49 protein-coding genes and 1 pseudogene (2 of these 50 only partly in view) are annotated in these 57,301 nt (G+C 62.2%); 32 read left to right on the top strand and 18 right to left on the bottom strand.

Going from position 1 to position 57,301, the window contains the following annotated elements; genetic code table 11:
* A protein-coding gene (locus tag P3M64_RS07945) for a transglycosylase domain-containing protein (RefSeq protein ID WP_165886210.1) crosses the window boundary here: on the top strand, positions 1-1,736 show its 3' portion. Its footprint begins 139 nt before the window's first position; the window shows 1,736 of its 1,875 coding nt (coding positions 140-1,875); its start codon lies off the left edge, out of view; the stop codon is at positions 1,734-1,736.
* A gap of 23 nt (positions 1,737-1,759) precedes the next feature.
* Here P3M64_RS07945 and rfaE1 read toward each other — a convergent pair whose 3' ends face one another.
* The 3 genes from rfaE1 to P3M64_RS07930 form a co-directional block, all read right to left on the bottom strand.
* A complete protein-coding gene (gene rfaE1 / locus P3M64_RS07940) occupies positions 1,760-3,223 on the bottom strand; it encodes a D-glycero-beta-D-manno-heptose-7-phosphate kinase (RefSeq protein ID WP_132937840.1) in 1,464 nt (487 codons plus the stop codon).
* 115 nt (positions 3,224-3,338) lie between these two features.
* Positions 3,339-4,121 carry a metallophosphoesterase family protein gene (locus tag P3M64_RS07935; RefSeq protein WP_132937841.1) on the bottom strand — a complete coding sequence of 261 codons (783 nt, stop codon included), beginning with the start codon at positions 4,119-4,121 and terminating at the stop codon, positions 3,339-3,341.
* Positions 4,118-6,835, bottom strand: a complete 2,718-nt coding sequence (locus tag P3M64_RS07930) for a CHASE domain-containing protein (protein WP_132937842.1) — start codon at positions 6,833-6,835, stop codon at positions 4,118-4,120. The genes P3M64_RS07935 and P3M64_RS07930 overlap by 4 nt, the downstream gene beginning before the upstream one ends.
* A 532-nt stretch (positions 6,836-7,367) precedes the next feature.
* Here P3M64_RS07930 and P3M64_RS07925 point away from each other — a divergent pair.
* On the top strand, positions 7,368-8,642 hold the full coding sequence (locus P3M64_RS07925; RefSeq protein ID WP_132937843.1) for an EAL domain-containing protein: 1,275 nt from the start codon (positions 7,368-7,370) through the stop codon (positions 8,640-8,642).
* Between the two features lie 49 nt (positions 8,643-8,691).
* Entirely contained in the window at positions 8,692-10,023 is a 1,332-nt protein-coding gene (locus tag P3M64_RS07920) for an EAL domain-containing protein (RefSeq protein WP_132937844.1), read from the top strand.
* A gap of 73 nt (positions 10,024-10,096) precedes the next feature.
* Here the strand turns inward: P3M64_RS07920 and cobT are convergent, their stop codons facing one another.
* Entirely contained in the window at positions 10,097-11,125 is a 1,029-nt protein-coding gene (cobT, locus tag P3M64_RS07915; protein ID WP_407702150.1) for a nicotinate-nucleotide--dimethylbenzimidazole phosphoribosyltransferase, read from the bottom strand.
* Between the two features lie 212 nt (positions 11,126-11,337).
* Here cobT and cobS point away from each other — a divergent pair, with 212 nt between their 5' ends.
* Complete coding sequence (gene cobS, locus P3M64_RS07910; RefSeq protein ID WP_132937846.1) at positions 11,338-12,189, top strand: adenosylcobinamide-GDP ribazoletransferase; 852 nt, start codon at positions 11,338-11,340, stop codon at positions 12,187-12,189.
* Positions 12,190-12,250: 61 nt separating this feature from the next.
* Positions 12,251-12,988, top strand: coding sequence for a proteasome-type protease (locus P3M64_RS07905; RefSeq protein WP_132937847.1), 738 nt, complete (start codon positions 12,251-12,253; stop codon positions 12,986-12,988).
* Between the two features lie 58 nt (positions 12,989-13,046).
* On the opposite strand, the gene P3M64_RS07900 is transcribed toward P3M64_RS07905, so the two are convergent.
* Genes P3M64_RS07900 through P3M64_RS07890 form a run of 3 tightly spaced genes read right to left on the bottom strand, consistent with a single transcriptional unit; the run spans position 13,047 to position 16,486 of the window.
* Positions 13,047-13,964: a transglutaminase family protein gene (locus P3M64_RS07900; RefSeq protein ID WP_132937848.1), complete on the bottom strand. Its 918-nt coding sequence runs from the start codon at positions 13,962-13,964 to the stop codon at positions 13,047-13,049.
* Positions 13,965-14,022: 58 nt separating this feature from the next.
* Positions 14,023-15,021, bottom strand: coding sequence for an alpha-E domain-containing protein (locus P3M64_RS07895; RefSeq protein WP_132937849.1), 999 nt, complete (start codon positions 15,019-15,021; stop codon positions 14,023-14,025).
* Positions 15,011-16,486, bottom strand: coding sequence for a circularly permuted type 2 ATP-grasp protein (locus P3M64_RS07890; protein ID WP_132937850.1), 1,476 nt, complete (start codon positions 16,484-16,486; stop codon positions 15,011-15,013). The genes P3M64_RS07895 and P3M64_RS07890 overlap by 11 nt, the downstream gene beginning before the upstream one ends.
* A gap of 182 nt (positions 16,487-16,668) precedes the next feature.
* Here P3M64_RS07890 and P3M64_RS07885 point away from each other — a divergent pair, with 182 nt between their 5' ends.
* From P3M64_RS07885 to rimK, 5 genes are all read left to right on the top strand, one after another.
* Entirely contained in the window at positions 16,669-17,295 is a 627-nt protein-coding gene (locus tag P3M64_RS07885; RefSeq protein ID WP_165886211.1) for a histidine phosphatase family protein, read from the top strand.
* Between the two features lie 83 nt (positions 17,296-17,378).
* Entirely contained in the window at positions 17,379-17,900 is a 522-nt protein-coding gene (gene cobU / locus P3M64_RS07880) for a bifunctional adenosylcobinamide kinase/adenosylcobinamide-phosphate guanylyltransferase (RefSeq protein WP_132937852.1), read from the top strand.
* Between the two features lie 46 nt (positions 17,901-17,946).
* Positions 17,947-19,014: a cobalamin biosynthesis protein CobW gene (gene cobW, locus P3M64_RS07875; RefSeq protein ID WP_132937853.1), complete on the top strand. Its 1,068-nt coding sequence runs from the start codon at positions 17,947-17,949 to the stop codon at positions 19,012-19,014.
* Positions 19,014-22,823, top strand: coding sequence for a cobaltochelatase subunit CobN (gene cobN / locus P3M64_RS07870; RefSeq protein WP_132937854.1), 3,810 nt, complete (start codon positions 19,014-19,016; stop codon positions 22,821-22,823). The genes cobW and cobN overlap by 1 nt, the downstream gene beginning before the upstream one ends.
* 88 nt (positions 22,824-22,911) lie before the next feature.
* A complete protein-coding gene (gene rimK, locus P3M64_RS07865) occupies positions 22,912-24,309 on the top strand; it encodes a 30S ribosomal protein S6--L-glutamate ligase (RefSeq protein WP_132937855.1) in 1,398 nt (465 codons plus the stop codon).
* A gap of 96 nt (positions 24,310-24,405) precedes the next feature.
* Here the strand turns inward: rimK and P3M64_RS07860 are convergent.
* Positions 24,406-25,110: pseudogene (locus P3M64_RS07860) on the bottom strand (sensor histidine kinase); the annotation flags it as partial.
* A gap of 745 nt (positions 25,111-25,855) precedes the next feature.
* Between P3M64_RS07860 and cobO the strand changes: the two are divergent.
* The 3 genes from cobO to P3M64_RS07845 all read left to right on the top strand — a co-directional run bounded on the left by cobO (position 25,856) and on the right by P3M64_RS07845 (position 28,807).
* Positions 25,856-26,470 carry a cob(I)yrinic acid a,c-diamide adenosyltransferase gene (cobO, locus tag P3M64_RS07855; protein WP_132937857.1) on the top strand — a complete coding sequence of 205 codons (615 nt, stop codon included), beginning with the start codon at positions 25,856-25,858 and terminating at the stop codon, positions 26,468-26,470.
* A 100-nt stretch (positions 26,471-26,570) separates the two neighbouring features.
* The gene (locus P3M64_RS07850) at positions 26,571-27,275 is read left to right on the top strand and encodes a lipid-binding SYLF domain-containing protein (RefSeq protein ID WP_132937858.1); all 705 of its coding nucleotides are present in this window, start codon (positions 26,571-26,573) and stop codon (positions 27,273-27,275) included.
* Positions 27,272-28,807 (top strand): cobyric acid synthase, encoded by a 1,536-nt coding sequence (locus P3M64_RS07845; protein ID WP_132937859.1) that lies wholly within the window; start codon positions 27,272-27,274, stop codon positions 28,805-28,807. Before P3M64_RS07850 ends, P3M64_RS07845 begins: the two co-directional genes overlap by 4 nt.
* A gap of 6 nt (positions 28,808-28,813) precedes the next feature.
* Here the strand turns inward: P3M64_RS07845 and cbiB are convergent, their stop codons facing one another.
* Entirely contained in the window at positions 28,814-29,818 is a 1,005-nt protein-coding gene (gene cbiB, locus P3M64_RS07840; protein WP_132937860.1) for an adenosylcobinamide-phosphate synthase CbiB, read from the bottom strand.
* Positions 29,819-30,070: 252 nt separating this feature from the next.
* On the opposite strand from cbiB, the gene P3M64_RS07835 reads away from it, so the two are divergent.
* The 8 genes from P3M64_RS07835 to cobM all read left to right on the top strand — a co-directional run bounded on the left by P3M64_RS07835 (position 30,071) and on the right by cobM (position 38,366).
* Positions 30,071-31,276: a tetratricopeptide repeat protein gene (locus P3M64_RS07835; protein WP_132937861.1), complete on the top strand. Its 1,206-nt coding sequence runs from the start codon at positions 30,071-30,073 to the stop codon at positions 31,274-31,276.
* A 118-nt stretch (positions 31,277-31,394) separates the two neighbouring features.
* Positions 31,395-32,417, top strand: coding sequence for a sirohydrochlorin chelatase (locus P3M64_RS07830; protein ID WP_243644682.1), 1,023 nt, complete (start codon positions 31,395-31,397; stop codon positions 32,415-32,417).
* Positions 32,418-33,056 (top strand): precorrin-8X methylmutase, encoded by a 639-nt coding sequence (locus P3M64_RS07825; protein ID WP_322111129.1) that lies wholly within the window; start codon positions 32,418-32,420, stop codon positions 33,054-33,056.
* Positions 33,056-34,288 carry a precorrin-6y C5,15-methyltransferase (decarboxylating) subunit CbiE gene (gene cbiE, locus P3M64_RS07820; RefSeq protein ID WP_132937862.1) on the top strand — a complete coding sequence of 411 codons (1,233 nt, stop codon included), beginning with the start codon at positions 33,056-33,058 and terminating at the stop codon, positions 34,286-34,288. Before P3M64_RS07825 ends, cbiE begins: the two co-directional genes overlap by 1 nt.
* Positions 34,285-35,016 (top strand): precorrin-2 C(20)-methyltransferase, encoded by a 732-nt coding sequence (gene cobI, locus P3M64_RS07815; protein WP_132937863.1) that lies wholly within the window; start codon positions 34,285-34,287, stop codon positions 35,014-35,016. Before cbiE ends, cobI begins: the two co-directional genes overlap by 4 nt.
* On the top strand, positions 35,013-36,911 hold the full coding sequence (gene cobJ, locus P3M64_RS07810) for a precorrin-3B C(17)-methyltransferase (protein ID WP_132937864.1): 1,899 nt from the start codon (positions 35,013-35,015) through the stop codon (positions 36,909-36,911). Before cobI ends, cobJ begins: the two co-directional genes overlap by 4 nt.
* Before the next feature lie 22 nt (positions 36,912-36,933).
* Positions 36,934-37,566: a hypothetical protein gene (locus tag P3M64_RS07805; RefSeq protein ID WP_132937865.1), complete on the top strand. Its 633-nt coding sequence runs from the start codon at positions 36,934-36,936 to the stop codon at positions 37,564-37,566.
* Positions 37,563-38,366 carry a precorrin-4 C(11)-methyltransferase gene (gene cobM / locus P3M64_RS07800; protein WP_132937866.1) on the top strand — a complete coding sequence of 268 codons (804 nt, stop codon included), beginning with the start codon at positions 37,563-37,565 and terminating at the stop codon, positions 38,364-38,366. The genes P3M64_RS07805 and cobM overlap by 4 nt, the downstream gene beginning before the upstream one ends.
* Here cobM and P3M64_RS07795 read toward each other — a convergent pair.
* Positions 38,361-39,113: a cobalt-precorrin-6A reductase gene (locus P3M64_RS07795; protein ID WP_132937867.1), complete on the bottom strand. Its 753-nt coding sequence runs from the start codon at positions 39,111-39,113 to the stop codon at positions 38,361-38,363. The two genes, cobM and P3M64_RS07795, sit on opposite strands and share 6 nt — an antisense overlap.
* Positions 39,106-40,278 carry a cobalt-precorrin-5B (C(1))-methyltransferase gene (locus P3M64_RS07790; protein WP_132937868.1) on the bottom strand — a complete coding sequence of 391 codons (1,173 nt, stop codon included), beginning with the start codon at positions 40,276-40,278 and terminating at the stop codon, positions 39,106-39,108. The genes P3M64_RS07795 and P3M64_RS07790 overlap by 8 nt, the downstream gene beginning before the upstream one ends.
* A gap of 52 nt (positions 40,279-40,330) precedes the next feature.
* On the opposite strand from P3M64_RS07790, the gene P3M64_RS07785 reads away from it, so the two are divergent.
* The 9 genes from P3M64_RS07785 to P3M64_RS07745 all read left to right on the top strand — a co-directional run bounded on the left by P3M64_RS07785 (position 40,331) and on the right by P3M64_RS07745 (position 47,890).
* Positions 40,331-41,251 (top strand): formate/nitrite transporter family protein, encoded by a 921-nt coding sequence (locus tag P3M64_RS07785; RefSeq protein WP_132937869.1) that lies wholly within the window; start codon positions 40,331-40,333, stop codon positions 41,249-41,251.
* A 243-nt stretch (positions 41,252-41,494) separates the two neighbouring features.
* Positions 41,495-42,091, top strand: coding sequence for an SCO family protein (locus P3M64_RS07780; protein ID WP_132937870.1), 597 nt, complete (start codon positions 41,495-41,497; stop codon positions 42,089-42,091).
* Between the two features lie 64 nt (positions 42,092-42,155).
* Positions 42,156-43,475: a cobyrinate a,c-diamide synthase gene (locus tag P3M64_RS07775; protein ID WP_132937871.1), complete on the top strand. Its 1,320-nt coding sequence runs from the start codon at positions 42,156-42,158 to the stop codon at positions 43,473-43,475.
* A gap of 212 nt (positions 43,476-43,687) precedes the next feature.
* Positions 43,688-44,905 (top strand): polyhydroxyalkanoate depolymerase, encoded by a 1,218-nt coding sequence (locus P3M64_RS07770; protein ID WP_132937872.1) that lies wholly within the window; start codon positions 43,688-43,690, stop codon positions 44,903-44,905.
* Positions 44,892-45,353, top strand: a complete 462-nt coding sequence (locus P3M64_RS07765) for a YcgN family cysteine cluster protein (RefSeq protein ID WP_276330898.1) — start codon at positions 44,892-44,894, stop codon at positions 45,351-45,353. The genes P3M64_RS07770 and P3M64_RS07765 overlap by 14 nt, the downstream gene beginning before the upstream one ends.
* 105 nt (positions 45,354-45,458) lie before the next feature.
* Positions 45,459-46,151 carry a M48 family metallopeptidase gene (locus P3M64_RS07760; protein WP_165886212.1) on the top strand — a complete coding sequence of 231 codons (693 nt, stop codon included), beginning with the start codon at positions 45,459-45,461 and terminating at the stop codon, positions 46,149-46,151.
* A 146-nt stretch (positions 46,152-46,297) separates the two neighbouring features.
* Positions 46,298-46,510: a hypothetical protein gene (locus tag P3M64_RS07755; protein ID WP_132937875.1), complete on the top strand. Its 213-nt coding sequence runs from the start codon at positions 46,298-46,300 to the stop codon at positions 46,508-46,510.
* Positions 46,511-46,531: 21 nt separating this feature from the next.
* Positions 46,532-46,951 (top strand): secondary thiamine-phosphate synthase enzyme YjbQ, encoded by a 420-nt coding sequence (locus P3M64_RS07750; RefSeq protein ID WP_132937876.1) that lies wholly within the window; start codon positions 46,532-46,534, stop codon positions 46,949-46,951.
* Positions 46,952-47,095: 144 nt separating this feature from the next.
* Positions 47,096-47,890 carry a DUF4197 domain-containing protein gene (locus P3M64_RS07745; RefSeq protein WP_132937877.1) on the top strand — a complete coding sequence of 265 codons (795 nt, stop codon included), beginning with the start codon at positions 47,096-47,098 and terminating at the stop codon, positions 47,888-47,890.
* Between the two features lie 53 nt (positions 47,891-47,943).
* Here P3M64_RS07745 and P3M64_RS07740 read toward each other — a convergent pair whose 3' ends face one another.
* Positions 47,944-49,215 (bottom strand): MFS transporter, encoded by a 1,272-nt coding sequence (locus P3M64_RS07740; RefSeq protein ID WP_132937878.1) that lies wholly within the window; start codon positions 49,213-49,215, stop codon positions 47,944-47,946.
* An 89-nt stretch (positions 49,216-49,304) separates the two neighbouring features.
* Positions 49,305-49,817: a hypothetical protein gene (locus P3M64_RS07735; protein WP_132937879.1), complete on the bottom strand. Its 513-nt coding sequence runs from the start codon at positions 49,815-49,817 to the stop codon at positions 49,305-49,307.
* A 127-nt stretch (positions 49,818-49,944) separates the two neighbouring features.
* Here P3M64_RS07735 and P3M64_RS07730 point away from each other — a divergent pair, with 127 nt between their 5' ends.
* A complete protein-coding gene (locus P3M64_RS07730; RefSeq protein ID WP_132937880.1) occupies positions 49,945-50,682 on the top strand; it encodes an HAD-IA family hydrolase in 738 nt (245 codons plus the stop codon).
* Positions 50,683-50,722: 40 nt separating this feature from the next.
* Here the strand turns inward: P3M64_RS07730 and P3M64_RS07725 are convergent, their stop codons facing one another.
* Positions 50,723-51,577, bottom strand: a complete 855-nt coding sequence (locus tag P3M64_RS07725; RefSeq protein WP_132937881.1) for an OmpA family protein — start codon at positions 51,575-51,577, stop codon at positions 50,723-50,725.
* A gap of 249 nt (positions 51,578-51,826) precedes the next feature.
* Here P3M64_RS07725 and P3M64_RS07720 point away from each other — a divergent pair, with 249 nt between their 5' ends.
* Positions 51,827-52,225 (top strand): hypothetical protein, encoded by a 399-nt coding sequence (locus P3M64_RS07720; protein ID WP_132937882.1) that lies wholly within the window; start codon positions 51,827-51,829, stop codon positions 52,223-52,225.
* A gap of 9 nt (positions 52,226-52,234) precedes the next feature.
* Here the strand turns inward: P3M64_RS07720 and P3M64_RS07715 are convergent, their stop codons facing one another.
* The 4 genes from P3M64_RS07715 to P3M64_RS07700 all read right to left on the bottom strand — a co-directional run.
* Complete coding sequence (locus tag P3M64_RS07715; protein WP_132937883.1) at positions 52,235-53,665, bottom strand: efflux transporter outer membrane subunit; 1,431 nt, start codon at positions 53,663-53,665, stop codon at positions 52,235-52,237.
* A gap of 5 nt (positions 53,666-53,670) precedes the next feature.
* A complete protein-coding gene (locus P3M64_RS07710) occupies positions 53,671-55,638 on the bottom strand; it encodes a MacB family efflux pump subunit (protein ID WP_132937884.1) in 1,968 nt (655 codons plus the stop codon).
* On the bottom strand, positions 55,635-56,792 hold the full coding sequence (locus tag P3M64_RS07705) for an efflux RND transporter periplasmic adaptor subunit (protein ID WP_207893085.1): 1,158 nt from the start codon (positions 56,790-56,792) through the stop codon (positions 55,635-55,637). Before P3M64_RS07705 ends, P3M64_RS07710 begins: the two co-directional genes overlap by 4 nt.
* A 272-nt stretch (positions 56,793-57,064) precedes the next feature.
* Positions 57,065-57,301, bottom strand: the 3' end of a protein-coding gene (locus P3M64_RS07700) for a peptidoglycan DD-metalloendopeptidase family protein (RefSeq protein WP_132937885.1). Its footprint extends 1,185 nt past the window's final position; 237 of the gene's 1,422 nt are visible here — the last part of the coding sequence; its start codon lies beyond the right edge, outside the window — the gene reads right to left on this strand; its stop codon occupies positions 57,065-57,067.

Raw genomic sequence — 57,301 nt, 5'->3', positions numbered from 1 at the left:
CCGACGGTAGTGAGTTGGCGCGGCGCGGCGACAAATATGGCGCTCCGGTGCATCTGAGGGATCTGCCGCCGTCCCTACCCCAGGCGGTCATCGCCACCGAGGATCGCCGGTTTTATTCCCATTTTGGTATTGATCCGGTCGGACTGGCGCGGGCGGTGGTGCATGATATCATGGCCGGCGGCATCGTTCAGGGTGGCAGCACAATTACCCAGCAGGCGGCGAAAAACCTATTTCTGACCCGCCGGCGCACGCTGAAACGCAAGGTCCAGGAACTTTTGCTGGCGCTTTGGCTGGAGCACAAATTCACCAAGGATCAAATCCTCACCATTTACTTAAACCGGGTTTATTTCGGCAATGGGGCCTATGGCGTGGATGCGGCGGCGCGAACTTATTTCGGCGTTTCCGCCAACGATCTTGACCTGTATCAATCGGCGTTGATCGCGGGCCTCCTCAAGGCGCCCTCGCGCTACAATCCGTTCAACGACCCGATCCTCGCGCGCAAAAGGACGGCGCGGGTTTTGGCCAACATGGTGGCGGCGGGCTATTTGAGCCGCGAGGATGCGCGCCACGCCATCGACACGGCCCCCCGATTTCGCGTCAAGCCTCCGGAACGTCGCCTCGGGCGGTATTTTTCCGATTGGGTCTTTTCGCAGGTCGGCGCTTACGTGACGGTGGATCGGGACATCGACGTGTTGACGACGTTGGATCCAAAATTGCAAAACGTGGCGCGGCGGGACGTTGACAAGCTGTTCTCCGCTCGCGGCGCGGCGCGGCGGGCGGGCGCCTCGCAAACCGCCCTGGTGACGCTGTCGCCCGACGGCGCGGTGCGCGCCATGATCGGTGGGGTGGACTATACACGGTCACAATTCAACCGCGTTACCCAAGCGAAAAGGCAGCCGGGATCGGCTTTCAAGGTGTTTGTCTATCTGGCGGCGCTGCAAGAGGGACTTAGGCCCGATACGGTCATGCGTGACGGCCCGGTGACGATCGACGGTTGGTCGCCGAAAAATTTTGGCAAAACCTATCGTGGCGACATGACCTTGCGGGACGCGCTGGCGGAATCGGTCAACACGATCGCCGTTAAGTTGTCGGAAAAAATCGGGCGCGACAAGGTGCGCGCCCTCGCCCGCCGCCTTGGGGTGACCTCTCCTCTGGTCGCCACGCCGGCCCTGGCGTTGGGGGTTAGCGATATGACGGTGCTCGAATTGACGGCGGCGTACGGCGCTCTGGTCAACCAGGGCGCGGGGGTATGGCCGTTCGCGATATCACAAATTCGCGATCGCGATGGGCGGATTTTGTACCGTCGATCGGGTGACGGGTCGGGGCGGGTGCTCGATCCGCGCACGGTGCGCGAAATGAACGCAATGCTGTCTCGGGTGATCGAGATAGGCACCGCGAGAAACGCCAAGATCGATCGCCCCGCTGCGGGCAAGACGGGCACTTCGCAGGATTATCGCGACGCTTGGTTTATCGGCTATACCGCCGATTACGTCACCGGGGTTTGGATGGGAAACGATGACGGACGGGCGATGCGGCGCGTCACCGGCGGTGGTTTGCCCGCGCGATTGTGGCATGACGTCATGCTTGCGGGGGAAAGTGATTTGCCCGCGCGGCCTCTTCCCGCGCCGCCGGACCGTTACCTGTCGGGTGAAAAATCGCCATCGACCGGTTTCGATTTGCCGGGGGCGATCAAGGGATTGTTCAATAGGCTCTTTGGGGGCGGGACCTCGCGATAGGACCGGCGCGCGCCGACCCCGCGTCAGGCGTTTAGCTTAGCGATGGTCGAGGTTGTCGAGTGGCCGGGTTTGATCTGTGCAAGGACCACCCGGCCGCCGTACGCGCGCACGATATCGGCGCCGACCACCGTCTCCAAGGTATAATCAGCGCCCTTGACCAGCACATCGGGACGCAAGGCTTCGATCAAGGTTAGCGGCGTGTCTTCGGAAAAAATGACGACCGCGTCGATCATCCCTAAGGATGCCAGGACCATGGCGCGCTCCATCTCCGATTGCACCGGACGCGACGGTCCTTTCAGGCGTTTGACCGAGGCGTCGGAGTTAAGCCCGATCACCAGTTTATCACAGGCCTTGCGCGCTTGGGAAAGCAGGGAAAGATGGCCCGGATGCAGCAAGTCGAAGCATCCGTTGGTAAAGCCGATTTTAAAGCCCGAGCGTCGCCATGCCCTGATACGGTCGTCGGCCGAAGACAGGGTCATGATCTTACCTTCGCCGAGGTGGGTGTCGTAGCGGTGATGTTCGGCGACGACGTCGGCGGGATAGGCGACCGCGGTGCCGACCTTGCCGACAACCACTCCGGCGGCGATGTTGGCGAGGGCGGCGGCGGTCTCCATCGCCGCGCCGCCTCCCAGCGCGCAGGCCATCGCGGCGACCACGGTATCGCCGGCCCCGGAAACGTCGAAGACTTCGCGTGCGCGCGCCTTGAGGTGGTGGGCCGGGCCGTCTTTGAGAACCAGAGTCATGCCCTCCGCCGAGCGGGTCGCCAGCACGCTGGCGATGTCGGCGATTTCCATCAAGTGACGGGCGGCGCGCACGACCGCATCGTCGCCCTCGACGGCCATTGCGCTGGCTTCGGCCAGTTCTTTCAAGTTGGGCGTGATCATCGTCGCGCCGCGATAGCGCGTGTAATCTCGCCCCTTGGGATCGATGATCACGGTTTTACGCTCGGCCAAGGCGCTGCTGATAACGGCGTCGAGGACGGCCGGGCTGAGCGCCCCCTTACCGTAGTCGGAAAGAACGACGACATCGCAATTGGCCAAGGCGTGGCGGGTGCCGGCGATTATCTTGCGTTCGGTCTCGGCGCTCAAGGGCGCGATGGTTTCTTGATCGGCGCGCAACATTTGCTGAGTGGTGGCCAGAAAACGGGTTTTGATGGAGGTTTGCCGCGCGCCGTCACGCACCAAAGCGATGCATTGCGGCGACAGCGCTTCAAGCATGGCGTGGACTTCGGCTCCGGCGCTATCCTCGCCAATGACGCCGATGCAACTGGCCGCGCCGCCCAGGGCGCGAATATTGCGCGCGACGTTGCCCATGCCCCCGAGCATGGTTTCCTCATGGGTCACGCGCAGCACCGGGATCGGCGCTTCGGGGGAGATCCGCTCTACCGCGCCATGAACGAAACGATCAAGCATGATGTCGCCTAGGCAAAGTACTCGCGCCGAGGCGAAGGTGTCCAGGGTGTCGAGTAGGGGCGCGGGCGTATCCATGAGGCCTCTATATCCGTGATGCAAAAAACCAATTTTTCGATCCGGCACGGTATCACTTCCGGGCGGACTTTCAAAGAGGCCCCGGCGGCGTGGCGTCATGGAGCCAAAAAGCGCATTACGTGTGTATGAAGGTGCGGCGTTCGCCGTATAACACGACGGCGGTCAGTACGCCCGACGCCCAAGCGCGGGTGTCGATTCCGATACGGTGGGGGAAAATTTGCGGCTGTTCGGCGGTGGTATGGCCGTGCACGACGATGACGCCCAGATCGCCGTCGTGATCGAGAAAGGGGGTTCTGATCCAGATCAGGTCGGCCTCACGTTGGGCCGAAAGGGGCAGGGCGGGATTGATCCCGGCATGGACGAAGACGTAATCGCCTTCGCGGTGGGTCAATTCCAGGGCGCGCAAAAAGGCGAGATGTCTGCGGGGCATCCGCGCGCGTAGGAGGTCGCGCAAGGCCCCTTCGCCGTCTGCGTAATGTGCGCCTCCCATGGCGCGATCGATCGCGGCGGTGCTTTCGGGACTATCGCCGGCGTAGGCGCGCACCGTGTCCAAACCGCCGTTGACAAGCCAGGGACAACCCTGGGCGCTATCCAGGAAATCGAGAAGCATCGCCTCGTGGTTGCCCTTCAGGAAAACGCATTCGAAATCCGTGGAGCCAAGGGTGGACAACCGTTCGATAACGCCCCGGCTGTCGGGTCCGCGATCGACGTAATCGCCTAGAAAAATCAGGATATTTTTTGCCGCCGGGCCGTTTTGGATATCGGCGCGGATGCGCATGAGCAAGGTGTCGAGTAAATCGAGGCGACCGTGAATGTCGCCAATGGCGTATACGCGACGGCCCGGCGGCGCGGCGGCGCGAGGAACGTCCGCGGTTGAGGGGCGAGAGGCGCAGTTCATAACCTCGCCTCTAGGATCGGAAGATCAACGAAGAAGGTCGCGCCCTCGCCGGGTGGGGAAATAAAGGAAATGCGCCCGTCATGCTTTTCGACAATGGACTTGGAGATATGCAACCCCAGGCCGGTGCCGCTGCCGCTGCGGGTGTCCGATGCATCGGCCTGCGTAAACCGGTCGAAGACCAGGGGCTGAAATTCGGGAGGAATACCGGTCCCGTGATCGGAGACGCTCAATCGGGCGATATTGTTCCGACGGACCAACGTAATACCGACGACACCGCCCCGAGGGGAAAATTTCACGGCATTGGATAGGAGATTGGCGATCACCTGCTGCAAACGGGATTGGTCGGCGCGAACCAAAAGGTCGTCGGCGATCGCGCCGGGTTTATAGGTAACGCCGTACGCGTCGGCGAATCCGGAATTCTCGCGAATTCCCTGATGAACGAGGTCTGCGAAATTAAGAGGATGTTTGTCGAAGACCATTTGCCCTGAAGCCAATTTTTCCATGTCGAGGATATCGTTCACCAGGAGGATCAGACGTTCGGTGTTTTTAAGCGCGAGGTCAATAAGCTCGGAAGATTTCTGTGGAGAAATTTTGGACGTCTTCCCGCTCAGCAAACCGAGCGATCCCTTGATCGACGTTAGGGGCGTTCGCAATTCGTGGCTGATGGTGGAAATGAATTCGTCCTTGATGCGATCGACTTCCTTGCGTTCCGTGATATCGCGCAGGACGCCGACGAAAAGGCACTCGCCCTCGATGTTCATTTCCGCGATGCTCAGTTCGATCGGAAACGCCGCGCCGTCGCGCCGGAGGGCCTGAACCTCGGAAAATGCGCCGATATAGTCGCCGCCGTCGCTTTCGTCGTCGTCGTGCTGTTTACCTTGTGCGTACGTCGCCGCCAGTTGAGACACGTTGGTGATGTGGGCGATTTCTGGAATCAGCGACGATATCGACATTCCGGCCAAGTTCTCGGGCCGATAGCCGAAACTTTCGAGGGCGGCGGCGTTGGCCGATTTGATCGCGCCCGCCTCGTCGATGATGATGACCCCATCCAAAACGGTGTCAAAGACGGCGCGTGCGCTCTCTTCGCTGCGTGAAAGTTCCCGCGTTCTTTCGGCAACCAGCCGTTCGGTGCGCGCCGTGTGGCCGGTTAAGACCAAAAGCAAAATCAAGAACAGGCCGACGAACATAAGCCCGCCGTTCAGCCCAAGCCACGATTGCCACGGGCGGTGTTTTTCGAGAAAACCCGCGGCGGGCGTGAAATTGAGTTCCCAGTGGCGGTCCGCGACTTGAAAGGGGATGTGGATCGTCCATGAGGCTTCGGGCGACGAAGGGTCCGGTAATGCGGTGGGATCGCCGTACAGCAATTCGGCGCTTTTGGGCGCGGAAAGGTCCTTGACGATTAGGACGGTGTCGCTTTCGTCGTGATTGTCGAGCACGCCGTTAAAAATATCCTTGATGCGAAAAACACCCAAAACGAAGCCGCTCAGGAGTCGGCGACGTTCGGTGATGCTGGTCGGCGTGACGCCCATGTCATAGAGGGGATGCAGCAGAAGAAGGCCGGTTGTTTTCGAATTTCCCTGGATCAGATTAATACGTCCGGTAGCGATCATTCGCCCTTCGTCGCGGGCTTTGTTTAATGCGGTTAGGCGATTGTGATTGGAACCCAAGTCGAAGCCCAGCGCGCGTTCGTTGCTTATGTGGGGGTCAACGTAGGTCACCGGATAGTATACCGGTCGGATTTTCGCCGGGACGATACGCCCGGAAGGGTCGCGTTCGGTAATCCTGAAATTGGGCGCCCTGAGTTGTCGCTGTTGGCGAATAAAAGAGGCGCGCTGTGCGCCGGGAACTTTCGCGACCCATTCCAGGGCCTGAATTGAAGGGTGGTTTTTTAAGGCGTAGGCGGTGAATGTGCTGAACTCGGCGGGCGATATCGCGCCGGAACTGGCGTAGAAACGCTCCAGCGACGCGACCGTTTCATGCGGTATTTTCATGCTTTCGGACAGCGCCGTTGCGATTTGCAGGGATTTGTCGTGAAAGTTGAATTGGATTTGTTCGGATTCCCATCCGCGAATTTGGATAAAGAGCATCAATAGCGCAAAAAGAGAAATGGCGACGGGCAATGCCACGGTGGTACGGCGTTTCGACCAGATGTCGCGTGGCGGCGCCATGAAAATAAAAATCAACGGGGTGGTGATGAGCACCCCGAAAGTATCGCCTAACCACCACGACCACCAGCCTTCAATGGCGGCGCCGGAAGCCAGCGCTCCGACGCCGTGCAGGACAATGACGCCGACGGTGGCGGAGATCAAACAGCTTAAGGGGCCGCCCAGGCCGAGAAATTTGAAAATATCCGCAGCTTCGTCCAGGTCCAGCGGCTTGAGGATGTAGCGTTTTATCATGGCGCCGCCGGCCAGCGCCTGGAGGGTCGCTCCGATAGCGATGCCGACGGCGGCCAATCCGACATGAAGGTCGTTGATGTCGAGGCGGGAAAGAAGGACGACGTTGCCGAGGAACGATCCTAGGAAAATACCGGGCCACAGCGTGTAGCCTCGCAACAAAATGGCGGCCAGGGCGATCCCCGACGCCGGGAAGACGGCGGTGACGTAGCCTGGGGAAATCGCGAAATGGCGACCTAAAATACAGGCGCCGAAATAGGTCGCCGCCAATATGGCGATTTCGACCGTAAATTTTCCGGAGGGGCTTTTTTTAAACACGTTTTTTCATGCCCGATATTTTTCATTAAAGATTATCTCGGCATATGTATTTTCTATTTTTGGAGCGCCGGCAGTTTTCAAGTAAATAATCAAGTACAAATGTTCCATAAACGTGCCGAAAATTCGAGTGGATCGCATCCGACGTTTCGCGCCCGCGAACCACCGGACCGGCCACGACCTAGCTTTTTGTTGTGGGTTGGTTTTTTCACGCATTTGCGTCCAATGGCATCGGACACAAATGCTAAACGCAAACCACTAGGGCGGATATTCAACAAATAGGGCGTGGTTGTTTTATCGACAAGTGACAATCTTCGGTTATCCCGCCGTGTCGCCGTCTCGGCGGGTGGGCGCCGTGGGGCATTTTTAAACTTCGCTTAAAGGCTTGTGCGGTATAGCCTTAAGGTGGTGTGGTCACGGGGGTAGTGGGCCGCGGGTGCGCGCCAAAGCGCGCGGAAAGAAGTAACGCACGACCGGCGTCAAGCCATAGTCAACACGAATCATCGCCAACACGGAAGAGAGCATATCGGGAGTCATGGCCCAATACAAAGTACCGTCGCCGCCGCAATCTGCGCCAACCACAGATCCGGCCGCGGCGTCGAAAGAAAAAGCCCTGCTCGATTTTCTTCGGCGGACCGAAAGCAATCGCAGTGGCTATTATGCGGTCTTGATGCATATGTCGGACCTGAATTCGACCAATCGTCAAGCGCACTTTCTGCGCATTGCGGCCCGTTCCCTAAACACCCTGTCGAGCCAGCCCGATGTCTCGATGTTTGAATTCGCCAATGGCGACATCGCCCTGTTGTGTCATGAAGTCCCGGTGGACGACGTCGATCAGAATGTCTTCAAGGTCCGCGCTCTGTTCGCCGAGGATCCTTTAATCCAGGGTGTGGACGGTTCCGACGAGGACCGTTTTTCGTCTTGGTTCGACCTGACCCAGGACGAGGATTATCGCCAATTCATCGCGATCGCGGTTGAGCAGGTGGATTTTGCGTTGAAAAAGGCCAGCGAACGCGAAGACGCCGCCTCCAACACGCGCGCCGCCCGCGCCATGCGCGGCGTGGCCCTGGAACCGGCGATGTTGGCGGATATCACGCAAAAACTGCGTGAAGTTCGGATCGCCGATATTATCGGCCATCAGCCGGCGGTGCGAATCAACCTTAAAGGCAAGGGAGAGTTGTTGTTCCGCGAGCAGTTCGTCGTTATGCACGATCTGCAGGAACGCATCGCTCCCGGGGTCAATTTATTTGCCAGTCATTGGCTGTTCCAATATCTCAGCGAGACCATAGATGTGCGGATACTGGAAACGTCGTCACGCCATCCATTCGACGACGTCGCCGACCCGATCAGCGTCAATTTGAACATTTCAACGGTGATGTCGCGGTCGTTTCAGGCGTTTCATGACCAGGTTCGCGATTATGCGAGTAAGATCGTCGTCGAAATTCAGGTGATTGATATTTTTTCCGATATGGGGGGCTATTTCTATGCCCGCGATTGGCTGCGTGAACGCGGATATCGGGTTTTGATCGATGGGTTGAACCCCTTGTCGGTGCATTTTTTCGATCCTACCGTCCTTGGCGCCGATTTTTTGAAGATCGGCTGGGGCGCGGAAATGCGCGGCGGCATCGGTCATGAACAGAGCCGCTTTTTGCGCGACGTCGTTTCGCGGGGGGACGGCGGCGACGTCATTTTGACGCGCGTCGATTCCGATAAGGGCGTGCAGTGGGGCCTGGGCATGGGGATTCGATGTTTTCAGGGTTATTATATTGATAAGATCGTCACCGCGATGGCGGCCAAGGGATTGATTTGATGATTTCGAAAACGTCTGCGCGACATCCCGTCGGAGTGGAGAGCGGGCCATGACCTCCACTTCGTCGCCATCGCCTAAGACCAGTGAAAATTTGTTGCTGCACTATTTGCGCCGTCTGGAAAAACAACCCCAGGGGCGTTCCGCCGTGCATGTTCGCCTGTCGGGCCTACGCCCGATGAACCGCCGAGAGCGGCACATTCGCGCGGCGGTGGAGAGCTTCGAGGCGTTAATCACATCCCTGCGCGGGCAGCTGTTTTTGCTGCGCAACATGGACTTGTTTTTCCTTTTTAAGGACGAAGTGCGCAGCGACGTCGAAACCATCGTTCAGAAAATAAAATTCCTGTTTAGCGACGATCCGTTGCTGGACGAACGCGAAACGCCCGACGCCACCTTTGTCGAATGGTATGACCTAGATCGCCAGTTTAACGAAATCGTATCGATGGTGGAGGCATGGCTCCCGGTCGATAAGGCGGGCGTCGATACCGCAAGGAAGACAAGCGCGAAGGAAAAACCGAACAAGGGCGCATCGGCGGCGAAACCACGCGGACGCGGGGACGTGCGTGCGCAATTGAAGGCGCGCCAGCAATTTGGCGACCCTCTGACGCCCCAGGGCTTGGCGCGTTTCGAGGGCGCGTTGTTGCGCACCGACCTGTCCAGCCTGGTGCGCCGCCAGTATATTTGCGGCGTCGATAAACGCATGGCGCCGACGCCCACCTTCAGCGAGTTGTTTATCTCCATTTCCGACCTGCGCGAGACGATGCTGCCGGGCGTTAATTTGACGTCGAACCGCTGGCTGTTTCAACACCTGACCGAAAGTCTCGATCGGCGGATGTTGTCGTTGTTGTCCAAGGCGGACAGTATTGATATTTCCGGAGAGATTAGCTTCAACGTCAACATCTCGACGCTGCTGACCCCCGAGTTTATGTCTTTCGACGACAATATTTCGGCGTCGCGTCGCGGTTCGATGGTGCTGGAATTGCAGAAAGTGGATATTTTCGCCGACTTAGGGGCCTTCTTTTTCGCCCGCGAGTACGTCCAAGAGAGGGGCTATCGTTTGTGTTTGGACGGCCTGACCCACCACACGTTGCCGATGATCGACCGGGCGCGGCTGGGCGTCGATCTGGTTAAGGTGATCTGGCATCCCGAATTTGTCGATGGTGGCCCACGGATGCACGACCGCGTCGCCGAAATGATCGAGAAGGCGGGGCCGGACAAGGTCATTATTTGCCGCTGCGATACGCGTGAAGCGGTCGATTTCGGAAAATCGGTCGGCGTGACGCTGTTCCAGGGTCGCTATATCGAACAGTTGATCGTCGAGGATGAACGTCGGCGCGAAATGCTACGCTTGAAACGCCGAATCGATCGGTCGAACGAAAGCTGATCAAACCCCGCGCCGCGCGCCTTCCCAGGCGCCGTCCGCCGGGAGGCTCGCGGCGGTGCTTAGGGGGGAGGGGCTAAGCCCCTTTATCGCTGACCCCGGCGTCGGCGAAAGTCGCCATCCCGGTATGACAGGCGACCGCGGCCTTGAGCAGGGCGACGGCGAGAACCGCGCCCGATGCTTCGCCCAAGCGCATGCCTTGGTCGAGTAGGGGTTTCTTTTCCAGTTTTCCGAGCAGGGCCTTGTGTCCGGGTTCGGCGGAGACGTGCGCGGCCTTGCAATGGTCGAGCGCCGTGCCCGCGATGGCGCGCAGCGGGGCGACCGCCGCCGTGCAGACGAACCCATCGAGCAGAACCGGAACGTTTAGCAACCGCGCGCCGATGACGGCGCCCACGAGGGCCGCCATTTCGCGCCCGCCGAGACAGCGTAGAACTTCCAACCCATCGCTCATGGCGGCCTTGTTGACGCGCACGCCCTGGGCGACCGCCTCGGCCTTATGGGCGAGGGCGGGGCCGCTGACCCCGGTGCCCGGACCGGTCCAACTGGCGGCGTTGCCACCGTAAAGCGCAAGACAAATCGCCGCCGCCGCCGTGGTGTTGCCGATGCCCATTTCGCCCAAGCAAACGACGTCCGAGGTTTCTTCGACGACGTTCATGCCGAACCAGATCGCCTCGACGCATTCGCGTTCGCTCATCGCCGGACCTTCGGTGAAATCGTTGGTTGGATTGTCCAGGTCCATCGCCTCGACGCATAGGCCGACGCCGAAGGTTTCGCACAATTGGTTGATCGCCGCGCCGCCGTTCTCGAAGTTCAGCACCATCTGCCGGGTGACTTCGGCGGGGAAGGCCGAAACGCCCTTGGCGACGACGCCGTGATTGCCCGCGAAAACGTGGCAATTGGGGCGCTCGATCTGAGGCGGAGCCCGGTGTTGCCAGGCCGCCAGCCAGGATGTGAGTTGTTCGAGGCGGCCCAGGGATCCGGCGGGCTTGGTCAATTGCGGCTCGCGTTCGGCGCAAAGCGCGGCGGCGGCCTTGTCGGGACCGGGCAGGGTGTTCAGAATTTGGCGAATGTCGTCGAACGAGGAAATGCTGGGAATGGCGCTCACGATAAGGTTCCTTTGCGTGCTAGGCTCAATCGCCGGTCGGGTACGGACGAATGCAGGCTGATTATGTAATTACGATGGGATGGGGAGAATAGGCATTGTTTATTTTATCGAAAAAATAAGTTTGAAGCGGGCAGCCTATAGCCAATACTCCCTAGGCGTCCAGACAAGGATTGCCGGGGAGTCCGGTAAAAACTGCGCCCAAGGATGATGTCATGGCTTCAGATCAAGATCGCGCCGCCTCTCGGCAGACGCCGCCGGGAGGCGCCACCCCAGCGGACCGTTCGGGCCGGATCGTCGGCGGGATTCGCGCCTTGGCGGCGGATTTTTTATTTTCGCTGACGTTTCTGACCCGCCTGCCGATTCCCTTGAGTCCGACGGCCCGGGCGCGCCCGATGGCTCAGGCGATGCGTGCCTTTCCTCTCGTCGGGGCGCTAATCGGCCTGATTTCGGGGATTGTGCTTTACGTCGCGGCGCAAAGTCACTTACACCCTCTGGCCTGCACAATGCTGGCTTTGGCGACGGCGGCCCTAATGACGGGTGCTTTGCACGAGGACGGCTTGGCGGATGTCGCCGACGGCTTCGGCGGTGGCCGTGATATGCCGTCCAAGCTTGCGATCATGCGCGATTCGACCATCGGCGCCTACGGCGCGATCGCGCTTATCCTTGTGATTTCGTTAAAGGCGACGGCGCTCGGTGGACTGCCCGGCCCCGGCCTGGGATTGGGCGCGTTGGTGGGCGCTCACGCGCTGGCGCGGGGAATCTTACCCGTAGTGATGCTGTTTTCACGCCCGGCCCGCAGTGACGGTCTGGGCGCGGGCGCGGGCGACGTGCGTCCCGCCGTGGCGTGGACGGCCGCCGCGGTGGGGGGCTTGTTCGCGCTGTTGCCGTTCGGACCGCGTTTGGGGTTGATCATGATTTTTTTCACCGTGATTGCGGTGATGGCTTTCGTCTGGATTGCGCACCGCCAAATTGGCGGTTATACCGGGGACGTGCTGGGCGCCGCCGAGCAGATCGGCGAAGTGACGGCCCTTTTGGCGGTCGGCGCGTTTTGGACATACACTTAAATTTGATTGGCCGTTTGAGGGCCACGCCGCGGTAGGGCGCTCGGAGAGGAAAAATTTCGCCATGACGTATTGTGTCGGGCTGGCGGTGGATGACGGTCTTGTCATGCTTTCCGATTCGCGCACCAACGCGGGGATGGACCATATTTCCACTTTTCGCAAGATGACGGTATGGGAACGTCCCGGCGAGCGGGTTCTGACCATCGCCACCTCGGGAAATTTGGCGATCACGCAGGCCGTGATCAGCCGTCTGAACGACGGTCTTCCCCACGGCGAAGGCGGCGAGCACGTCACGTTGATGGACGTGCGCACGCTGCGCGAGGCGGCGCAATTGGTAGGGCGGGCGCTGCGTGACGTTTATGCGCTAGACGGCGAGGCGATCCAGGAGCACGGCGCGGAGTTCAGCGTGGCGATGCTGCTGGGCGGGCAAATCAAAGGCGACGAGATGGGCCTGTTTCACGTTTACACGGCGGGAAATTTTATCGAGGCGACGGCCGAAACGCCGTTCTTTCAGATTGGCGAAACCAAATACGGGAAGCCGATCCTGGACCGTGTGATGACCTACAAAACGTCTTTGGAGGACGCCGCTAAATTGGCGTTGATTTCAATGGATTCGACGGTGCGTTCGAATATTTCGGTCGGCCTGCCCCTCGACATGGTCATGATCCGCCGCGATGAATTGAAAGTTTCGCGTCAGGTCCAGATCGACGAGCGAGACCCCTATTTTCGAGACATTCAGAAGCGTTGGTCGCGGGCCTTGAACGCCGCCTTCGAGCGGCTCCCCGAGTTGCCGTGGGGGTAATCCAGCGCATTTTTTTCTCTCGCTTTTAGGCGATCGCCCGCTTGGACGAGATTGGGGGCTATAGCGCCGTCCCGACGTCGATGCCGAACGCGCCTTGGGGGACGTTGGACAGCACCGAGACCTCGATCGTCATGTCGGTAAACGCCCCCGGCGGTCCGGTGAAGCTGCCCTGAATGGGAATGGCTTGAGAGGGGTCGCGCGCCACGCCGACACGGATCAGGTTTTTGCCCGAAACAAGCCCGTTCGTGGGGTCGAATTCGACCCACCCCGCGCCGGGAAGATAGGCCTGCACCCAGGCGTGGGTGGAACCCGCCCCATGAAAGGGGATGCCGCTTTGTTCGGAACTGGGGTCGTACAAATAGCCGGTGACGAAACGCGCGGCGATGCCCAGCACGCGTAGGCCTTCCATCATCAACAGGGCGAAGTCGCGGCAGGTTCCCGCCCCGCGCTCCAGGGTGACGACCGGAGGCTGGGTGCCTTCCTCACTGCGTTCGATATAGCGAAAATCGTTATGGATGGCGTGGGTGATGGCGTTGAGTACGCTCTGTGTCCAACTGGGGCCGTTTTGCGCCAGAAATTGACGCACCCAGGTGTCCAGCTTGTGCCCGGGGTCGGGGTAATGGCGTTCGATGGTCCGCCCAAGGTCGGGCAGTTCCTCCGCGGCGTAGGAAAAGGGTAGCGTGCGGGCGTTCTCCTCGATCGGGAAGGCGATATCGTCCAGGCCGTAGTGCTCGACCACGATGTCGCTTTCGAAGGTCAGCTCGGCGGCGGGCGTCTCGAAGGTCACGATGGCGATGGAATTTCCAAAAACGTCGTGAAGCCAGCGGATATTCGCGCTTGGCGTGATGATCAGCCGGGTCGAGACATTGCGCAGGTCATGACTGTCGCGAGGGCGGACCATCAGGCGGTGTTCGCCGAAGACGACCGGGACGGTATAGCGATAAACCGTACGATGGCGGATGTGTATTGTATCCATGGAGACGATGAATTTCCTTCGTCGGGCGCGATACGCTCACCGGCCGGTTCGTGACTTCTCACGAGGGGAGCGGCGCAGTTTCGGGTGTTTCATCGCCATGGTCGCTTGAATGACCGAAACACCCGGATCCGAGCGCATCGGTGCAGGCGATTAGGCGCTGCTGTACACCGTCTATAAACCCATGCAGGCCAGAGTCAAGGACGTCCTTTGCTGTGATTTTCAGCACGTCCAGGCGGAGGTCGCTCAAAATTTTCAGGGCGTCGGCGCTGGTGGTGATGTGGTGGCGGCCCTCCAGGCGCAGCAAGATGGCGTGGGCGTCGTTTAGCGCGGTCATCATGGCGCGTGGGAAATCGCTGTCGAACAGCAGGAAATCGACGACTTCGTCGGTGTGTAAACGCACCGTGTGGCGGCGGCGAAAAGCCTGATATCCCGCCGCCGAACGCAACATGGTGTTGAGTTGGGAATCGACGATGCGGGCGTCTTCCTCACGCAGGGAAATCATCGCCCGGCGATAACCGATATCGACCAGACGCGAGGTTTGGTCGCACCGTTCGATCGCCTTGCCGAGTTGATAAAAACACCATACCGCGTCGCGATACAGCGTGCCCTCGGTGATCCCGGCATGGGCCTGGCAGCCTTCTTTGATCATGGCGCATACGCCGGACAGCTTGGCCGGGGTGACGTCGCGTTTGCGCAGGGCCTGAACTCGACCGTTCAACATGTTGATCTGGAACCACATTTCCGTGCTGATCAGATGGCGTAGGGTGCGCGCGCTTTCACGCGCCAGGGCCATGCCCGATGCGATCGAGGTCGGATTGTCGCGTTCCAACAAATAGAAATAAATCACCGCCGCGCCGCTGATCCGCGTATTGCTCGCCGAGAAGCGCTCGTGGTCGCTGTTGATCTCCAATATGGTCGCCCAGTCTTGGTTGCCCAGATGGGTGCGGGCATGCGTCTCGGTGACGTCCAGGACGCGGGCGAGATTTTCGATCCGCTCCATGTAGCGGGCGAGCCAGAAAATGCTTTCGGCGAAACGGGCGAGAAGATTATTGCTCAAGAACCCAGGTATCCTTCGATCCGCCTCCTTGGGAGGAGTTGACGATAAGCGAGCCTTTGGTCAGGGCGACTCGGGTCAAGCCGCCGGGCAGCACCCATGTGTCTTTGCCGGTGACGGCGAACGGGCGCAGATCGACGTGGCGCGGCTCGATGCCACCGTCGCATAGGGTCGGGCAAACCGAAAGGTCGATCACCGGTTGGGCGATATAATTGGCGGGGTCGGCCTTAAGTTCGGCGCGCCGCTGCGCGATCTCCGCCTTGCTGGCGTTGGGGCCGATCAAGACGCCGTAGCCACCGGCTTCCCCGACCGGCTTGACGACCAGTTCGTCGATATGATCCAGGGTGTAGGCGAGCCCCTCAGCCTCGCGGCAAATATGAGTATGCACGTTATCCAAGATCGGGTCCTCGTCCAAGTAATAACGAATCATGCGCGGCATGTAGGCATAGACCGCCTTGTCGTCGGCGACGCCGGTGCCCACCGCGTTGGCCAACGTGACCCGTCCCGCCCTGTATGCGCGCATCAAGCCGGGGACGCCCAGCATCGACGCCGGATTGAAAACTTCGGGGTCGATGAAATCGTCGCCGATACGCCGATAGATGACATCGACGCGTTCAAGCCCATTGGCGGTTTTCATGAAAACGGTGTCGTCATCGACCACGAGGTCGCGGCCCTCGACCAGAGGAACGCCCATCTCGCGGGCGAGGAAAACATGCTCGAAATAGGCCGAGTTGTAAATTCCCGGCGACATCAAAACGATGCTGACCTCACCGCCGCCGTGTCGGGCGGGGGCGGCTTCGCTCAGCGCGCGGTGTAGGCGTAGGCCGTAATCCGATACCGGGCGTACACCGACGCCCTCGAACAGGTCGGGAAAAGCGCGCAACATCAAATGGCGGTTCTCGATCACGTAGGACACCCCGGAGGGCACCCGGGTATTGTCTTCCAAAACCTTGAAACGCCCCGCCGCGTCGCGCACGATATCGATGCCGCAGATGTGCACGTAGGTGTCGCAAGCGACATCGACGCCGACCATCTCCGGGCGGAAATTGGCGTTGGCGAGGACCAGCTCGGCGGGGATGATCTTATCCTTGATAATCCGCTGATCGTGATAAATGTCGTGAAGAAACATGTTCAACACGCGTAGACGCTGGCGAACGCCCCGTTCGATCACGCTCCAGTCCTGCGGCGTCAAGATCCGGGGCAGCACGTCGAACGGCAGAATGCGATCGACGGATTGGTTTTCACTATAGACGGTGAAGGTGATGCCCAGGTTGAACAGCTCCTTCTCCGCGCTCAGGGCGCGCCGGCGCAGGGTCTTGAGGTTCATTTTGTCCAGGCGGCGGGCGATTTCGTCGGTTCGTGGCCCGCGTCCGGGAAGATGTGATTTCTGAGCGTTTGGGGAACCGAGCAATTCGCAATAGTATCCGTTGGGGTCATAATGTGCGAAGAGCTTGGACAAGGAGGGCATTGTCGTGTGGGGTTCCCGTGACGGTGAAAGGCGTGGCGGCGGAGAAAATATTCATCCAGAAGGTGCATCATGGCACAATATATCGCTGGTGTCCAAGGGGGATAGCCGCTGCGCTGGGTTCCGCGCGCCGGTAGCGATTTCTATTTTACGTTGTTTTGGGGCGGTAAAAGGGGTTGCTGATCGTGAATGAAACCCGATGGTGGTGGGTGCGTCACGCCCCGGTGGCGGCGCCTTATGCGGGACTCGTCTACGGCGCGCGCGACGTGCCGTGCGACCTCTCCGAGACCTGCGCCGTGGCCGCCGTGGCCGAGCGTTTGCCGATGGACGCCGTGTGGGTCACCAGCGCCCTGTCGCGCACCGTGGCGACGGCGGCGGCGCTGCGCCGCGCGCCGGAGGGCGCGCGACCGTTCGCCCTCGCCGCCCTGAACGAACAGTCCTTCGGCGATTGGCAGGGCCGCGCTTGGCGGCGGATCGAAACGGAGGACAAGACCCGCTACGACGCCTTCTGGGCCGACCCGGGCCGGGCCGCGCCGCCCGGCGGGGAAAGTTTCGCCGCGTTGGCCGCGCGCGCCGGGGAAGCGATCGCCGCCTTGAACGTGGCCCATGGCGGGCGCGACATCATCGCCGTCGCCCACGCCGGGGTAATCCGCGCGGCGCTGGCGCTGGCGTTGGATATCCCCGCGCACAAGGCGTTGCCGATCGCCGTCGATACCCTGAGCATCAGCCGTATCGACTGCTTCCGGGACGAGGGTCGCCCTGCGTCGTGGCGGATCAACGCGGTCAACGCACGGGCCGCAAGTAAGGGGTAGTCCGCGTGGGAAGGCGCATGATACCGTACCGCGCATGACGGCGCCGACAGCGGGGACGACGATTGCGTACACGGCAAACGAATATGGAAATTTCGGGCATAACCCTGGTTTTGGGCGGCCAGCGTTCGGGCAAGAGCGCCTATGGCGAAAGCCTGTTCGCGCCGGGGCGGTCGGCCCTGTATCTGGCCACGGCCGAGGCGGGCGATGATGAGATGACGGCGCGCATCGCGGCCCATCGCGCGCGCCGGGGCGGATGTTGGACGACCCTTGAAGAACCCCTCGACATCGCGGCGGTTTTGCGTAATCTGACGCCGGAACGGGGCGCGGCTCCGGTCTTGATCGATTGCCTGACGGTGTGGTTGGCCAACGTGATGGCCGCCGGACGCGACCCCGAGGTCGAGGGACGGGCGCTGTGCGCCGCCCTGCAAAACGCCGCCCGTCCGGTGGTCCTGGTGTCCGGCGAAGTCGGCCTGGGCATCGTCGCCGAAAACGCACTGGCGCGCCGTTTCGCCGATGCGTTGGGCGAACTCAATCAGGCCGTCGCCGCCGTCGCCGATCGGGTGGTCCTGGTGGCGGCGGGGCTGCCGCTTGTTTTGAAATCATGACGAACGCCATGGCGTGACAATACGATGGCGCAATTAAGGATAGACGATGAAAATACCCGCGACCGTGATCACCGGCTTTTTGGGGTCGGGCAAGACGACCCTGATTCGCCATCTTTTGGAAAATCCAGGCGGCAAGCGCATCGCCCTGATCATCAACGAATTCGGCGACCTCGGCGTCGATCGGGAATTGGTCACCGGCTGCGCCATCGAAGGGTGCCGTGATGAAGACGTGGTGGAACTGGCCAACGGCTGCATCTGTTGCACCGTCGCCGACGATTTCCTGCCGGTGATGGAGGATCTTATCCACCGCGACGCTCCGCCCGACCACATCGTCATCGAGACTTCGGGGCTGGCGTTGCCCAAACCGCTGATCAAGGCCTTTCAGTGGCCGGAAATTCGTTCCCGGGTGACGGTCGATGGCGTGGTCGCGGTGGTTGACGCCCCGGCCTACGCCGCCGGACGCTTCGCCGACGATCCCGAAGCGGTTCAGGCACAACGCGACGGCGACGAAAATCTCGACCACGACAACCCGCTTGAGGAGGTTTTTACCGATCAGGTCCTGGCCGCCGACTTGGTGTTGATGAACAAATCGGACTTACTCGACGGCGCCGTTTTGCAGCACGCTAGCGAAACCCTCGCCCTCACCCTGCGCGCCGGCGTCAAGGTGGTCGCGACCGACCATGGCCGCATCGACGCCGGAGTCCTTTTGGGCTTGGACGCCACCGCCGAGGACGATCTGGATATGCGCCCCTCGCACCATGACGGCGCGCCCGATCACGACCATGACGATTTTGAAAGTTTCGTCATCGAACTGGGGTCGGTAAGCGCACCCGAAATGCTCGAAGACGCCCTGCGCGACGCGGTCGAGGCCCACGATATTTTACGGATCAAGGGCTTCGTCGATGTTCCCGGAAAACCGATGCGTCATGTCATCCAAGGCGTCGGCCCGCGCTTCACGCGCTATTTCGATCGCCCGTGGGGCGATGGCGAGCGGGCGACCCGGTTGGTGGTGATCGGCGAACGCGGGATCGATCGGGCGGCCATTGACGCCGCGTTGGCGGCATTCCGGGTCGAGGGCGCGCAGCGCCCGGCGTCCAAAGGGGGCGTCGCTTGATGCATCTTCTGGCCGCCCAGCCCGGCGTTATCGACGACGGGGCCCAGGCGGTCGATCTCGGCCAAAAGCCGGGCGATATCGTCATTCTCAGCGCCGCCGACAGCGACCTGGCGCTCCTCGCGCGCGCGCGGCGCGCCCTTGCGCGGGAGAGCGAAAAAAGCGCCGGCGAATTTCCCTCGGTACGTCTGGCCAACTTGATGGCGTTGGCTCACAACATGTCGGTCGATCTCTATGTCGAGAGTGTCGTCGCCCACGCCCGGCTGGTCGTCGTCCGTCTTTTGGGCGGGCGCGGCTATTGGTCCTACGGCGTCGATGAGATATCTCGGGTCTGCGCCGCGAAGGGAATCCCGGTCGCCTTTCTGCCCGGCGACGATCAACCCGACGGCGAACTGGCGGATTTGAGCACCGTCGCCGCCGCCCACGGACATCGCTTGTGGCGCTATTTAAGCGAGGGCGGCGCGGACAACGCGCGGGATTTTTTGATCTTGGCGGCGGAACTCAGCGGGGCCGGGGATTACGACGGCCGCTGGTGCGAACCGCGTCCGCTGATGAAGGCGGGGCTGTACTGGCCCCTTGATGAGGATGGCGCGACGCCTGACGGCATCGCCCGGCTGCGCCGTGAATATTGGAAAGAGGGCCTGGGGGTCGCCGTCGTCGTGTTTTACCGCGCCCTGGTGCAATCGGCGAACCTGAAACCGATCGACGGGTTGATCTGGGCTTTGCTCGACGCCGGGCTCAATCCATTGCCGATCTTCGTTTCCAGCCTGAAAGATCCGGTGTCCTTGGGCATCCTCCGGGAATTGATGGCCCGCGCGCACGACGATGTCGATTTCCCCATGGGGGTGGTCGTCAACACCACGGGGTTCGCCGCCGCGGCTCCGGGCGGGGCGGCGGTCGAATTGCCGTTTGATACGTATGGTCTTCCGGTATTGCAGGCGGTCTTGTCGGGCGGTGCGTTCGCAGGGTGGCGCGACGGCGATCGCGGCCTCGGTCCGCGCGACATCGCCATGAACGTCGCCCTGCCCGAGGTCGATGGGCGCATCATCACCCGCGCGGTGTCGTTCAAAGGCCGCGCCGAACGCGACGAGGCCAGTCAGTGTGACATCGTCGCGTATCAACCGGCCTGTGACCGTATCGATTTCGTCGCCGCGCTCGCCGCCAACTGGGCGTGGCTGCGCGGCGCGCCCAACTGGTCGAAAAACGTCGCCCTGGTATTGGCCAATTACCCCAATCGGGACGGTCGCCTGGGCAACGGGGTCGGGCTGGACGCGCCGCAGGGCGCGATCGAGATTTTGCGCGCCCTGGACGGCGCGGGGTACGAGGTCGAGGATATCCCCGAGGACGGCAACGCCCTGATCGCCCTGCTCAAGGAGGGACCGACCAACGACCACACCAAGGGTAAGCAAGGTGTCGCGCCTGAAACCTACGCGTTGGCGGATTATCGGGAATTTTTTGCTACGCTGCCCGAGGGCGTTCGGCGCAAGACGATCAAGCAATGGGGTCCGCCCGAAGGCGATCCCTTCATGCGCTGCGACGGTCGTTTCGCCATCCCGGCGCGGCGTTTCGGCAATGTCGTCGTCGCCGTGCAACCGGCCCGCGGCTACAATATCGACCCGGTAAAGACCTACCACGACGCCGACTTGGTCCCGCCTCACGGTTATTTGGCGTTTTACGCCTGGTTGCGCCGGGAATTCGCCGCCGACGCCGTGGTTCATGTCGGCAAACACGGCAATTTGGAATGGTTGCCGGGCAAGGCGGTGGCGCTCGGTGAAAATTGCTTTCCCGAGGCCGCTCTGGGGCCGCTGCCCCATCTTTATCCTTTTATCGTCAACGACCCCGGCGAGGGCACCCAGGCTAAGCGTCGCGCCGGGGCGGTGATTATCGACCATCTCACCCCGCCGCTCACCCGGGCGGAAAGCTACGGCCCGTTGAGGGACCTGGAAGCCCTGGTCGATGAATATTACGAGGCGGCGGGCGGCGATCCCCGGCGCACCCGGGTGCTGCGCCGGGATATTTTGGAGTTGTGCCACGCCAGTGGTCTGGATCGGGATATCGGAATCGAAGACGATGGCGACGAAGAAACACAGCTCATGGCGTTGGACGGCTATTTGTGTGAGCTGAAGGAGATGCAGATTCGCGACGGCCTGCATATTTTCGGCGTCAGTCCGCACGGTGGGCAATTGACCGATCTGTTGACGGCGTTGGTCCGCCTGCCGCGTGGTAAATTGCCCGAAGAGCAATCTTTGCACCGGGCTTTGGCGCACGACCTCGGCCTCGACGGCTTCGATCCCTTGGATTGCGCCATGGCCGCCCCCTGGGCGGGGCCACGCCCCGCCGCTCTGGCGGCGCTGGACGAGCGATCGTGGCGGAGCCACGGCGACACGGTGGAGCGCATCGAAATGTTGGCAAGCGCGCTGATCGGCGGCGCCCGCCCGCCCGATCCCGCCTGGCGGGCCGCCCGCACGGTGCTTGGCGAAATCGAAGGAACCTTGCGTCCCAACGTGCAAAAATGCGGCGAAGCGGAAATCGCGGCGCTGCTCGACGGTCTGGGGGGGCGTTTCGTCGCCCCGGGACCCAGCGGCGCGCCGACCCGAGGACGCCCCGACGTGCTGCCCACGGGGCGCAATTTTTATTCGCTCGACACCCGCACCGTGCCGACGCCCGCGGCGTGGACCCTGGGATGGAAATCGGCGAGTTTGCTGGTCGAACGCCACCTTCAGGACACCGGCGATTGGCCGCGCACCTTGGGATTGTCGTGTTGGGGAACGTCGAACATGCGCACCGGCGGCGACGATATCGCCCAGGCGTTGGCGTTGATGGGGGTCAAGCCGACCTGGGACGGCGCGTCGCGAAGGGTTACCGGTTTTGAAGTGTTGCCGGCGTCGGTTCTCGGTCGTCCCCGGGTCGATGTCACGATACGGGTGTCGGGGTTTTTCCGCGACGCCTTCCCCGGCTTGATCGATCTTCTGGACAGCGCCGCGCGCGCGGTGGCGGCGTTGGACGAGGGGGGCGATGAAAACCCCCTGGCGGAAAAAGTCCGCGCCGACGGGGCCGCGATGATCGCCCGGGGCGTGGATGAAAAAGAGGCGATGCGGCTGGCCGGTTTTCGTGTCTTCGGCTCCAAGCCGGGGGCCTACGGGGCGGGCCTACAGGCGCTGATGGACGAACAAGGCTGGGAAGACGACGCCGATCTGGCGCGCGCCTACGTCGCCTGGGGAAGCTATGCCTACGGCGGCGGGGCCGACGGCGAGGCTTGCCCCGGGGTCTTCGAAACCCGCCTGAATGCGATCGAGGCGGTGGTCCACAACCAGGACAACCGTGAACACGACGTGCTCGACTCGGACGATTACTATCAATTCGAAGGCGGCATGGCGGCGGCGGTGCGCGTGCATTCCGGCCGCCAGCCGGTGATCTGGCACAACGATCATTCCCGCCCCGAAAGTCCGAAAATTCGCACCCTGGATGACGAGATCGGTCGCGTGGTGCGCGCCCGCGTGGTCAATCCGAAATGGATCGCCGGGGTGATGCGCCACGGCTACAAGGGCGCTTTCGAAATGGCGGCGACGGTGGATTACATGGTGTCGTTCGCCGCCACCGCGCGCTGCGTCAAGGACCATCACTTCGACGCCGTCTTCACGGCCTATCTGGACGACGCCGGGGTATGCGCCTTCTTGCGCGACAACAACCCCGATGCGCTGCGCGAAATGGCGTCTCGCCTGCTTGAGGCGCAGCGCCGGGGCTTATGGACCCCGCGCCTGAACGCCACCTACGAGGTCTTGAGCCGCCTTGCGGGCGAAGAAAAGGCATGACGGCGATAAAACACATTGTGTTTTTCAACACAGGGACGTAAATAGCGCTCCCTTTTTTCTAATCTCAGTCTGGAATGGGACCTATCCGATGACGATAAACGCGAACAAGGATCTTGTTTTGGGCTGGGAGGAATGGGTGTCCCTGCCCGGCCTCGGCCTGCCCGCGATCCGCGCCAAGGTGGACACCGGGGCCAAGACCTCGGCGTTGCACGCCTTTTCCATCGAACCGTATGGCCGTGAAAACCGGCGCAAAGTGCGTTTCGGCATTCATCCGATTCCCGAACGTCCCGAGATCGAGGTTTATTGTTCCGCCGACCTTGTCGATCAGCGCGAGATCACCAGTTCCAACGGCGAGACCGAACTGCGCTATATCATCTCCACGTCCCTGGATATCGGCGGTATACAGTGGCCGATCGAAATTTCCCTGACCAACCGGGAAACGATGCAGTACCGCATGCTGATCGGGCGCAGCGCTTTGCAGGACAAGGCCATCGTCGATCCCAACAAATCGTGCGTTCAGGGTGTCTTGAACGAGGGGGCATATGACGATTTTCCGCGCCGCGAGGCGCCGAAGCGCTCGCTCAAAATCGGCATCCTGTCGCGCGAGCCGAACAGCTATTCGACCCGCCGCCTGGCCGAGGCGGCGGAGGAACGCCACCACTTGGTCGAGGTTATCAACACCACGCAATGTTATATGAACATCACCTCGATGCGTCCCGAAGTGCATATTGACGGGCGCAAATTGGACGGTTTCGACGCGATCATTCCGCGCATCGGATCGTCGGTGACGTTCTACGGCATGGCGGTGGTCCGCCAGTTCGAGATGATGGGCGTCTATAGCCTGAATTCGTCGGCGGCGATCGGGGCGTCGCGCGACAAGCTGTACGCCCACCAGTTGCTGGCGCGTAACGGTATCGGCATGCCGATCACCGGTTTCGCCCGCTCGCCCAACGCCACGTCCGAACTGATCAAATTCGTCGGCGGCGCGCCGCTGGTGCTCAAGCTTTTGGAAGGCACCCAAGGCAAGGGCGTCGTCCTCGCCGAAACCAAAAAGGCGGCGGAATCGGTGATCGGCGCATTTCAGGGCCTGAAGGCGAACATCCTGGTCCAGGAATTCATCAAGGAGGCGGGGGGTGCGGATATCCGTTGCTTCGTCATCGGCGGCAAGGTGATCGCGGCGATGAAGCGCCAAGGCGAGGAGGGAGAATACCGATCCAACCTACACCAGGGCGGCAAGGCGGAGCGGGTGCGCATTACCAAGGAAGAGCGGGCGGCGGCCGTCAAGGCGGCGAAGGTTCTGAAATTGGGAATGGCGGGCGTCGATCTGTTGCGCGCCGAGGACGGCCCCAAGGTCCTCGAAGTCAATTCCTCGCCCGGCCTGGAGGGTATCGAGAAGGTTACCGGCAAGAATATCGCCGGTCTCGTGATCGACTATATTGAAAAATACGCACGTCCGATGCCCGTCGGGGGGCGGAGCAAACTTTAAAATACAGGACCGGCGTCCCCTTGGGGGTGCCGGATCTGCGCCGAGGGGGCGGGACATATCGGCGTGGGGCGTGGTGGTGGGCGATCTGGGAACGGTGAAGGTAAAGGTGGATCCCCGACCTTCTTCGGAAACGACCCGAAGCTCTCCGCCGCCCCGTTCGACCAATTCCTTGCATAAGATGATCCCAAGCCCGGTCCCCGCCTCGCCATTGGTGCCTTTGGTTGAGACATTCCCGGCGATGGAGAAAATTTTTCGCGCCACGTCGGGGGGCATCCCTATGCCGTTGTCGCGTACGCTGACGGCGATGTGTTCCGGTAAGGTTTCGGCGAAAACGGATATTTTTCCGGCGGGTGTGAATTTGATTGCGTTGTTGACCAGATTGCGGATCACGGCGGCCGTCATGTTGGGATCGACGAAGGCGCTCTCGCCGTTTAGGCGGCACTCCAGGACGAGCCCTTTTTCCTGGGCCACCGGCTCTAGAATTTCGAACGTCCGCGCCGCGATATCCTTTAGTTTTTCCTGCGATGGCGCGTACTCGGTGCGGTTCATTTGCAGCTGCACCCATTCGAGCAAATTTTCCAGCAACTTGAAGATGTTCGCGCCGGAATCATGGGCTCTTCGTGCGAAATGAGAAATTTTCTCGGGGTCGAGCTTGTCGGACATGTCCGCGATCATGGCGGTGTAGCCCAACAATGCGGTGAACGGGCTGCGCAGGTCATGGGCGATGATCGAGAACAACTTGTTTTTTTCCTGGTCGAGGCGTTCCAGGCGCTCCTTGGCGAGGGCCAGTTCTTCGACCATTTCCAGGTATCGAATTGATTGTTCCTCGGCGCGCTCGCGCCCGTCGCGCAAGTCGAGAATCTGCGAGAGGAGGCGTTCCCTGTCCGCGCGAAGTCGGTCTTCCGCCGCTTTTAGGGCGCTTGTGTTGCGGACGATATAGTGCAAAACGGACCCCAGTGAGGCGTCACGCCGAATAACGCCCCTGGCGCCGCGTTCGATCAGAGACGCTTCGCGGGGCATTTCGGCGGGCGGAGCGATCACGGTGACGGGGACGTTCAATCCGGCCTCTTTTAGGCCCGCGAGGATGGCATGGGCGGCGGTGAAGTCATCGCCAACGAGAATCAGGCAAAGGTCGGGGTTTTCCATAACGCTTTGCGTTAAGGCGTGTTCCGCGCCCCTCGCCTTTAGCGTTTCAAACGGCACGGGCGTATCCGCCGTCATGCATGCGGCGGCGGTTTTTAGCGCCGCGTCTATGCCGCCATCGTCATCAACAACCAATACTTGTATACTATTCATGCATTATCTATCGTTTGTCGGCGTTTGACCATTACGAAATAAGAAGTAGTCTCTTGATACCATAATGACAATGGGCGCTTATTTATAATGAATCTTATGAGGACTTTCCGTCCGGCGGTTTTTTTTGGCTAAGACCCCGGCGACGTTCCCTGGGAACGGGGTTATTGCGACTTGGAATTAAGTTTAAAATTACACTAAGGTCGGGGGCGCGTCCACGGACGCGAATTGCAGTTCTTGAATGGAGTACGCCATGCGTGAAGACGACATCGAAGAAAACCGCCGCCACCAGGCCAAAATGGCCAAAAAGAAGGGGGCGCGGGAAAAAATAATGGCGGAAAAAAATATCCGCAAGGGCTTGTTGATCGTTCACACGGGAAAAGGCAAGGGTAAATCCACGGCGGCATGGGGGATGGCGTTGCGCTGTATCGGTCATGGCAAAAAGGTGGGTATCGTCCAATTCATCAAGGGGGCCTGGGAGACCGGCGAGCGGGTTGTTTTCGACAAGTTTCCGGACTTGTGCGTCATCGAGGCGTTAGGCGAAGGCTTCAGTTGGGAGACCCAGGACCGCGAACGCGATATCAAGGCCGCCGAACGGGCGTGGGAAGCGGCGATGGATATGTTGCGTGACCCTTCCTATGCGATGGTTATCATGGATGAGTTGAATATCGTTCTGCGCTACGGAAATCTGCCGTTGGAAAAAATTCTCGAAGGTCTGGGCGGTCGTCCCGCGATGCAGCACGCCGTGGTGACGGGGCGCAACGCGCCCGTCGCCCTTATCGAAAGCGCCGATCTGGTTACCGAAATGACTCTCGTCAAGCATCCTTTTCGCGGTGGCGTCGAGGCGCAACCCGGGGTCGAATTTTAATGCGCCCGCCCGCCCGCCCTTCGGTGTGTTGGCCGTTTTTCCGTCCTTGCGATGTGCTACACCGATTCAAACCGAGTTCTTCGATGTAAAGGAGTGAACGATGCGCGCGACGGTTCGGATGGCGGCGGTGTTGGTGGCGGTGTTGGTGAGCGCTTGCGCAGCGGTGAACACGCCGTCGCAACGCGCCGAGGCGCTTGTCGATAGCGCGCGTCTCACGGTGCTGGGTTTTGAACGTTCCCACGACAGTCAGATGGATCTGTTTCGCGCGCAGCTTAAAAAAGCCCAGGGCGTGTTGATCTTTCCCAGCCTGCTTAAGGCGGGTCTGATGGTGGGCGTCGAGGGAGGGAACGGCGTTCTTGTCGCGCGCGGCCCCGACGGCACGTGGGGTTATCCCGCTTTTTATACTTTGGGCGCAGGGTCGATCGGTTGGCAAATCGGCGGGCAAAGCGCCGACACCATTATGTTGTTGCGCAGTCCGGGGGCGGTGCGCGCCGTGGTCGAAAACCAGGGCAAGTTGGGCGCGGATATCGGCGTTACGGTGGGCGCGGTGGGAGCCGGGGCCGAGGCGGCGACGACCACGAATCTTGGCGCCGACGTGCTGGTTTTTTCCCGTGCCATCGGATTTTACGGTGGGGCATCCCTGGAGGGCGCGGTGATCGCCCGGCGCAACGACCTGAACGGGGCTTTTTACGCGCCGGGAACGACGCCGCGTCAGATCGTTCTCGACCGCTCCGCGCGCAATCCGCGCGCCGACGACTTGCGTCGGGCGTTGGCGGCGGGAACGGGTGGGTCCATTGCGAAATGACGGTGGAAAATAAGCGTTCCCCCGCCCGCGCCTTGATGGTGCAAGGCACGGCGTCGGATGTTGGCAAATCGTTGTTGGTGGCGGGATTGTGCCGGGCCTATGCGCGCCGAGGACTGACGGTGCTGCCGTTTAAGCCGCAAAACATGTCCAACAATGCGGCCGTGACGGCGGACGGCGGCGAGATCGGGCGCGCCCAGGCGCTTCAGGCGTTGGCCGCGGGGGCCGCGCCGACGGTTGATATGAACCCGGTGTTGCTCAAACCGCAATCGGATACCGGCGCCCAGGTCGTGGTGCGCGGGCGGGTCGAAACGGTGCTTGGCGCACGGCAGTACCACACGTACCGCGCCGAGCTTTTGCCCGTCGTGCTCGATAGTTTCGCGCGCTTAAGTACGCGTGCCGATTTGGTTCTGGTTGAGGGCGCGGGCAGCCCCGCGGAGGTCAATCTGCGCGACGGCGATATTGCCAACATGGGCTTTGCCCTGGCGGCGAACGTCGCCGTGGTTTTGGTCGGCGACGTTGAGCGTGGCGGGGTCATCGCCGCCCTTGCGGGGACCCGGCTGTTGCTTGACGACGCGGAAAACGCCCTGGTGAAGGGGTGTCTCGTCAACAAGTTCCGCGGGGAACCAACGTTGTTCGAAGAGGCGCAAGATCTCATTGAACGCCACACCGGGTGGCCGTTTTTGGGGGTCGTGCCTTTTTTCGACCCGGCGCGCCGCCTGCCCAAGGAGGACAGCGCGTCACTGGACTTTTCCATATCGCCGGCGCGCGCGGATTTAGCATCTTTCGCCGCCGGGCGCGGACCCTTGAAAATCGCCGTTCTACGCCTGCCTCGGGTCTCCAATTTCGATGATTTGGATCCGCTTAGCGAGGAGCCGGACGTGACGTTATCGTGGGTCGAGGCGGGTGCGGCGCTGCCCGGTGACGCCGACGTCGTGATCGTTCCCGGCTCGAAGGCGACGGTGTCCGATTTGCGCTTCGTCAAGGCGCAAGGATGGGATGAAGACATCCGCGCCCACGTTCGCCGCGGCGGTTATGTCGTCGGGTTGTGCGCCGGTTATCAGATGTTGGGCAAGAAGGTAGGCGATCCCGAGGGCCGGGAGGGCGCGCCGGGAAGCGAATCGGCGATAGGCTTGCTTGACGTTGACGCCGTGATGACCGGAGACAAGACATTGGCTCGGGTCGAGGGCTGCGACGCCGTCAGCGGGGCCGCTTTCGACGGCTATGAAATGCATCTCGGACTCTCCGACGGGCCGGCGCGAAAAAATCCATGGTTGCGGTTGCGCGACGGACGGCCCGAAGGCGCGCGTGCGCATGGCGGGCGCGTTCTGGGCGGCTATGTTCACGGGATTTTCGCCGCCGATGGGTTTCGTCATGCCTTTTTGGCGGAAGTCCACCGCAATCGCCGTCCCGGCGTGCGTGGAGTGGGCGCGGCCTATCGGGAAAATGTCGAGCGGGCGCTCGACCAATTGGCCGATCATCTGGAGCGCCACCTCGATCTCGATCGCCTGTTCGCTCTCGCCAAGGTTCCTTGAGTGCGCTTAAATGCCGTAACGCACCACGGCGAGGGCCGCCACCCACATGGCGTTGATCAGGCAGGCGACGAAATAAACGTAAAGCGCGCGGTGGATATCGTTTACCTCGGCGCGGGCGCGTCCATCGCCGATCCACGGCTCATTAAGCTGACCTTCGGCGTATTTGCGTGGGCCGCCCAGCGCCAGCCCCAAGGCCCCGGCCATCGCCGCCTCGGGCCATCCGGCGTTGGGCGAGCAATGCTTTCCGGCGTCGCGCCACATGACGGCAAGCGCCTTCAGCGGCCGGCCTTTGGGGGCGAAGACGGCGGCGATCACGATGAACAGCCCCGATAGGCGCGCGGGAATCAAATTGAGGACGTCATCCAGACGCGCAGCCGTCATGCCGAAGGCGCGCAGCCGTTCGGTGCGATGGCCGATCATGCTGTCCATGGTGTTGACCGTTTTGTAGATCAGCAGCCCAGGCATTCCAAACAGGACAAACCAGAACACCGGGGCGACGACGCCGTCGTTGAAATTTTCGGCGCACGATTCGATGGCGGCGCGGACCACGCCGTGTTCATCCAATTGGGTGATGTCGCGCCCGACGATGTGCGCGACCGCCAGGCGCCCGCCTTCGAGGCCGCCCTGCTTCAGCCCTAACGCGACCCGGCGGACATGATCGTAAAGGCTGCGTTGGGCGAGCAGGAATAAGACCAGGAAGGTCTCTAAAATCCATCCGAAATCATGATTCAAGCCGAGCCACGACACCGCCCAGCCGACCGCGCCGGCGCAGATAACCATAATCAGCACGACAATCGCCCCGCGTGCGGCGCGGTCGGCTGGACTGCGCTGGGGACGGTTGAGCTTGCGTTCGAAGAAATCGATGGCGCGCCCGATCACGATCACCGGATGGGGAACGAAACGAAACAGCACCGCCGCCTCGCCGACGTACGCCTCGACGATCAGGGCCGTGAGCAGCAGGATCAGGGGATCGAAACCGTGCACGCCGCCGGTCAAGCCAAAGGTAAACATGCCGCCAGTTTGCGTCGCGCGCCCGCGCGCGTCAATTGGCATGCATCGCCAATTGACGATACGCGACGACGGGGGAATAAATGCGCGTCACGCGCCCGGGGTTGCCCCCTATCTGCGCCCATGCCATGATCGGCTGTCTTGTCGAAACGGGGCGTCGAAGGACTGTTCAATCGGGGCGTTCAGGGTGTCGCCTCCAAGGTATTACAAGGGGAAGGGGATTTTGCCCCGAAACTTGAGATTGGAAGGCGCGCCATGGACGGTTTCGTGACGGTTCTGCGTGAGGCCGCGGTCAAGGCCGATGCCGTGTTGACGACGCTGTTCAGCGTCCGCGCCCAGATTATCGCAATGCTTCTGCTGGCGGGGAGCACACTTTTTTTTCTGGCGAAAATACAGAACGATCAGGGCGTGGTGCTGCGCCTGGTGGCGCGCTTGCGCGCCCTGTTGGGGGCCAAACTGGGGGCCATGGTGTTCGGTCGCTACGCGGAGAGCGAACCCTGGCCGCCGGTCAAGGTGGCCGGCTTTCGCATGGCGACCGGGAAAAAGCAGGCTCCGGACGAAAATGCGCGCGCGCAAGAACTCGGCGCGGCGTCGGACCTCCCGGGGCCCGGCGCACCTGCGCTCGATGCGCCGGAGGCGGATGAAAACGACACCGACAGGGCGCGCCGCCTAGCCATCGACCCCCGCCAACTCGCCGTTTTCGAGGCGGCCCTTGAGCGCCAAGAGGAACCCGCCGCGGATGCGGAAGCCGAACTGCGCGCCATGGCGGCGCATGCGGCGCAGATCGGGGGCGCCATCGAACGTTTCTCGGCGGGTCTCTTGACCGATGAAAAGGGCGTTCGTGAAGGGCCGGAGGCGCTGTTGGCGCTATTGGGCGGCGGTCAATTCCAGGATTTGGCGGCGACGTTGGCGCAAAAACGCCCTGGACTCATCGATGAAAACGGGGCGTTGCGCCCGGAGAGCGAATCCCAGGCGGTGTTCTACGCCGCCGCGTTTGCGGCGCTGGGCGACTTGATGATGAGGATGCGTGAATATGAAAACGCCATTTCGGCGTTTCGACAGGCGTTGGATGCGACCTCTGTTCACGACTTGATGGAGCGAGCGAAATTTCTTCATAAATACGCCAACGCCGCTTACCGCGCGGGGGAGTTGGAGACCGCCAAGCAAGCCTTCTTCGACGAGTTGAATATCCTGGAGTTAGAACGCGGCGCGGCGCACCCGGACGTCGCTACCGCCTTTAACAACCTCGGTCTCTTGCATTATGAAAGCGGTGAAATGGATGCCGCCGAGCGGTTGTTGAAAAAGGCGGTTGACGCCAAGGTGAAGAATGGCGACCTGGCGAGCGCCCGGGAGAGTCGAGAAAATCTCGCTCAAGTCCTGCGCGCCATGGGGCGGGCCGAGGAGGCCGCCCGAGCGCTGGCGCAGGGCGATGAGCCCGCCGACGTCCCTTCCGATAAATAACCTGACAAGACGGCGGCGCCCTCCTATGATCCGCGAGGCGACGCGCCCGGAGGCCATGACCAAGGCGCGCGCCCCGTTTCGACGGTTTTTTCACGCTCAGAGGCAAGGACCAAGCGTAATGACGAACAATGCACCGGCAATCATGATTTGCGGCCACGGCTCGCGCGACAAAGGCGCGGTCGATGAATTCAACCGTCTCGCGGGACGGCTCAAGGCTCAGTTCCCAGGCACCGACATCGAAAGCGGGTTCTTGGAGTTCGCGACGCCGGTGATCCGTGACGGCCTGGAAAAGCTGAAGGCGCATGGCGCGAAAAAAATCGTCTGTGTGCCTGCGATGCTGTTCGCCGCCGGCCATGTCAAGAACGACCTGCCCAGCGAGGTCAACACCTACGCCCATGACAATCCTGAATTGGATTTAATCTACGCCGCCGACCTGGGCATCGACGCGCGCCTGTTACAGGCCGCGCGCGCACGTATCGAGGCGGCCCTGGAAGCGGCGGACGGGCGGAAGGAAGTTTCCCGCGAGGATACGCTGTTGATGGTGGTCGGTCGGGGGACCAACGATCCGGACGCCAACTCCAATGTCGCCAAGGTGACGCGGATGCTGTGGGAGGGCATAGGCTTCGGCTGGGCCGAAACCAGCTACAGCGGGGTCGCGTTTCCGCTCGTGGATGCCGGATTGGATCATGCCGCGCGCCTTGGCTACAAGCGTATCGTGGTGTTTCCGTATTTTCTGTTCACCGGAATTTTGGTGCGCCGGATCTACGACTGGACCGACGCCGCGCAAGAACGTTTCCCCGGCATCGATTTCATCAAGGCGGGGTATTTGAACGATCATTCTTTATTGATCGAAACCTTCGCCGATCGCGTGCGCCAGGCGCTTGAGGGCGACAATGCGATGAACTGCCAATTGTGCAAATATCGCGAGCAGATCATCGGACGCGAGGCCGATCAGGGCGCGCCTCAGGTCGGGCACCATCACCACGTTCAGGGCATCGGCACCGAGGACGACGCCCGCGATCACGGGTTGGCGCACGTTCATGGCCATTCCCATTCTCATGGCCATTCTCACGTCCACGCCCACGGTCATGACCACGAGCGCACGGCCGTTCCGGCCGACCGGCGGGACGAGGAGGGGTGAATGAAGCCGCCCCTGTTCGACTATATTCGTGAACCGGACGCGATCTACGCCGCCTCGTTCAAGGAAATTCGCGCCGTCGCGGACCTATCGGTCGTGCCGGCGGAGCTTCATCCCTTGGCCGTTCGCGTCGTTCACGCCTGCGGGGACGTCGGCGTGATCGAGGATTTAGCCTGCAGTCCCGGCGCCGTCGAGGCGGGGCAGCGGGCGTTGTTTTGGGGCGCGCCGGTGTTGGTTGACGTGCGGATGCTGGCGCAAGGGATCATCGCGCGCGCCCTGCCGGCGAAAAATCGCATCGTTTGCACGATCGACGACGCCGGCGTCGTCGAGGAAGCCAAACGTCAGGGAATAACCCGTTCGGCGAAAGCGCTGGATCGCTGGGGGCCTCATCTGGGCGGCGCGGTGGTGGTTATCGGCAACGCGCCGACGGCGCTGTTTCGCCTGCTTGAGGGGCTTGGCGAAGGCTGGCCCCGACCGGCGTTGATTTTGGGCTTTCCGGTCGGTTTCGTCGGGGCGACGGAATCGAAGGACGCCCTGATCGCCCACGCCGGCTCGGTTCCGTACGTCACCCTTAGGGGGCGGCGCGGCGGTAGCGCCATAGCGGCGGCGGCGTTCAACGCCCTAACGATTGGAGTACGTTAATGATAAAAGCGTGGCTGCATGTGATCGGAATCGGCGAGGACGGTTTTGAGGGGTTGGGGGCGGCGGCTTTGGAGGATGTTCGTCATGCCGAAGTCTTGGTCGGCGGTGCGCGCCATTTGGAAAAGGTTCCCGCCGAGCTCTCCGTCGAGCGTGTTTCGTGGGGTAAAAATTTCGCCGCCACGGCGGCGCGGCTAGAGGATTATCGGGGCAAGCGGGTGGTCGTTTTGGCATCGGGCGATCCGCTCGATTACGGAGCCGGGTCGCTGTTGATCCGCCATTTCGGGGCCGACGCCGTTAGCGTGGTTCCCGCGCCGGGATCGATCTCCCTGGCCTGTGCGCGGATGGGATGGTCGCGCCCGGACGTTCAGGTGGTTACCGTGCATGGCCGGGCGTTGGAAAATCTCAATCGTTACCTGACCCCCGGTGGCCGCCTGGTGGTGCTTGCCCGCGACGGCGACACGCCGAAGGAAATCGCCGGCCTGTTGTGCGCGCGCGGCTTCGGGCCGAGCGCCTTGACGGTGTTGGAACACCTCGGCGGCGGCGATGAAGCCCGTTTGGACGGCGTCGCCGAAACGTGGTCGCATCGCCGCGCCCGCGATCTTAACGTGGTCGCGATCGAATGCCGGGCGGGACCGAGCGGCGAATATTTTTCCCGTGTCCCCGGTCTTCCCGACGCCGCTTTCGAAAGTGACGGTCAATTGACCAAGCGCGAGGTGCGCGCCGTGGCGATGGCGCTGTTGGGGCCGCTGCCCGGGGAAACCATGTGGGATGTCGGCGCGGGTTCGGGGTCGCTCGCGATCGAATGGATGCGCCAGGGCCAATCGCAGGGCCAATCGCTGAGCGCCGTCGCCGTCGAATGCGATCCGACGCGCTGCGATATGATCCGCGCCAACGCCGTGCGTCTGGGGACGCCGCGCTTGAAAATCGAGCTTGGGCGCGCGCCGTTCGTTCTCGACGAGTTGAACGGCGCGCCCGACGCCGTTTTCGTCGGTGGCGGCGTTTCTCACGATGGCGTGTTGGCGGCGTGCTGGTCGCGCCTCCGTCCGGGAGGGCGTTTGGTCGCCAGCGCCGTCACCCTTGCCGGCGAAGCCGCTTTGACGACGTTCCAAAACGCCCATGGCGGCGAATTGGTGCGTCTCGGGGTTGAACGGGCGACCCCCGTCGGGCCGGATGGTCCACTGGCGTTTCAGCCCAAGCGCACGGTTGCCCTGTATAAGGGGGTAAAATCATGAGCGGGACTCTTTACGGCCTAGGTGTGGGACCGGGCGATCCGGGCCTACTGACCCTGAAGGCCCACGCGATCCTGCGCGCCGTTCCGGTGATCGCCTATATTCGGGCGAAACGTAAAACGGGGGAAGGCGAAAGCCTCGCCCGCGCCATCGCCGCGCCGCATCTGCCGGGAGGGCAGGTCGAAATACCGTTCGATATCCCGATGTCGTCCGACCCGCGCGTTGGCCAGGCGGTGTTCGATGAAAGAATGCCGCGCGTCGCGGCGCACTTGGAAGCGGGGCGTGACGTCGCCGTGTTGTGCGAGGGCGATCCGCTTTTCCACGGCTCGTTCATTTCTTTCATGGACCGTCTGTCGGGAGATTTCCCGGTCACCGTGGTGGCGGGTATTTCGTCGATCAACGCCGCCGCCGCCCGCGTCGGACTTGCTCTGGCGACGCGCAACCAGGCCTTCGGCGCGATTCCGGCGACGCTGGATGAAAGCCGGCTGGAAAGCCTACTCGCCGGGGGAGACGGCGCCGCAATCATCAAGTTGGGCCGCCACCTGGCCAAGGTGCGCGCCGTCATCGACCGCCTCGGTCTGACGGCGCGGGCCTTCTATGTCGAACGGGTTACCCAAGAAGGGGAAGTGGGCCGCGCACTTGGCGACCTCGCCGCCGATTTCGCCGCGCCTTATTTTTCAATGATTTTGATCGCGCCCGAAACGCCGGACGCCGGGAGACGGTACGAATGAGTTCCCCCTTGGGTTTACGGGTCGACGCCTCGGACCTTCCGAGGGGCGCGGCGGTGGTTATTCTCAACCCCCTCGGCTTGGGATTTGGGCGCGTGCTTAAAAGGGCGCTGCCCGGCGCGCGTCTGCATGCCTTGGCGAAGGGGTTCGCCGACATCGAAAGCACCGACGGGCGGGACGAAATCGATATCTGGATCGACGATCTCGGGATCCATTTGCGCGAGCTGTTTACCGGCGGCGTCGCCATCGTCGGAGTTTGCGCCAGCGGGATTTTAATTCGTTTGCTGGCCCCCGCAATCGGGACCAAGGACGGCGATCCGCCACTTGTCGCCTGCGCCGTGGACGGGTCCAGCGCGGTGCCGTTGCTGGGCGGGCATCACGGGGCGAACCGCCTGGCCCAGGCGGCGGCCGCCGCCACTGGGGGCGTCGCCGCGATTACCACCGGCGGCGATCTGCGTTATGGGCTGGCGCTCGACGATCCGCCGCGCGGCTGGCGAGTCGAAAACCGCGCCGCGGCGAAAAGCGTCGCCCGGGAGATGTTGGCCGACCGCCCGGTGCGTCTCGTCGTCGAGGCCGGCGACGCGCGCTGGCTCACGCAGAGCGGCGCACCGTTTATCCGCGACGGGGAAACGGGTGTGGCGGTGGTGGTCTCCGATCGGCGCGCAGGGACGCCCACCCCCGGAGAGCTGCGCCTGCGCCCGCCGGTGCTGGCGATCGGCGTCGGCTGCGAGCGGGGTTGTACCGGCGAAGAACTGATCGGCCTCGTCGAGGAGACGTTGGCGGGGGCGAACCTGGCCCAAGGGTCCTGTGCGGTGGTGGTCTCGCTCGACCTGAAGATGGACGAGGACGCGGTGCATGGCGTCGCCGAAAAACTTGGAATCGCGGCACGGTTCTTCACCGCCGAACGCCTGGAGAAGGAAACGCCGCGCTTGGCCAATCCGTCCGATGTGGTGTTCGCCGAGGTTGGTTGTCACGGCGTCGCCGAGGCCGCCGCCTTGGCCGCCGTCGGCCCTTCGGGGGCGTTGGTGGTGACGAAACGAAAATCGAAACGGGCGACGGTGGCGATCGCGCGGGCGGGCGGCGGGGCCGAACTCGATCCAGAAACCATCGGGCGGGCGCGTGGGCGGCTGTCCATCGTCGGCCTGGGGCCGGGGCCCGACGCTTGGCGCGCCCCCGAGGCGCGGCGCGCCCTGGAGCGGGCCGGCGATATCGTCGGTTATCGGTTGTATCTGGATCTCATCGCCAAGGAGATCGCGGGCAAGCGCATGTACAGTTCCGACTTGTCCCAGGAGGAGGCGCGCGCGCGCAAGGCGTTGGATCTCGCCGCCGAAGGGCGCGATGTCGCCTTGGTGGGGTCGGGCGACGCCGGTATTTACGCCTTGGCGTCGTTGGTTTTCGAGTTGTTGGACCGGGAAAACAAACCCGAGTGGAATCGGATCGAACTCGCGGGAATTCCCGGAATTTCGGCGTTTCAGGCGGCGGGCGCACGGATCGGCGCGCCGTTCGGCCATGATTTTTGCCTGATCTCGTTGTCCGACCTGTTGACGCCCTGGACCGAGATCGAGCGGCGCATCGCGGCGGCGGCGGCGGGCGATTTCGTCGTCGCGTTTTACAACCCGGTGTCCAAACGGCGCACCACGCAGCTCACGCGGGCGGCGGCCACCCTGCGCGCCGTGCGCGGCGATGAGACGCCGGTCGTGATCGCGCGCAATTTGGGGCGCGCCGGCGAAACCCTGACACGCACGAACCTGGGGCGCTTGCGAAGCGCGGACGTCGATATGTTGAGTCTGGTCGTGGTTGGAAACAGCCAAACCCGGCGTATCGAACGGGGCGGCGCAACTTGGGACTATACGCCGCGTGGGTATGCGGCGAAAATGAACGCCGCCGAGGAAATGTGAAAAAATGATAGGGGATATTACGATGCTTAAACGGATTGCGGCGGCGGCGGCGTTCGCGATGCTTCCGGCGTTGGCTCAGGCGCAGAGCGTCTCCGATATCGCCGGGGATGTGTTCACTCAGGTCGAGCAACGGGTTATTCGCGATTATTTTAGGAATAAAGCGCGGCAGGCGGAAGACGCAAGCGTTCGTACAAAGGATCGCCGCGACGAAATGACGCGCGGTGATGATGAAGAAGGCGATCGCCATGACGCCGAGGAAAAGAAGAGCGACGGCGAGCATGACAAGTTTGAAAGGGCGAAAGGTAAAGAAAAAAAGGAAAAGTACCGAAAGCATAAAGGCGAAAGCCGCGATCAAGGGGAAAGTGGGAAGCACGCCAAGGGGCGCGGCCCGAATCGCGGCAAAGGTTTCCCTCCGGGGCTGGCCAAGCGCGAGGAACTGCCGCCGGGGCTGCAAGGTCAACTGGAAAAGAACGGGACACTTCCTCCCGGGTTGGCCCGCCGGGACCTCCCCGAGGATTTGCGCCGCCGGTTGCCCGAGGCGGGAGCCGACAAGGAACGCGTCGTGGTGGGGAACGACGTGGTGCTGGTCGAAAAAGCGACGGGGGTGATTCTCGACATCCTAAAAGACGTCGTCGCCGGGAAGAGCGGGCGATGACGGTTCATTTTATCGGCGCGGGGCCGGGCGCGCCCGACCTGATCACGGTGCGCGCGCTTAAATTGATTCAGAGCTGCCCGGTGGTGCTTTACGCGGGATCGCTGGTGCCTCGGGAAATTCTCGCCGAGGCCAGGTCTGACGCGCGGATATTGGATACGGCGGGGATGCATCTCGATGAAATCATCGCCGAGATCGCCGCCGCCGACGCGGTGGGGCGTGACGTCGCCCGGGTCCATTCGGGGGATCCGTCGATTTACGGGGCGACGGCGGAACAGATGCGTCGCCTCGACGCCCTGGACATCCCCTATGCGGTGACGCCGGGTGTCCCCGCCTTCGCCGCCGCCGCCGCCGCGATCAAAAGCGAACTGACCCTGCCCGATATCAGCCAGACGATCATCCTGACGCGCACCGCGGTGCGCGCCTCGGCGATGCCCCAGGGCGAGGATCTCGCCACCCTGGGGCAAAGCGGAGCGACGTTGGCGATCCACTTGTCGATCAACAATTTGGCCAAGGTGGTGCGCGAGTTAAGCCCGCATTACGGCGTCGATTGCCCCGTGGTGGTGGCCTACCGCGTCAGTTGGCCGGATCAGACGATTGTTCGCGCCCGGCTTTCGGATGTTCGAGAAAAGGTCAAGGCGTTGAATCTGACCCGCACCGTGCTGATTTTGGTCGGTCGGGTATTGGCCGGGACAACGGATGAAGGCGCGCCGTTCACCGATTCGCGGCTTTACGCCGCCGATCACAGTCATGTTCTTCGCCCCGCGCCGGTGGAAAATGCGCCAAAGACGGACGGATCATAAGACGTCCTCAAGCCATGCCAAGGCTTCGTCGAGGCGTGCGGTCGTCGGGCACGGCTCGGGGGCGGGCCGCGCGATCAGCACGACGCTGAGGTCGAGGGCGAGGGCGGCGTCGATTTTCGCCCGCGCCGCCGCGCCGCCGCTGTTTTTCGCCACCACGGTATCGATGCGATGCTCCGTCAGTAGGGCTTTTTCATCGTTTACGGCGAACGGCGGACGGGCGACCAGGGCATGATGGCGGGCCAGCGGCGGTGGCGCGGGCAGCGGATCGATTGTGCGCACCAGGAAAAATATCTCCTCCAGGGCCGTGAACATCGCGAGGTTTTTTCGCCCGATCCCCAAAAATACCCGCCGCGCGAATCCGCCCAAGACTTCGACCGCGGCGGTCATTGTCGCCACCTCGACCCAGCGCGCCGCGGGCGGTAGCGTCCACGCCGGGCGCTCCAGGCGGAGCAGTGGCGTGGCGGTGCGCAAGCAGGCGCAATAAGCATGACCGGAGATGGTTTCGGCGAAAGGGTGGGTGGCGTCGATCACGGCGGCGATGTTCTCGTCCCTCAAATAGCGAGACAGCCCTTCGATGCCACCGAAGCCGCCTCGGCGTACGCCTCCGGCGAGGTCGAGACGGGGGCTGCGCGTGCTTCCGGCAAGGGATGTGACGACCTGGGCGCGTCCGGCGAAGGTCTTGGCCGCCGTGTGCGACAGTTCGGCGGCCTCGGAGGTGCCGCCTAGGATTAAAAGGCGCTTAACCATCGACGCGATCCCGCTCCCGCCGCGTATCGCCGATCAGGCGGCCCGTGCGATCGATCACCAGGATATCGACATCGACCCCGCCGGACAGGGTCGCCAGGGCGGTGGCCCGGGCGCGCCGGGCGACGAGGGCGGCCAGATTGGGGGTCAATTCGGGAAAATCCTGCAACACGGCGTAGGCGGTCGCCGCCCGTTCGATCCGCGCGCAGTCATCCCGCGCCGCACCCGCCGTCGCCGCCAACACGGCGAGGTCCTTGAAATCGATCCGCGAACGCGCCGAATGCAGGTCGCCGTGGCCCTGGGCCAGTTTGACCATTTTGGCGAAGCCGCCGGCGATGATCAGGTGGGAAACCGGGGCCTTGCGCAGGTATTTCAACAATCCGCCGGCAAAATCGCCCATGTCGATGATCGCCGCCTCGGGTAGGGGGATAAGCGCGCGCAGCGCGGTTTCCGAGGTTTTTCCGGTGGCCGCGCCCAGGGTGTCGATGCCTTGGGCGCGGGCGACATCGACGCCGCGGTGAATGGCGTGAATCCACGATGCGCACGAATACGGAATGACCACCCCGGTGGTGCCCAGGATCGATAGCCCGCCCTTGACGCCGAGCCGCCCATTCATGGTTTTTTGCGCCAGTTCCTCGCCGCCGGGGATCGACACCGTGACGCGCACGTCGATCCCTTCGGCCCCGGACAGCAGGCAGACCCGGGAAAGACCCGACGCGTTCAGTTCGCGCGCCACCGCGTCGATCGCCTCGGCGATGATTTTGCGCGGGGCCGGGTTGATGGCCGGCTCGCCCACGGCTAGGGGCAGCCCGGCCAGGGTGACGGTACCCACACCCGGTCCGGCGGCGAAGGTGATGCCGGTGCCGCGTGGACCGGGGGCGACGGCGGCGATAATCTCCGCGCCGTGGGTGATGTCGGGATCGTCGCCGGCGTCCTTGACGATTCCGGCGCGGGCGAAGCCGTCGCCCAGCTCGGCGCGGGCGAGGGGGAACGCGGGGGCGTCGCCTTTGGGCAGGGCGACGGTGACGGGGTCGAGAAAGCGCCCGGTCAACAGGGCGTGATAGGCGGATTTCGCCGCCGCCGCCGCGCAGGCCCCGGTGGTCCAACCTCGGCGCAACGGCGGCTGCGTTTCGGAACCGCTTTTGATCTTGGGTTTTCGTGTCGTCATGGCCATACTGTACCCCTATCTGCGCAGGATCACTACAAAACGGAGTGAGCGAATGGCGAAGAACACACGCAGCGCAGCTACCCCCCCCAAGAAGGCGGAAAATTCCGCCGCGCCCGCGCCGGTTGGATCTGCGGCGGCCTTCCAGTTCGACGATTACGCGCCGGCGCAAATTGCGCAGCGAATCGAAGCGGTCGGGGTCAAGAAAGTGGCGATGGCGTTGACGCCGATGTTCGCCCTGAGCGTGCTCGCCGGGGCCTTTATCGCCCTCGGGGCGATGTTTTTTATCGTCGTGATGACCCAGAACGGCCTCGGTTACGGTCCCGCGCGCCTGTTGGGCGGCGTGGTCTTTTCGTTGGGGCTGATTCTGGTGCTGGTCGGTGGAGCGGAACTGTTCACCGGAAATAGCCTGATCGTCATGGGTTGGGCCAATGGCAAGGTGACGAGTCGGGCCTTATTGCGCAATTGGACCGTCGTTTATGTCGGCAACTTCGTCGGCGCGTTGGGCATGGCGGTGCTGGCGGCGATGGCGGGGTACGCGGACATGGCTTCGGGTGCGGTCGGCGCGCTGGCGGTGTCGATCGCCCGCGCCAAGGTCGAGTTGCCCTTCGTCGAGGCCTTCGTGCGCGGAATTTTGTGCAACATTCTGGTCTGTCTGGCGGTTTGGCTATGTTTTTCCGCCCACAGCGTCAGCTCGAAGATCCTTGCCATCGTCTTCCCCATCTCGGCCTTCGTCGCTTTGGGTTTCGAGCACTCGATCGCCAATATGTTTTTCGTGCCCTTCGGGGTGTTGGCGGCGCTGCACGCGCACTTGGATTTGGCGACGTTGGGCCTGGGTCTGGGCGGGTTCGTTCACAATCTCGCCGCTGTGACGCTGGGCAACATTGTCGGCGGCGGCGGGTTCGTCGCGCTGGCCTATTATGTGATTTATTTGCGTCCGCCCGGAAAAGACAAAAAGCCGCAAACGACGCGATAAGTTCACGAATTCGCCTTCTGGGGGCGAGGATGCTTGATTATGGGGCGAAGTGTTTTTATTGTTGAGCCGCCTTAAGGCGGCGTCCGCCGTGGTGCTCAATGTATGCGGCTGAGGTCTATGCGATTGAGGTGGTTGGGGCGCGTGTCCCGGTTTTGGCGTGGAACGCCACGGGTTGCGTGGCGCGTTGGTTTCGACGAGCAACCCGACGTCCGCGCCGGGCCGTCATTCGAGGGATTGTTGCAAATGAGACGTTATATCGGGCTTTTTTTCGCCGTCGTGTTGGCCGTGGCCATCGCCTTTGGGATGCGCTACATGATGGGCCAGCAAACCGCCAGCCGCTCGGGGGGGGTCGGTCAGGTGACCATCGGCGGTCCCTTCACCCTGGTCAATCAGGACGGCAAGACGGTCACCGACAAGGATTTTCGTGGCCGTTACATGCTGGTTTACTTCGGTTATACCTTTTGTCCCGATGTCTGCCCGACGTCGTTGGCGACGATCGCCGACGCCTTGGACATGATCGGCAAGAAAGCCGACAAAGTGGTGCCGATCTTGATCACCATCGACCCCGAACGCGATACGCCCGCGGCCCTCAAGGCGTATGTGCCCAATTTTTATCCTCGTTTGGTCGGGTTGTCTGGAAGCGCGGCGCAAATCAAGGCGGTGGCCAAGGAATACCGGGTCTATTACGCCCGCGTGGACAGCGAATCCAAGGATGGAAACTATCTGATGGACCATTCCGCGATTACGTATCTGATGGGACCGGACGGCAAATATGTGACGCACTTTAGCCATGGCGTGAAGGCGGAGGATATGGCGAAAAAACTGAACAGCATCCTGTGAGCGAAAGGCCTTACGGTGGGCGCATACGACTCTTGCGACGGGCGTGGATAGGAGGGGAGCGAACATGCCCGAGGGGGTGATTGTCGCCGCGCCGGCGTCGGGTAGCGGAAAGACCTTCGTTACGCTGGGCCTGCTTCGTCATTTTTCGGAGCGGGGCGTTCGTTGCGGATCTTTAAAGATCGGACCCGATTATATCGATCCCGGATTTCACGCCAGTGCGACGGGCCGTCCGTGTTATAATCTGGACCCTTGGGCGATGCGCCCGGAGACTGTGGGCGAGGCCGTGCGTCTGGCCGGGGACGGTGCGGATATCGTCGTCTGCGAAGCGGTGATGGGGCTTTTCGACGGGGCGGTCGGCGATCTGGGCTCCAGCGCCGATGTCGCCCGTATCAGCGGCTGGCCGGTGGTTTTGTTGCTCGACGCCAAGGCGCAGGGCGCATCGGTCAGCGCGGTGGTGCGCGGATTCGCCACCCACCGCGATGATATTGCGATCGCGGGGGTTATCTTCAACCGGGTCGGCAGCGCGCGTCACGAGAAAATTTTGCGCCAGGCGATGGCGCGGGACCTCCCGAAAATTCCCGTCCTCGGCTGTGTCCCTTCCGACGAGGCGACGTTTCTTCCGTCGCGCCACCTCGGCTTGGTCCAAGCAATGGAACATGCCGATTTAAGCACCTTTATCGAACGCGCCGGGGCTGTCGTCGCGGATCATGTGGATGTGGCGGCGGTTCGCGCCCTGGTGCGACCGTGGCGGGGGAAAACACCTGAAACGCGCACGCAGCCGTTGGCTCCGTTGGGGCAAAAAATTGCGATCGCGCGCGACGAGGCCTTCACCTTCACCTATCCCCTGATTTGCGAAGGCTGGCGGCGGCGCGGCGCGGAACTGTCGTTTTTCTCGCCGCTCGAGGACGAAGCGCCCAATACCGACGCGGACGCCGTATTCTTGCCCGGCGGCTACCCCGAGCTTCACGCCTGGCGGTTGGCCAGCGCCGAGCAATTTTTGGGTGGTTTGCGCGACGCCGCGGCGCGTGGGGTGGTGATTTACGGCGAATGCGGGGGCTACATGGTCCTGGGCCGGGGAATGGTCGATGCCGACGGCACCGCCCATGCGATGGCCGGATTGTTGCCCCTGGGCACGTCGTTCGCCGAGCGCCGCCTGAATCTGGGCTATCGCCGCGTCAAATTGATCGCCGAGACCCCATTGGGCCAAGTGGGACACCGCTTGCGCGGCCATGAATTTCACTATGCGACGGCTTCGAACGAGGGGCCCGGCGACGCTTTGTTCGATAGCGTCGATGCGCATGGCGAAAATAGGGCGAGGGTCGGATTGGTCAACGGCCGCGTTTTCGGCTCGTTTATTCATCTGATCGACAAGGAAAATCGTTAAAAAACAATAGGATGAATAAATATGTTGCACTGCAGCATGGTACGTAGGATTATTATTTCCCGCCTTTGATGAAGGTCGTAAAAGTCGGCGCGAACGCGTTAAGAACATAACGGTTTTTTGGACGATATTGGGCGTTCACGCCGTTGTGACAAGAAATTCTTTACTCTCGTTCCCATATCATGGGTAACGAAACATAAAAGGTGGACAACACCATGTTATATCAATTGCATGAATGGCAACATACCGCTCTTGCCCCGTTTCGCGCCACGGCGGAGGCTGTTCGCGAGTTTTACTCGAACCCTTATTCGCCGATTTCTTACACCGGCCTCGGTCGGTCGATGGTCGCCAGTTGCGAACTGGTGGAACGGATGACCCGCCGTTACGGCAAGCCCGCGTTCGGCCTCGAACACACCGTGGTCAACGGTAAACGAGTGGCGGTGCGCGAGGTCGAGGTGCTTTCTCATCCTTTCTGCACCCTGCTTCATTTCGAACGCGACACCCCGCGCAAGGATCCCAAGGTCTTGCTGGTCGCCCCGTTGTCGGGTCACTACGCGACGTTGTTGCGCGGCACCGTCGAGGCGCTGATCGCCGACCACGACGTCTACGTCACCGATTGGATCAACGCCCAGGACGTTCCGGTGGTGCACGGGACTTTCGATCTCGACGATTACGTCGATTATGTGATCAATTTTCTCGATATGCTGGGGCCGGACGTGCATGTTATCGCGGTCTGTCAGCCGTCGGTCCCCGTGCTTGCGGCGGTGGCGTTGATGGCCGAGGACGGCTCGAAATCCGCTCCGCGCACGATGACGTTGATGGGTGGGCCGATCGATACCCGCGTCAACCCGACAAAGGTCAATGAATTGGCGAAAACGAAATCGTTGGAGTGGTTCGAGAGCACGGTCATCCATCGGGTGCCCGCTCCTCATCCGGGGTTTTCGCGCAAGGTCTATCCCGGATTTATCCAACTGAACGGGTTCATGAGTCTGAATCTGGATCGCCACATCGACGCCCATGTCGAACTGTTCAACCACTTGGTTGACGGCGACGGCGATGGCGTCGCGGCGCACCGTAAGTTTTACGATGAATACATGTCGGTGATGGATTTGCCCGCGCAATATTACTTGCAGACCCTGAAAACGGTGTTCATGGAGCATGCCTTGCCCAAGGGAATGTTTACGCATCGAGGGCGTCGGGTCGATCCTTCGGCTATTCACCAAACGGCGTTGCTGACGGTGGAAGGCGAGCGCGACGATATTTCCGGCGTCGGCCAAACGGCGGCCGCCCACGAAATTTGCACCAAAATTCCCGCTAAAAAACAGGCCCATCATCTACAAAAAGGGGTTGGCCATTACGGCATTTTCAATGGCCGCCGGTGGCGTACCGAGGTTCTTCCCCGCGTTGCGAGTTTCATTCGTGAGCACGCCTGAGCATCCTCCGGGGCCGGTGCAGCCGTTTTGGAAGGAAAAGTCGTTGTCCGCGATGAGCGCGGCGGAGTGGGAGAGCCTTTGCGACGGGTGCGGGAAGTGTTGTCTTGAAAAACTGGAAGACGCCGACACCGGTGAAATCGCCTATACCGAGGTGGCCTGTCAACTGCTTGATGTTCACAGTTGTCGATGCGCCAATTACGCCGAGCGGACGCGGTTCGTGCCCGATTGCATCAAATTAACGGCGGGCAATGTCGCTACGTTGGCGTGGATGCCTTCGACTTGCGCCTATCGCCTATTGGCCGAGGGGCGTGATTTGCCGTCGTGGCACCCTTTGCGTAGTGGCGCGCGCGAAAGCGTTCATCGCGCCGGGGCATCCGTGCGCGGCCGGGCGGTGAGCGCCGTTCAGGCCGGCGATCTCGAAGATCATATCGTCGATTGGCCGCGCTAGGCGTTTGGCGATAAAGAGGGGGTCGTAATGGGGGTTTTGCGGACACCACAATTCACGTTTCGTTCAAAACCGCCGTTACGCCGGAACGCGCGGGCTGTTTCCGAGTTGAACCTTAAAATCGCGGGGCGGGATGTCGCCCTACGTATTCGCCGACATGCCAGGGCGCGGCGGATGATCTTGCGCATCGACCCTAAGGATGGCGCCGTGGTGGTGACGCTACCACCTTATGGCGCGGCGGATGACGCCGTGCGCATGGCCCGTGATCGCGCCGATTGGATCGGTGCGCGTTTGGACCGGCGGCCGGCTCCGATCATGTTTGTCGAAGGGGGAAATGTGCCCGTTTTGGGGCGCGACCATGTCGTTCGCCGCGATCCCCGCGTCCTGGGCGCGCGCATCGAAGCGGGGACCATTGTCATCGCGGGACGCCCCGAACACACGGCGCGGCGGGTGCGCGACGCCCTGATCCGCCGCGCACGCGACGAGATCGTCCGCCGCGTTGGCGAAAAGACGGCGCAAGCGGGGTTGAAGGCGGGCCGCATCGCGCTCAAGGACACCCGTTCGCGCTGGGGGTCGTGCGCGGCGAACGGTAACTTGAATTTTTCTTGGCGTCTGGTAATGGCGCCCGAATTCGTTCTCGATTATGTGATCGCCCACGAGGTGGCGCATCTCGGATACCACAATCACGGCCCGGCGTTTTGGCGTCTTGTCGAAGTTTTGTGCCCCGGGCTGGACGCCGCCCGCGCGTGGTTGCGGGCGCACGGGGCGACTCTCCATCTTTACGGTCCCTCATCGTCGTGATTTAGGCCTCGATCATGTTCCCGTCCGCCGCGATTACGGCGAAACGATCGGCCGGCGCGGCGAGGCTAAGCGTCGCCGGAGATGGTCGGACGCCCGCCATGGTCGCATGATGGGCCGCAAACGGGCCGACGTCGGATTCGCGGTCTATGGGGCGCGGGGGCGGCCAAGGGGTGCTGCCGCGCCTCGTCGGCGATAACGATTCGACCCAGGAACGGGTCGGCGGCGCGCGTCCGGTGGCGACGCGGGAATTGTGGCTGCCGATCCATCACGAATTGGCGTCGTGGCCGCGTATTCGCGCCGTGGTAGACTGGATCGACGATTGTATCGCCGTATCGCGGGAAATCCTTGCCGGAACTTGAGGAAAACGGGAGACGCTTTAAATGCATCAGGCGCAGACATCGATTGGCGTTAAAACCTCCGCTCAGGGTCTTTACGAGATCACCGAACCGGTGGCGCGCTGGACGCGCGAACAAGCGCTCACCACCGGCCTGTTGACGGTATTTTGCCGCCATACCTCGGCGTCCTTGGTGATTCAGGAAAACGCCGACCCCCACGTCGCCACCGATTTACAGGAGTTCTTTCGGCGCATCGCTCCCGAAAACGAGGCTTGGTACCGCCACACCAACGAAGGGCCGGACGACATGCCGGCGCACATCAAAAGCGCGCTTACCGCGACGTCTCTCTGCATCCCGGTGGCCGATGGCCGCTTGGTTTTGGGCACGTGGCAGGGAATTTATCTGTTCGAGCACCGCGCCCACGGCCATACCCGCACGCTGGTGATGCACGTGCTTGGGGCGTAACCCAACCCGGCTCTTTTCCTGGCGGAAGAAGGTGTAATGATCTAAGTTATTGCAGCTTTTGCAGATGGCGTCGGCTTCACGGGATGCTGTGGGGGCATCCGGGGCGTTGGGCCGGAGCGTTGGCGTTGGGAGTGGGAAAGGACGATGGACGTGTGGAACCGGCGGATTGGGCGTTTCCTGGTGCTTTGGGGGGTGGCGATGATTCTTTCCGGAGCGCCTTTTCAGCGTGCGGCGACCGGGAGCGGATTGTTCGATCGCGCCAAGGGCTTGTTGGACGGCATGGGCGTGGGCGGCGCGGGCGCCGGAAAAATACTCCCGGGCGACGCCTCGGCGTTGACGACCCAGGATATCGCCAGGGGCCTGCGCGAGGCATTGAAGGTCGGCACGGCGCGGGCGACGGTGAAAACCGGCGCGCTCGACGGCTTTAACGGTAATCCGGCGATCCACATTCCGTTGCCCCAGTCTCTGGGGCGGGTGCAAAAGGCGCTGCGCACCGTGGGGATGTCTGGCCTTGCCGACGACCTGGAATTGCGCCTGAACCGCGCCGCGGAAGCGGCGATGAAGCCGGCCAAGGCGGTGTTTTGGAAGGCCATCGGCGAGATGACGCTGGATGACGTGCAAAAAATCTATAAGGGGCCCAAGGACGCGGCGACGCAATATTTCAAAGCCAAGATGTCGGGAGATTTGCGGGTGCAAATGAAACCCATTGTTGACCGCAATCTGAGCAAGGTCGGCGCGCTGCGTGCGTATGACGAGATGATGGGGCGGTATCGGACGATCCCCTTCGTTCCCGACGTCAAGGCGGATCTTAGCGATTACGTCGTCAAGAAGGGGCTCGATGGGCTTTTCCACGTCGTCGCCCAGGAAGAAGCGGCGATCCGTGAAAACCCTGTGGCGCGCACCACTGATATCCTTAAGCGTGTGTTCGGCGCGCCCTGAGAAGGTCCGGGCGAGCGCGCGAGTGGAACGACCGTGAAGGGGCGTGTCCCGCCCTAAGCCGGAGGGGCGGCGCGCGCCATTTTCACCGTCCACAGGCCGGCGCCCAGATTGGCCAGACCGACCGCCAGAAAAATGCCGACGACGCCGATCCCTTGCGCCAGCATGGCCGCCGCGATCGCGGCGGAGGCGACCATGAACAAGGCGTTGAGCACATTCAATGCGGCGATGTTGCGCGCCCTATGGCGGGGATCGCTGCGCTTTTGGATCGTGGCGTACAGGGGCACGATGTAAAAACCGCCGGTCACCGCGATCATCATCAGATCGGCCATGACCCGCCATACCCAGGGCTTCGCGATCAGGTCGCCCAGTCCCATGATGGGGCCGGGAGCATCGACGCCCTTCGGGGTGGCGAAATAGAGGTCGATGATGAACACACTCATCAAAAAAACGCTCCAAGGGACGATTTTCAGGGAAATCCGGCCCTTGAGCACATGGGCGCACAATCCCGAACCGACGGCGACGCCGACGGTGAACAAGGCCAGCATCAGGGTCACCGCCTGTTCGTCGGCGTGCAGGGGGCCCTTGGCGAAATTGGGAAATTGGGCGAGGAAGGTCGCGCCCAGCAGCCAAAACCACGATATCGCCAGCATCGACGGGTAAATCGCCGTATTGGCGCGGGCATGGCGCATGATGGCGGCGGTTTCGTTGACGATGTTGGGATTGATGCGCACGTTCGGATCGGCGGGCGCGACATCGTCAACGTAAAGCGCGGCGATCCAACCGGCGATGGCGAGAACGACCACCGTGCAGGCGACGATGACCTCGCCGCCGGGCGTGAGCACCAGCAGTCCTCCGGCGATGGTGCCCAATAAGATGGCTAAAAACGTGCCCCCTTCGGTGAGGGCGTTGGCGCCGATCAGGTCGCGATCGGCGACGATCGCAGGGAGGATGGCGTATTTAACGGGGCCGAAAAGACTGGATTGGGCGCCCATGAGAAAGAGAACCCCTAACAACACGCCCTCTTGACGCCACAGAAAACCGACGGCGCCGAGGGTCATGACGGCGATTTCCAAGGCCTTGACCAGACGCACCAATCGCGCCTTATCGAGACGATCGGCAAGCTGGCCGGCGCTGGCCGAAAACAGGAAAAAGGGTAAAATAAAAAGCCCCGCCGCGATGGTCACGAGCAGGGCGGCGTTCTCGCCGCCGAGGCGGTAGGCGATCAGGATGACCAGGGCGTTTTTGTAAAAATTGTCATTGGCCGCGCCCAGGAATTGGGCGGCGAAAAAGGGGAAAAAGCGCCGACTTTTAAGTAGGGCGAGCATCCGAGGCTCCTTTCTCGCGCCATGGCGCTTTATGGAGAGGGACGTCGCCGTTTGGTGGGAGGAACGAAATTTCAACCGCGGTCATGCGCTTAGACCGTTCGCCCAAGATCCTTAAAGGTGGCTTCCGCTTCGAGCCAGGCCTTGCGCAATTTTTCTTCGGCGTCGTCGTCGAAATGGCGGTGGAAATATTGAAACAGCGCGTCGGCCAGATCCTGGACGGAGTGGCGCAGGGGGGCATCGAGTTTTTCGGTGTCGGCGCTGCGATGGAGCACTTGAGATAAAGCGCTGGCGATTTCCTCGGCGGTTTCATAGGTTGCGCCGATTTCGTAGGCTCGGCTGAGCAAGGCGTAACGCCGGGCGGCGCGATGCTGCAGCGCATACAGTTCGTTGAGCCGGTGGGCGGCTTGTTTGTCGCGTTTTTCTCGGTTGAGCTTCTCAAGGTCGATGTGCGACGCACTTGAAGGATCTTCGCCGAGTTCGCTCATGCGCGCCATGAAACCTTCTTCAATTTCCTGAAGTTGGCGCTCGACGTATTCGGTCTCGCCGGACGCCCAGTCCAGCTCGTCTTTGAGTTCTTGAATAAGATGTCGGTCCTTTTGCATGGCGGGAAACGCCTCGAAAGCTATTTCGGATAGCTCATTTTCCACTTAAAAGGGTATCTGGACAAGGCATTGATGATCGCGTGATGCAAAATAATGATAGATAGTCCGTAAGGAGGAACTGGAAACGATGAAGATGCAGGCTTTGATTTTTGACGTGGACGGCACCTTGGCCGATACCGAGGATGCGCACCGCCATGCCTTCAACGCGGCCTTCGCCGAGGCGGGGCTTGACTGGAGCTGGGATCAAGCCCTGTACAAGGAGCTTCTGGCCGTGACCGGGGGCAAGCAACGCATTCGTGCGTATATGGAGCAATTGTTCCTCCCGCCGGCGGACGATCCGGGCGGCGCGCAAAGGATTGCCGAACTGCACGCCCGCAAGACGGCGTTCTTCGTCGAGGCTCTGAAGGGCGGTGCGGTGCCCTTACGCCCGGGCGTCGAGGCGTTGCTGCGCGAGTCGCGCGACGCCGGGGTGCGTCTGGCCATCGCGACGACGACGACCCCGGTCAACGTGCGCGCCCTGGTCGCCGCCAACCTGGGTGAAGAGGCGATAAATTGGTTCGAGGTTATCGGCGACGGCGGAGTCGTGCCGCGCTTGAAGCCGTTACCGGATGTTTATCTTTGGGTGTTGGAGAAAATGCGATTGGATGCGGGAGATTGTTTGGCGATCGAGGATTCGGCCAATGGCGTCGCCGCGGCGCGCGCGGCGCGCGTCCCCGTCGTGGTGACCCGCAACATGTATACCCAAGATCACGATTTTAGCGGCGCCATTGGGGTATTGGATGATCTGCAAGGGGTCGGCCTAAACGCGCTTGGCGCCCTTTACGCCGCCGCGTGCGGGGTACAAAAAAAACCGGGGGACGAATAACGTCCCCCGGTCGGACCGTTTGTCGTAACGGTCTGGATGTTTAATGCTTGACGGTCACATCGACGCGTCGGTTGCTTTGGTTTTTGACGTTGTCTCCGGTCGGCGCGGCGAGCATGTGTTCGCCGACGGACAAGGTATCGATCTTAACGTTAACACCTTTCGCCTTCAGCGCATCGGCGACGCGCTGCACGCGTTTCTGCGCCAAGGCGGCGTTGTAGGCGTTGGACCCGACGGTGTCGGTTCTTCCCACGAGACGCACGCTCGCGGCGCCGTTTTTCTTGATATCGGCGGCGATCTCGTCGATCACGGAGCGTGCTTTGGGCGTTAGCGTGGCGGCGTTGAAGTCGAAAAACACCACGAATTGAGCGTCGCCCAACTTCGCGGCGGGTGCCGGTGCGAGGGTGGGCGCCGTTTTCACATCACACTTGACGATCGCGTCCTCATACCCTGTACGGGCCATGCGAATGTGGTCTTGTTGGCGACCTTCCTCGGCTTGTTCCATCCAATGCTCAAGCCAGGTCTGCGCCTGGGCGCAGGCCTCGGGGTGGGCGTCGCCCTGGCCGGCGGCCAGTGCGCCTGTCAGTCTTTGATAGGCCGCGTCGATCGCCGGGCCGTCTTGTTTGAGGTGGCGCTGGGTGGGGTTCTGTGGGGCTACGATCACGCCCTCGGCGGCTTTTTTGGCCCTGGACGCGAAGAAATCGACCGAGCTCCAATCGCCTTCGCTTTTTTCGAAAGCGGCCCGTTCGACGTAATACTTATGCAGGGCGCTGGCGTAAGCCGAACCCTGGTCGGGTTGGGTGGCGATGCCTTGGACGTCGTATGTTCCGGCGCATGCGCCGAGAAAGGCGGTAAGGCCGACGATTGAAAATTTAAAAATCGAAGAATTCTTCTTCATTGGAGGGTCCTTTACGTTATGAACGTGGTAAAAATAAAATCGACGAACGGAGAATTTTCTTCGTCGCCGTCTTTGTGCGACCGTTTCCCGGCGGATGTGCTTTTAGGAACCTGGACGCCCCCCCTCCATATTATTTAAAATTTTGGGCGAATGTGATGGATGTCACAGGAGCGTGTTTTTTGTTCTTTAAGTTCTCGTAATGCGTTCGTGGTATACTCCAAAGATAGCGCAATCATAAGGATGGCGATAATGATGACTTTCGGTACGTCCCACCGCTTATACGCACTGGTTCTGACGGGCGCGTTTTTGATCGCCTCCGTGAGCATGGCGCGGGGTGGTGAGAAAGCCCCCTCGAAGGACGAGGGGCGCGGAAGATACCAAATCGTCAAGGCGAGCGATAACCGCGTCTGGCGTCTCGACCGGGAGACCGGTGAAATCACGGTTTGCACCCTCGACGGCCCGCGCCTGAACTGCACCGTAAGTTCCGACGCTATACGTCCGCCCAAGGTGAGCTTCGAAGAAAACGAGGCGGAAAAACGCCGTCAGGAAAAAGAGGCGCAGGCCAAGGACCTTGAATTCCTCGACCGCGCCTTGGCGGCGGTTCGTTCCCTTTTCAAGGCGTCAATCGAGCGCGACGGCGCCAATTAAAAAGGTGTTTTAGGGATTTTTAGAGGCCGCCGCGGCGTGAGAAAAGCCGCCGCCCAGCGCCTTGTAGAGGGACACCGCCGCGGCGAGTCGCGCCTGGCGGACCTGGACGGCGTCGTCTTCGGCATTGAGCAAGGTCCGTTGGGCTTCCAACTCGGTCAGGTAGTCAACCGCACCCTCGCGGTATTGGACGGTGGCCAGGCGCTCGGCCTCGCGTGCGGCGGTGATGGCGCGTCGGTCCGCCGCTTCCTGCGCGGCCAGACCGTGGATTGCGGCCAGGGCGTTTTCGGTGTCGAGTAGGGCGTTGAGCACCGCGCCTCGATAGGCGTCCATCAGTTCGCGTTTCTTCGCTTCCGACAGCGCCACCCGGCCTTGCAGGCGACCATTGTCGAAAAGGGTGGCGGCGAACGATCCGGACAGGGTCCAAAACAGATTGCCGGGGTCGAGCAGCGTACGCGCGGCGGTGCTCAACCGTCCGCCCTCGGCGGTCAGGGTCAATTTGGGGTACAGGTCTGCCCGGGCGACGCCGATGTTGGCGTTGGCGGCGACGAGGTTGGCCTCGGCCTTGGCGATATCGGGGCGGCGACGGAGCAGATCGGCGGGCAGCGCGGGGGCAAGCGTGGGCACGCTAAGGCCGTCCAGGGTGACCCGCTTCAAGTGCAGGCGCGCCGGGGGGACGCCGGTCAAAATCGCCAGGGCGTTGATCGCCTGACGGCGTTGGATGTCCAGCGCCGGCAGTTGCGCCTCGATCAAGGCCACGGAACTGCGCTGCTGGGCCGCTTCCAGGGTCGATGTCTGGCCGAAGGATTCTCTTTTCTCCGCCAGCGCCAGCGTTTGGCGGGCGATGGCTAGGTTCTTGCGCGCCACCGCGACGCGATCGGTCAGGGCGAGGGCCTTGAACCAGGTCGTCGCCACCGAGGACGTCAGGGTCAGCGCCACGGTGTCGCGGTCGAAGCGGCTGGCGGCGAGGTTGGCGTTTGCCGCCACGACGGCGGCGCGGTTTCCGCCCCAGAAATCGACCTCGTACGACGCGCTGAGCGATCCCTGGGAGCTGTGGCTGATGCGCGCGCCGCCCGATGCGCTGGAAGTTGCCGTCGTGGTGCGGCGCGTTGTTTGCGTCGATAGGCCGGCGGTGATCCCGGGCAGCAACGGCCCTCCGGCGATGGCCAATTCGCCCTGGGCTTGCTCGATCCGCGCAACCGCCGCCCGCAGGTCGGTATTGGCGGTGAGGGCGGCCTGTTCCAGGGCGTTCAGTTCGGGACTGTCGAAGGCGGTCCACCACGTGCTCGCCACCACCGGGGTCGGGGCGGCCTTCGTCGTTTCGCCGTCTCGGGCGTTGGCCCACTCGCTCGGCAGGTCGAGATGGGGCAGGGTGAGGTCGGGAATTTGCGCGCACGCCACGACGGCCAACAACAACGGGGAAATGAAAGGGAATAGCCGCATGAAAATTACTCCGCTGACAGGGCGACGACGGGGTCGAGATTGGCCGCCTTGCGCGCCGGCGTGGTGCCAAAGACCAGCCCGGTCGCCAGGGCGCAGCCGAAGGCCAGCAGCACCGGCGGCAAGGAGAGCACGATCGGCGAGCCGAGCCGCCCCACCATCAGCGCGGTGCCCAGCCCGCCGCCGACGCCCAGTCCACCGCCGATGGCGCAGACCACCAGCGCCTCGGTCAGAAATTGCAGGCGGATATTGGCCCCGCGCGCGCCGGTCGCCATGCGGATGCCGATCTCGCGGGTGCGCTCGGTGACGCTGACCAGCATGATGTTCATCACGCCGATGCCGCCCACCAGTAGAGAAATAGCGGCGATCGAGCCCAGCAGGACGGTGAGCGTGTTTTGGGTGGCGGTGACGGTGGCGACGATGGACGCCATGTTGCGGACGCGAAAATCGGTGGTGTGATGACGGGCGGTGAGCAGGTCCTCGACCTGTTTTTGCGTCGTTTTCATACCGTCCAGCGCGGTGACCTGAACGATGATCGAACGGAGATAACGCTTCCCGAAGAGACGCAAGCCGCCGGTCGTCAAGGGAACGAAGGCGACGTCGTCCATATCGCTGCCGAAAGGGGTGGCGCCCTTGCTCGCCATTACGCCAATGACCTGGAACGGAACATTCTTAATCAACACGTAAGATCCCACCGGGTTGACGCCCGAGGGGAATAGGGCATCGACCACGGTCTGCCCCAACACGGTGACCGGGGCGTAGCTTTTGACGTCGTCGGGGCCGAAGAAAACGCCCCGTTGCAGGGGCCAGTCCCGCGCCTGGGGAAAGTCGGCGGTGGTCGCGGTGACCGAGGTCTGATCGTCCACGTTGCCGGCGCGGATGGTCACGCCGCCGGCCATTTCGGGCACCGCCGAGGCGACGTTGGGCAGACGGGCGATGGCTTCGGCGTCTTCCGGAACCAAGGTGGCGACATCGCTGCCGCCGCGGGTATTGGGGGCGCCGGGGCGGATCAACAACAAATTCGTGCCCATCGCCTGTATTCGCGTCAGCACGTCTTGCTTGGCGCCGTCGCCGATGGCGAGCATCGCCACCACCGAGCCGACCCCGATGATGATCCCAAGCAAGGTCAGAACGGTGCGAAACAGGTTGGCGCGCAGCGAGCGAAAAGCCATTTTGACCGCTTCGGCGGCATCGTTGAGGCGTCCCGCCGTCGGCCGCGCCTTGGCGGTGAAAATGCGCGCTTCCCCATGCGTCGGCGCGGGATAGTCCTGCTGTGGGCCGCTGTCGGAAAGCACCACGCCGTCGGCGATCGTGATCATCCGCTTGGCTTCGGCGGCGATCGCGGCCTCGTGGGTGATCAGCACCACGGTGTGGCCCTCGGCGTTAAGCCGACGCAACAGCGTCATGACCTCGGCGCCGCTGTGGCTGTCCAGCGCGCCGGTGGGCTCGTCGGCGAGGATGACGCTGCCGCCGTTCATCAGGGCGCGGGCGATCGACACACGTTGCTGTTGACCGCCCGAAAGCTGGCCCGGGCGGTGATGCATGCGTTCGCCGAGGCCCAGCGCGGTCAAAATTTCACGAGCCCGGGCGTGGCGGTCGGCGCGGCGTAGCCCGGCGTAGATGGCCGGCACCTCGACATTTTCCACGGCGTCGGCGGAGGGCAGCAGATTGTATTGTTGAAAAACGAAGCCGAAGGCGTCGCGCCGCAATAGGGCGAGGGCGTCGCGCCCCAGTCCCGAGACGTCGCGCCCGGCGAACAGATAGCGTCCCGACGTTGGTCGGTCGAGACAGCCGATCAAATTCATCAATGTGCTTTTGCCCGAGCCCGAAGTTCCCATGATGGCGACGAACTCGCCGCGATGGATGGTTAAGGACACGCCATGGAGGACCTCTACCGCCATCGCGCCGTTGCGGTAGGTCTTGGTGATGTTTTCAAGCTCGATCAGCGGCGCGCCCGGGGTGACGGTTTCAATCATAGCCGAGGTCCGCGGTTAGGCTTGGATTCGGACTTAGCGCCGGTTTGGCGTTGGTCGACCACGACCTCGTCGCCGACCTTAAGTCCGGAGAGAATTTCGGCCTGAACCCGGTTGCGCACGCCCACCGTCACCGCACGTCGTTCGACCGCGCCGTTCTCGATCAGCCGGACGGCGGCGGCTTTACCCTTTCCCGTCACCGCCGCCAGCGGTACGAGCAGCGTATCTTTCGCCGCGCCATGGACAAAAAACACCTGCGCCGACATCGCAATGCCCAGCGAGCGATCGGGGTTGGGGATATCGAAAAGAGCGTCGTACAGCACCACGTTATTGAGGATTTCCGGCGTCGGCAGAATTTGCCTCAGTGTCGAGCGCCAGCGGTGATCCGGACGACCCAGGGTGGTGAAATAAACCGGCTGGCCGATCTTCAGTTTGTTGACGTCGGCTTCGGAGACCTGGGTCCACACCGTCATGGAGTCCAGGTCGGCAATGCGCAAAAGAGTAGGGGCTTGTTGGCTGGCGTTCACCGTCTGTCCTTGGCGGGCGGTCAGGCTGACCACGGTGCCGGCCATCGGAGCGTAAATTCGAGTATAACCCAGCTTCGCCACGTCACCGGCGAGCTGGGAGGTCGTTTGTTCGATCTCGGCGTTGATCTGGGTAACTTGGGCCGCCGCCGATTTCTCCGCCGCCACCGCGCTTTGATAGGATTCCTTGCTGGTGGCGTTGGCCTGCAACATCCGCTTCTGGCGAGTCAGCTGCTCGTGAGTTAGGTTCAACTGCGCATTCTTCCCCGCCAGTTGGGCGCGCAGGCTGGCCAACAAAGCGCGGTCCTCATCCACTTTAGCGCTATAGAGCGTGGGATCGATCTCGGCGAGCAACTGCCCCTTTGTGACGGTATCGCCGATCGCCACAAGAATTTTGCGCAACTGGCCGGAAACCTGGGTGCCGACATCGACGTAATCGCGTGGTTGCAGGGTGCCCAGTGCGGTCGTGGTGTCCTCGATATCGCCGCGCACCACCGTCGTGGTGATCCATTTCGACGCCGCGCCGTCGCCGGTTCGGGCCAAGGCGATCCACAGCCCACCGCCAACGACCCCGGCGAGGACGATTACGCAAAGGACCCAAAAAAGCTTTGAACGCGAAGAAGGCATGTGCATGAAAATCCACTGAAAACACGGATCGAATGTGTAGAAACAACGGTGGCGCGTCAATAAGGACTTGGTAACCAAGTGTTACAGCGTTGGCGGGGCCGAAGCGCTCGACCGCACGGCGTCAAGCAAGCCGTCGGCCCACCTGAATGGGCCGGGCTGTTTTAAGTTTCGCTCCGCGCCGAAGACCGTTCCGTCCTTACGAAGAAACAAGCCGGATACGCATGGCGAGCCGGGGGAACGAAATCATTTATTTTGCCCGTAAAGGTATAACAGGCGGCCTAGCGCCGGGCGATTTTATGCCCGGCCACGCCCAGGGCGGCCCATTTCTGGGTGATTTCGTCGCGCGTGGCGATGAACCTTTTAAGATCTTTGCCGCGCAGTTTTTCTCCGGAAGGCATTTTGACGGTCATCGGATTGACCTGACGGCCATCGTGCAAAACCTCGAAGTGCAGGTGCGGTCCGGTCGATCGCCCCGTGGTGCCGACGTAGCCGATGACTTGGCCCTGGGTGACGCG

The organism is Varunaivibrio sulfuroxidans (assembly GCF_029318635.1).
Classification (GTDB): Bacteria; Pseudomonadota; Alphaproteobacteria; order Rhodospirillales; family Magnetovibrionaceae; genus Varunaivibrio; species Varunaivibrio sulfuroxidans.
This window is presented reverse-complemented; position numbering and strand designations above follow the sequence as displayed.

Coding starts and splice junctions, on each gene's coding strand:
- rfaE1 (WP_132937840.1), bottom strand. CDS start 3,223: ATGGATACGCCCGCGCCCCTACTCGACACCCTGGACACCTTCGCCTCG.
- P3M64_RS07935 (WP_132937841.1), bottom strand. CDS start 4,121: ATGAACTGCGCCTCTCGCCCCTCAACCGCGGACGTTCCTCGCGCCGCC.
- P3M64_RS07925 (WP_132937843.1), top strand. CDS start 7,368: ATGGCCCAATACAAAGTACCGTCGCCGCCGCAATCTGCGCCAACCACA.
- P3M64_RS07920 (WP_132937844.1), top strand. CDS start 8,692: ATGACCTCCACTTCGTCGCCATCGCCTAAGACCAGTGAAAATTTGTTG.
- cobS (WP_132937846.1), top strand. CDS start 11,338: ATGGCTTCAGATCAAGATCGCGCCGCCTCTCGGCAGACGCCGCCGGGA.
- P3M64_RS07905 (WP_132937847.1), top strand. CDS start 12,251: ATGACGTATTGTGTCGGGCTGGCGGTGGATGACGGTCTTGTCATGCTT.
- P3M64_RS07900 (WP_132937848.1), bottom strand. CDS start 13,964: ATGGATACAATACACATCCGCCATCGTACGGTTTATCGCTATACCGTC.
- P3M64_RS07890 (WP_132937850.1), bottom strand. CDS start 16,486: ATGCCCTCCTTGTCCAAGCTCTTCGCACATTATGACCCCAACGGATAC.
- cobU (WP_132937852.1), top strand. CDS start 17,379: ATGGAAATTTCGGGCATAACCCTGGTTTTGGGCGGCCAGCGTTCGGGC.
- cobW (WP_132937853.1), top strand. CDS start 17,947: ATGAAAATACCCGCGACCGTGATCACCGGCTTTTTGGGGTCGGGCAAG.
- cobN (WP_132937854.1), top strand. CDS start 19,014: ATGCATCTTCTGGCCGCCCAGCCCGGCGTTATCGACGACGGGGCCCAG.
- rimK (WP_132937855.1), top strand. CDS start 22,912: ATGACGATAAACGCGAACAAGGATCTTGTTTTGGGCTGGGAGGAATGG.
- cobO (WP_132937857.1), top strand. CDS start 25,856: ATGCGTGAAGACGACATCGAAGAAAACCGCCGCCACCAGGCCAAAATG.
- P3M64_RS07850 (WP_132937858.1), top strand. CDS start 26,571: ATGCGCGCGACGGTTCGGATGGCGGCGGTGTTGGTGGCGGTGTTGGTG.
- P3M64_RS07845 (WP_132937859.1), top strand. CDS start 27,272: ATGACGGTGGAAAATAAGCGTTCCCCCGCCCGCGCCTTGATGGTGCAA.
- cbiB (WP_132937860.1), bottom strand. CDS start 29,818: ATGTTTACCTTTGGCTTGACCGGCGGCGTGCACGGTTTCGATCCCCTG.
- P3M64_RS07835 (WP_132937861.1), top strand. CDS start 30,071: ATGGACGGTTTCGTGACGGTTCTGCGTGAGGCCGCGGTCAAGGCCGAT.
- P3M64_RS07830 (WP_243644682.1), top strand. CDS start 31,395: ATGACGAACAATGCACCGGCAATCATGATTTGCGGCCACGGCTCGCGC.
- P3M64_RS07825 (WP_322111129.1), top strand. CDS start 32,418: ATGAAGCCGCCCCTGTTCGACTATATTCGTGAACCGGACGCGATCTAC.
- cbiE (WP_132937862.1), top strand. CDS start 33,056: ATGATAAAAGCGTGGCTGCATGTGATCGGAATCGGCGAGGACGGTTTT.
- cobI (WP_132937863.1), top strand. CDS start 34,285: ATGAGCGGGACTCTTTACGGCCTAGGTGTGGGACCGGGCGATCCGGGC.
- cobJ (WP_132937864.1), top strand. CDS start 35,013: ATGAGTTCCCCCTTGGGTTTACGGGTCGACGCCTCGGACCTTCCGAGG.
- P3M64_RS07805 (WP_132937865.1), top strand. CDS start 36,934: ATGCTTAAACGGATTGCGGCGGCGGCGGCGTTCGCGATGCTTCCGGCG.
- cobM (WP_132937866.1), top strand. CDS start 37,563: ATGACGGTTCATTTTATCGGCGCGGGGCCGGGCGCGCCCGACCTGATC.
- P3M64_RS07795 (WP_132937867.1), bottom strand. CDS start 39,113: ATGGTTAAGCGCCTTTTAATCCTAGGCGGCACCTCCGAGGCCGCCGAA.
- P3M64_RS07790 (WP_132937868.1), bottom strand. CDS start 40,278: ATGACGACACGAAAACCCAAGATCAAAAGCGGTTCCGAAACGCAGCCG.
- P3M64_RS07785 (WP_132937869.1), top strand. CDS start 40,331: ATGGCGAAGAACACACGCAGCGCAGCTACCCCCCCCAAGAAGGCGGAA.
- P3M64_RS07780 (WP_132937870.1), top strand. CDS start 41,495: ATGAGACGTTATATCGGGCTTTTTTTCGCCGTCGTGTTGGCCGTGGCC.
- P3M64_RS07775 (WP_132937871.1), top strand. CDS start 42,156: ATGCCCGAGGGGGTGATTGTCGCCGCGCCGGCGTCGGGTAGCGGAAAG.
- P3M64_RS07770 (WP_132937872.1), top strand. CDS start 43,688: ATGTTATATCAATTGCATGAATGGCAACATACCGCTCTTGCCCCGTTT.
- P3M64_RS07755 (WP_132937875.1), top strand. CDS start 46,298: ATGGGGCGCGGGGGCGGCCAAGGGGTGCTGCCGCGCCTCGTCGGCGAT.
- P3M64_RS07750 (WP_132937876.1), top strand. CDS start 46,532: ATGCATCAGGCGCAGACATCGATTGGCGTTAAAACCTCCGCTCAGGGT.
- P3M64_RS07745 (WP_132937877.1), top strand. CDS start 47,096: ATGGACGTGTGGAACCGGCGGATTGGGCGTTTCCTGGTGCTTTGGGGG.
- P3M64_RS07740 (WP_132937878.1), bottom strand. CDS start 49,215: ATGCTCGCCCTACTTAAAAGTCGGCGCTTTTTCCCCTTTTTCGCCGCC.
- P3M64_RS07735 (WP_132937879.1), bottom strand. CDS start 49,817: ATGCAAAAGGACCGACATCTTATTCAAGAACTCAAAGACGAGCTGGAC.
- P3M64_RS07730 (WP_132937880.1), top strand. CDS start 49,945: ATGAAGATGCAGGCTTTGATTTTTGACGTGGACGGCACCTTGGCCGAT.
- P3M64_RS07725 (WP_132937881.1), bottom strand. CDS start 51,577: ATGAAGAAGAATTCTTCGATTTTTAAATTTTCAATCGTCGGCCTTACC.
- P3M64_RS07720 (WP_132937882.1), top strand. CDS start 51,827: ATGATGACTTTCGGTACGTCCCACCGCTTATACGCACTGGTTCTGACG.
- P3M64_RS07715 (WP_132937883.1), bottom strand. CDS start 53,665: ATGCGGCTATTCCCTTTCATTTCCCCGTTGTTGTTGGCCGTCGTGGCG.
- P3M64_RS07710 (WP_132937884.1), bottom strand. CDS start 55,638: ATGATTGAAACCGTCACCCCGGGCGCGCCGCTGATCGAGCTTGAAAAC.
- P3M64_RS07705 (WP_207893085.1), bottom strand. CDS start 56,792: ATGCACATGCCTTCTTCGCGTTCAAAGCTTTTTTGGGTCCTTTGCGTA.